52 protein-coding genes and 1 pseudogene (2 of these 53 running past the window's edge) are annotated in these 57,671 nt (G+C 70.4%); 24 read left to right on the top strand and 29 right to left on the bottom strand.

What is annotated here, in order from left to right; all coding sequences use genetic code 11:
- Positions 1–1,226, top strand: partial view of a class I adenylate-forming enzyme family protein gene (locus C8E96_RS24865; RefSeq protein WP_091368828.1) — the 3' portion only. Its footprint begins 235 nt before the window's first position; 1,226 of the gene's 1,461 nt are visible here — the last part of the coding sequence; its start codon lies beyond the left edge, outside the window; it ends in the stop codon at positions 1,224–1,226.
- A gap of 23 nt (positions 1,227–1,249) precedes the next feature.
- Here the strand turns inward: C8E96_RS24865 and C8E96_RS24870 are convergent, their stop codons facing one another.
- Genes C8E96_RS24870 through C8E96_RS24885 form a run of 4 tightly spaced genes read right to left on the bottom strand, consistent with a single transcriptional unit; the run spans position 1,250 to position 5,972 of the window.
- A complete protein-coding gene (locus C8E96_RS24870) occupies positions 1,250–2,488 on the bottom strand; it encodes an MFS transporter (RefSeq protein ID WP_166658109.1) in 1,239 nt (412 codons plus the stop codon).
- Positions 2,481–3,806: a condensation domain-containing protein gene (locus tag C8E96_RS24875; protein ID WP_091368835.1), complete on the bottom strand. Its 1,326-nt coding sequence runs from the start codon at positions 3,804–3,806 to the stop codon at positions 2,481–2,483. Before C8E96_RS24875 ends, C8E96_RS24870 begins: the two co-directional genes overlap by 8 nt.
- 43 nt (positions 3,807–3,849) lie before the next feature.
- Entirely contained in the window at positions 3,850–4,083 is a 234-nt protein-coding gene (locus tag C8E96_RS24880) for an acyl carrier protein (protein WP_091368840.1), read from the bottom strand.
- On the bottom strand, positions 4,080–5,972 hold the full coding sequence (locus C8E96_RS24885; RefSeq protein WP_091368843.1) for an amino acid adenylation domain-containing protein: 1,893 nt from the start codon (positions 5,970–5,972) through the stop codon (positions 4,080–4,082). Before C8E96_RS24885 ends, C8E96_RS24880 begins: the two co-directional genes overlap by 4 nt.
- A gap of 65 nt (positions 5,973–6,037) precedes the next feature.
- On the opposite strand from C8E96_RS24885, the gene C8E96_RS24890 reads away from it, so the two are divergent.
- On the top strand, positions 6,038–6,769 hold the full coding sequence (locus tag C8E96_RS24890) for an HAD family hydrolase (protein ID WP_166658110.1): 732 nt from the start codon (positions 6,038–6,040) through the stop codon (positions 6,767–6,769).
- An 8-nt stretch (positions 6,770–6,777) separates the two neighbouring features.
- Here C8E96_RS24890 and C8E96_RS24895 read toward each other — a convergent pair whose 3' ends face one another.
- The 3 genes from C8E96_RS24895 to C8E96_RS24905 are packed head-to-tail and all read right to left on the bottom strand — an operon-like array spanning position 6,778 to position 11,286.
- On the bottom strand, positions 6,778–8,208 hold the full coding sequence (locus C8E96_RS24895; RefSeq protein ID WP_166658111.1) for an SDR family NAD(P)-dependent oxidoreductase: 1,431 nt from the start codon (positions 8,206–8,208) through the stop codon (positions 6,778–6,780).
- Positions 8,201–10,321: an HAD-IIIC family phosphatase gene (locus C8E96_RS24900; protein WP_091368853.1), complete on the bottom strand. Its 2,121-nt coding sequence runs from the start codon at positions 10,319–10,321 to the stop codon at positions 8,201–8,203. The genes C8E96_RS24895 and C8E96_RS24900 overlap by 8 nt, the downstream gene beginning before the upstream one ends.
- Positions 10,321–11,286 carry a carboxylate-amine ligase gene (locus tag C8E96_RS24905; protein ID WP_166658112.1) on the bottom strand — a complete coding sequence of 322 codons (966 nt, stop codon included), beginning with the start codon at positions 11,284–11,286 and terminating at the stop codon, positions 10,321–10,323. The genes C8E96_RS24900 and C8E96_RS24905 overlap by 1 nt, the downstream gene beginning before the upstream one ends.
- A 576-nt stretch (positions 11,287–11,862) precedes the next feature.
- Between C8E96_RS24905 and C8E96_RS24910 the strand changes: the two genes are divergently transcribed.
- Positions 11,863–12,390, top strand: coding sequence for a hypothetical protein (locus C8E96_RS24910; RefSeq protein ID WP_091368861.1), 528 nt, complete (start codon positions 11,863–11,865; stop codon positions 12,388–12,390).
- Here the strand turns inward: C8E96_RS24910 and C8E96_RS24915 are convergent.
- Complete coding sequence (locus C8E96_RS24915) at positions 12,384–13,883, bottom strand: NAD(P)-binding domain-containing protein (protein ID WP_228772086.1); 1,500 nt, start codon at positions 13,881–13,883, stop codon at positions 12,384–12,386. The genes C8E96_RS24910 and C8E96_RS24915 overlap by 7 nt on opposite strands.
- A gap of 128 nt (positions 13,884–14,011) precedes the next feature.
- Complete coding sequence (locus C8E96_RS24920) at positions 14,012–15,289, bottom strand: metallopeptidase domain-containing protein (protein ID WP_133794758.1); 1,278 nt, start codon at positions 15,287–15,289, stop codon at positions 14,012–14,014.
- A gap of 328 nt (positions 15,290–15,617) precedes the next feature.
- On the opposite strand from C8E96_RS24920, the gene C8E96_RS24930 reads away from it, so the two are divergent.
- Both C8E96_RS24930 and C8E96_RS24935 read left to right on the top strand, forming a co-directional pair.
- On the top strand, positions 15,618–15,941 hold the full coding sequence (locus tag C8E96_RS24930) for a YciI family protein (protein WP_091368866.1): 324 nt from the start codon (positions 15,618–15,620) through the stop codon (positions 15,939–15,941).
- Positions 15,938–17,164 carry an RNA polymerase sigma factor gene (locus C8E96_RS24935; protein ID WP_091368869.1) on the top strand — a complete coding sequence of 409 codons (1,227 nt, stop codon included), beginning with the start codon at positions 15,938–15,940 and terminating at the stop codon, positions 17,162–17,164. Before C8E96_RS24930 ends, C8E96_RS24935 begins: the two co-directional genes overlap by 4 nt.
- A 6-nt stretch (positions 17,165–17,170) precedes the next feature.
- Here C8E96_RS24935 and C8E96_RS24940 read toward each other — a convergent pair whose 3' ends face one another.
- The 4 genes from C8E96_RS24940 to C8E96_RS24955 all read right to left on the bottom strand — a co-directional run bounded on the left by C8E96_RS24940 (position 17,171) and on the right by C8E96_RS24955 (position 20,538).
- On the bottom strand, positions 17,171–18,136 hold the full coding sequence (locus C8E96_RS24940) for an aldo/keto reductase (protein ID WP_091368872.1): 966 nt from the start codon (positions 18,134–18,136) through the stop codon (positions 17,171–17,173).
- Positions 18,133–18,969: an amidohydrolase family protein gene (locus tag C8E96_RS24945; protein ID WP_091368876.1), complete on the bottom strand. Its 837-nt coding sequence runs from the start codon at positions 18,967–18,969 to the stop codon at positions 18,133–18,135. Before C8E96_RS24945 ends, C8E96_RS24940 begins: the two co-directional genes overlap by 4 nt.
- 83 nt (positions 18,970–19,052) lie before the next feature.
- On the bottom strand, positions 19,053–19,751 hold the full coding sequence (locus C8E96_RS24950) for a GntR family transcriptional regulator (protein WP_091368880.1): 699 nt from the start codon (positions 19,749–19,751) through the stop codon (positions 19,053–19,055).
- 88 nt (positions 19,752–19,839) lie between these two features.
- Entirely contained in the window at positions 19,840–20,538 is a 699-nt protein-coding gene (locus C8E96_RS24955) for a copper homeostasis protein CutC (RefSeq protein WP_228769598.1), read from the bottom strand.
- Positions 20,539–20,679: 141 nt separating this feature from the next.
- Between C8E96_RS24955 and C8E96_RS24960 the strand changes: the two genes are divergently transcribed.
- From C8E96_RS24960 to rox, 3 genes are all read left to right on the top strand, one after another.
- Positions 20,680–22,647: a family 20 glycosylhydrolase gene (locus C8E96_RS24960; protein WP_143025291.1), complete on the top strand. Its 1,968-nt coding sequence runs from the start codon at positions 20,680–20,682 to the stop codon at positions 22,645–22,647.
- 226 nt (positions 22,648–22,873) lie between these two features.
- Entirely contained in the window at positions 22,874–25,615 is a 2,742-nt protein-coding gene (locus C8E96_RS24965; RefSeq protein ID WP_091574777.1) for an alpha-L-fucosidase, read from the top strand.
- Positions 25,616–25,830: 215 nt separating this feature from the next.
- Positions 25,831–27,276: a rifampin monooxygenase gene (rox, locus tag C8E96_RS24970; protein ID WP_091368891.1), complete on the top strand. Its 1,446-nt coding sequence runs from the start codon at positions 25,831–25,833 to the stop codon at positions 27,274–27,276.
- Positions 27,277–27,700: 424 nt separating this feature from the next.
- Here the strand turns inward: rox and C8E96_RS24975 are convergent, their stop codons facing one another.
- Positions 27,701–28,714, bottom strand: a complete 1,014-nt coding sequence (locus tag C8E96_RS24975) for a coiled-coil domain-containing protein (RefSeq protein WP_091368894.1) — start codon at positions 28,712–28,714, stop codon at positions 27,701–27,703.
- A gap of 301 nt (positions 28,715–29,015) precedes the next feature.
- Between C8E96_RS24975 and C8E96_RS24980 the strand changes: the two genes are divergently transcribed.
- Positions 29,016–29,624 (top strand): dihydrofolate reductase family protein, encoded by a 609-nt coding sequence (locus C8E96_RS24980; protein ID WP_091368896.1) that lies wholly within the window; start codon positions 29,016–29,018, stop codon positions 29,622–29,624.
- Positions 29,625–29,709: 85 nt separating this feature from the next.
- On the opposite strand, the pseudogene C8E96_RS24985 reads toward C8E96_RS24980, so the two are convergent.
- Positions 29,710–30,188 (bottom strand): annotated as a pseudogene (locus C8E96_RS24985) (YdcF family protein).
- Between the two features lie 175 nt (positions 30,189–30,363).
- Here C8E96_RS24985 and C8E96_RS24990 point away from each other — a divergent pair.
- Positions 30,364–32,214 (top strand): sialidase family protein, encoded by a 1,851-nt coding sequence (locus C8E96_RS24990; protein ID WP_091574774.1) that lies wholly within the window; start codon positions 30,364–30,366, stop codon positions 32,212–32,214.
- A gap of 37 nt (positions 32,215–32,251) precedes the next feature.
- On the opposite strand, the gene C8E96_RS24995 is transcribed toward C8E96_RS24990, so the two are convergent.
- Positions 32,252–32,542, bottom strand: coding sequence for a zinc ribbon domain-containing protein YjdM (locus C8E96_RS24995; RefSeq protein ID WP_133794762.1), 291 nt, complete (start codon positions 32,540–32,542; stop codon positions 32,252–32,254).
- A gap of 80 nt (positions 32,543–32,622) precedes the next feature.
- Here C8E96_RS24995 and C8E96_RS25000 point away from each other — a divergent pair, with 80 nt between their 5' ends.
- A complete protein-coding gene (locus C8E96_RS25000; protein WP_091368901.1) occupies positions 32,623–33,795 on the top strand; it encodes a tyrosine-type recombinase/integrase in 1,173 nt (390 codons plus the stop codon).
- On the opposite strand, the gene C8E96_RS25005 is transcribed toward C8E96_RS25000, so the two are convergent.
- Complete coding sequence (locus tag C8E96_RS25005; RefSeq protein ID WP_091368904.1) at positions 33,779–34,381, bottom strand: LysE/ArgO family amino acid transporter; 603 nt, start codon at positions 34,379–34,381, stop codon at positions 33,779–33,781. The two genes, C8E96_RS25000 and C8E96_RS25005, sit on opposite strands and share 17 nt — an antisense overlap.
- Positions 34,382–34,450: 69 nt before the next feature.
- Between C8E96_RS25005 and C8E96_RS25010 the strand changes: the two genes are divergently transcribed.
- Positions 34,451–35,353, top strand: a complete 903-nt coding sequence (locus C8E96_RS25010; protein WP_091368906.1) for a LysR family transcriptional regulator ArgP — start codon at positions 34,451–34,453, stop codon at positions 35,351–35,353.
- 1 nt (position 35,354) lies between these two features.
- Here C8E96_RS25010 and C8E96_RS25015 read toward each other — a convergent pair whose 3' ends face one another.
- From C8E96_RS25015 to C8E96_RS25040, 6 genes are all read right to left on the bottom strand, one after another.
- Positions 35,355–36,503 (bottom strand): MFS transporter, encoded by a 1,149-nt coding sequence (locus C8E96_RS25015; RefSeq protein ID WP_228769599.1) that lies wholly within the window; start codon positions 36,501–36,503, stop codon positions 35,355–35,357.
- A 42-nt stretch (positions 36,504–36,545) separates the two neighbouring features.
- Positions 36,546–37,502 (bottom strand): RluA family pseudouridine synthase, encoded by a 957-nt coding sequence (locus C8E96_RS25020; protein WP_091368909.1) that lies wholly within the window; start codon positions 37,500–37,502, stop codon positions 36,546–36,548.
- Between the two features lie 15 nt (positions 37,503–37,517).
- Positions 37,518–37,952 (bottom strand): GNAT family N-acetyltransferase, encoded by a 435-nt coding sequence (locus C8E96_RS25025; RefSeq protein ID WP_091368912.1) that lies wholly within the window; start codon positions 37,950–37,952, stop codon positions 37,518–37,520.
- Between the two features lie 92 nt (positions 37,953–38,044).
- A complete protein-coding gene (locus C8E96_RS25030) occupies positions 38,045–39,952 on the bottom strand; it encodes a M64 family metallopeptidase (protein ID WP_091368916.1) in 1,908 nt (635 codons plus the stop codon).
- Positions 39,949–40,383, bottom strand: coding sequence for a hypothetical protein (locus tag C8E96_RS25035; RefSeq protein WP_091368919.1), 435 nt, complete (start codon positions 40,381–40,383; stop codon positions 39,949–39,951). The genes C8E96_RS25030 and C8E96_RS25035 overlap by 4 nt, the downstream gene beginning before the upstream one ends.
- Positions 40,384–40,490: 107 nt before the next feature.
- A complete protein-coding gene (locus tag C8E96_RS25040; RefSeq protein WP_091368922.1) occupies positions 40,491–41,468 on the bottom strand; it encodes a tyrosine-type recombinase/integrase in 978 nt (325 codons plus the stop codon).
- A 113-nt stretch (positions 41,469–41,581) separates the two neighbouring features.
- On the opposite strand from C8E96_RS25040, the gene C8E96_RS25045 reads away from it, so the two are divergent.
- Positions 41,582–42,025 carry a GNAT family N-acetyltransferase gene (locus C8E96_RS25045; protein WP_228769660.1) on the top strand — a complete coding sequence of 148 codons (444 nt, stop codon included), beginning with the start codon at positions 41,582–41,584 and terminating at the stop codon, positions 42,023–42,025.
- 362 nt (positions 42,026–42,387) lie between these two features.
- Here C8E96_RS25045 and C8E96_RS25050 read toward each other — a convergent pair whose 3' ends face one another.
- Complete coding sequence (locus C8E96_RS25050; RefSeq protein ID WP_091368928.1) at positions 42,388–42,801, bottom strand: STAS domain-containing protein; 414 nt, start codon at positions 42,799–42,801, stop codon at positions 42,388–42,390.
- Between the two features lie 315 nt (positions 42,802–43,116).
- Here C8E96_RS25050 and add point away from each other — a divergent pair, with 315 nt between their 5' ends.
- Both add and C8E96_RS25060 read left to right on the top strand, forming a co-directional pair.
- Positions 43,117–44,097: an adenosine deaminase gene (add, locus tag C8E96_RS25055; RefSeq protein WP_091368932.1), complete on the top strand. Its 981-nt coding sequence runs from the start codon at positions 43,117–43,119 to the stop codon at positions 44,095–44,097.
- Between the two features lie 84 nt (positions 44,098–44,181).
- Entirely contained in the window at positions 44,182–44,439 is a 258-nt protein-coding gene (locus C8E96_RS25060; RefSeq protein WP_091368937.1) for a hypothetical protein, read from the top strand.
- Here the strand turns inward: C8E96_RS25060 and C8E96_RS25065 are convergent, their stop codons facing one another.
- Positions 44,440–45,657: an MFS transporter gene (locus C8E96_RS25065; RefSeq protein ID WP_091368940.1), complete on the bottom strand. Its 1,218-nt coding sequence runs from the start codon at positions 45,655–45,657 to the stop codon at positions 44,440–44,442.
- Positions 45,658–45,736: 79 nt separating this feature from the next.
- Here C8E96_RS25065 and pdxR point away from each other — a divergent pair, with 79 nt between their 5' ends.
- The 7 genes from pdxR (at position 45,737) to C8E96_RS25105 (ending at position 52,616) form a co-directional block, all read left to right on the top strand.
- On the top strand, positions 45,737–47,149 hold the full coding sequence (pdxR, locus tag C8E96_RS25070) for a MocR-like pyridoxine biosynthesis transcription factor PdxR (protein WP_091370106.1): 1,413 nt from the start codon (positions 45,737–45,739) through the stop codon (positions 47,147–47,149).
- 16 nt (positions 47,150–47,165) lie between these two features.
- Entirely contained in the window at positions 47,166–48,128 is a 963-nt protein-coding gene (locus C8E96_RS25080) for a helix-turn-helix transcriptional regulator (protein ID WP_166658113.1), read from the top strand.
- 63 nt (positions 48,129–48,191) lie between these two features.
- The gene (locus C8E96_RS25085) at positions 48,192–49,106 is read left to right on the top strand and encodes a sucrase ferredoxin (protein ID WP_091368946.1); all 915 of its coding nucleotides are present in this window, start codon (positions 48,192–48,194) and stop codon (positions 49,104–49,106) included.
- A gap of 86 nt (positions 49,107–49,192) precedes the next feature.
- Positions 49,193–49,384, top strand: coding sequence for a hypothetical protein (locus C8E96_RS25090; protein WP_091368950.1), 192 nt, complete (start codon positions 49,193–49,195; stop codon positions 49,382–49,384).
- Positions 49,385–49,413: 29 nt separating this feature from the next.
- Positions 49,414–50,511 (top strand): winged helix DNA-binding domain-containing protein, encoded by a 1,098-nt coding sequence (locus C8E96_RS25095; protein WP_228769600.1) that lies wholly within the window; start codon positions 49,414–49,416, stop codon positions 50,509–50,511.
- Between the two features lie 30 nt (positions 50,512–50,541).
- Entirely contained in the window at positions 50,542–51,228 is a 687-nt protein-coding gene (locus C8E96_RS25100) for a methyltransferase (protein ID WP_228769601.1), read from the top strand.
- A 56-nt stretch (positions 51,229–51,284) separates the two neighbouring features.
- Positions 51,285–52,616, top strand: coding sequence for an MFS transporter (locus C8E96_RS25105; RefSeq protein ID WP_091368954.1), 1,332 nt, complete (start codon positions 51,285–51,287; stop codon positions 52,614–52,616).
- Between the two features lie 77 nt (positions 52,617–52,693).
- Here the strand turns inward: C8E96_RS25105 and C8E96_RS25110 are convergent, their stop codons facing one another.
- The 3 genes from C8E96_RS25110 to C8E96_RS25120 all read right to left on the bottom strand — a co-directional run bounded on the left by C8E96_RS25110 (position 52,694) and on the right by C8E96_RS25120 (position 55,319).
- On the bottom strand, positions 52,694–53,968 hold the full coding sequence (locus C8E96_RS25110) for an SPFH domain-containing protein (RefSeq protein WP_091368958.1): 1,275 nt from the start codon (positions 53,966–53,968) through the stop codon (positions 52,694–52,696).
- A gap of 36 nt (positions 53,969–54,004) precedes the next feature.
- Positions 54,005–54,436, bottom strand: a complete 432-nt coding sequence (locus C8E96_RS25115) for an NfeD family protein (protein WP_091370113.1) — start codon at positions 54,434–54,436, stop codon at positions 54,005–54,007.
- Between the two features lie 64 nt (positions 54,437–54,500).
- Complete coding sequence (locus C8E96_RS25120; protein ID WP_091368962.1) at positions 54,501–55,319, bottom strand: DUF3097 domain-containing protein; 819 nt, start codon at positions 55,317–55,319, stop codon at positions 54,501–54,503.
- A 129-nt stretch (positions 55,320–55,448) separates the two neighbouring features.
- On the opposite strand from C8E96_RS25120, the gene C8E96_RS25125 reads away from it, so the two are divergent.
- Together C8E96_RS25125 and C8E96_RS25130 are read left to right on the top strand one after the other, a co-directional pair.
- On the top strand, positions 55,449–55,967 hold the full coding sequence (locus tag C8E96_RS25125; protein WP_228769602.1) for an RNA polymerase sigma factor: 519 nt from the start codon (positions 55,449–55,451) through the stop codon (positions 55,965–55,967).
- A gap of 1 nt (position 55,968) precedes the next feature.
- Positions 55,969–56,868, top strand: a complete 900-nt coding sequence (locus C8E96_RS25130; protein WP_091368966.1) for a VOC family protein — start codon at positions 55,969–55,971, stop codon at positions 56,866–56,868.
- 141 nt (positions 56,869–57,009) lie between these two features.
- On the opposite strand, the gene C8E96_RS25135 is transcribed toward C8E96_RS25130, so the two are convergent.
- Positions 57,010–57,671 carry the 3' portion of an SCO1664 family protein gene (locus C8E96_RS25135; protein WP_091368971.1) on the bottom strand. Its footprint extends 133 nt past the window's final position, so only the last 662 of its 795 coding nucleotides appear in the window; its start codon lies beyond the right edge, outside the window — the gene reads right to left on this strand; the stop codon is at positions 57,010–57,012.

The raw sequence follows: 57,671 nt of genomic DNA on the forward strand, positions 1-57,671 counted from the left end.
CCCCGGTCAATCCGAGCCTGACCGAAGTGGAGGTCGCGCGGCAGTCGGCCGACTCCGGCGCCCGACTGCTCGTCGTCGAGGACGAGTCGCCCGCGCCAAGCGGCGTGCCGACCCTCGGGGTGGGCGACCTGCACGACCCGGTGACCGGGCCGGATCCCGTTCCCCACGTCGACTCCTCGGCGCTGGCCCTGCTCATCTACACCTCCGGGACGACCGGGGTGCCGAAGGGGGTCATGCTCGACCACGCCAATCTCGACGCCATGACGGCGATGGGCCGACTCGCGCTGGAGGTCGGTCCCGCCGACCGGGGCCTGCTGATCCTGCCGTTGTTCCATGTCAACGGAATCGTCGTCAGTGTCCTCACGCCACTGCTCGCGGGCGCGAGTGTGTTCATCGCCGACCGGTTCCGCCCCAACACCTTCTTCGAACTCGTCGAAAGCGAGCGCCCGACGTTCTTCAGCGCGGTGCCGACCATCTACAGCATGCTCGCGGCGCTCCCGGAGGACGTGCGACCCGACACCTCGTCGGTCCGCTTCGCCGTCTGCGGCGCCGCGCCCGCCGTAGCCCACCTGCTGGCCCGCTTCGAGGACCGGTACGGCTTTCCGATCGTCGAGGGGTACGGGCTCTCGGAGGCCACCTGCGGGTCGACCGTCAACCCGGTATCCGGTCTCCGCAAAGCAGGCACGGTGGGGCTCCCGTTCCCCGGACAGGACCTCCGCATCATCGACGGAGCCGGGAACGAGCTGCCGCCAGGTGTCGATGGGCAGGTCGTGGTCCGCGGTCCCAATGTCATGCGCGGTTACCTGGGTCGCCCGGACGAAACCGCCGCTGTGATCATCGACGGCTGGCTGCACACCGGCGACGTCGGGCATCTCGACGCCGACGGCTATCTGACCTTGGTCGGACGGTCCAAGGAGCTGATCATCCGTGGTGGCGAGAACATCTACCCCAAGGAGATCGAGGACGTGCTGGCCTCGGACCCCGCGGTGCTCGAGGCCGCGGTCATCGGCATGCCCGATGACACCTGGGGCGAAGTCGTCGTCGCGTTCGTGCAGGCCCGACCAGGCGCGACGATCGAGCTCGACGGACTCAAGGCACGCTGCGCCACGAGCCTGAGCGGGTACAAGCGGCCCAAGTCGATCCACATCCTCGAGGCACTGCCGAAGAACGCCGTCGGCAAGCTCGACAAGAAGTCACTGCGCAACGCCCAGACCGTCGTCACGTAAGTGGAATCGGAGGTGGCCCTGGTTCATCGTGCGGCGAGGGCCTCCACGGCAGGCTCGGCGCGCCCAGCCTTCCCGACGAGACCTCTCGCGGTGGCGAGCCACGCGATGCCCTGCAGCACACCGGCGACGGCGAACAGGGCCGCGGGCGCGAGCGCTGCCGCCATCCAGCCGCCGAGCAGGGCCGCGGGGAGGATCGCGGCGAAGGAGATCGCCCGGTTGACCGCGACCACGCGGCCCATGAAGGCGGCGTCGACGACCTTCTGCCGGTAGGTGAACCAGCCGACGACGATCAGCGACGTCGCCGCACCGGCCACCGCCCAGGCCGGGGCGAGCACCAGGACGTTGGTGGACACCGCGGGCAGCGCCAGCGCGACCGCCAGCGCACCCATGCCCGCCGACAGCAGCGCGCCCTCGCTGAAGCGGCCCAGCAGCCGCGGCACGAAGGCGGCGCCCACGACGGCGCCCGCGCCCTGCGCGGCGACGGTGATGCCGAGCACGAAGGTGCTCTGGTTGGTGGCCTCGGTGACGACGTAGACGAGGTTCGCCTCCACGCAGTGCACCGCGAAGTTGGTGACGGTCAGCAGGATGGTGCCGGACCGCAGCACCGGGTCGGCGAACAGCAGCCGGAACCCGGTCAGCAGGTCCGGGCCCATGCCGCGCAGCGCCTTCGCCAGCGGAGCGTGTGCGCGCACCACCGCGCCTGCCTTGCTGGTCAGCAGGACAAGAACAGCCGACAGGATGAACGACACGGCGTTGACGGCGCTGGCCACCGCGGGACCGAGGAACGCGACCACACCGACACCGGCGATCGGGCCGAGCATGTTCAGCAGACTCTCCGAACCCTGCACCCACGCGTTCATCACCGGCCTGCGCGGCGGCGCGACCCGGTCGACCAGGAAGCCCTGGAACGCGGGGAAGTACAGCGGCCGCATGCAGGCCAGCAGGAACGCCGAGACGTACACCGCGGCCAGCGGTGGCTGCTCGAGCAGGCACAGTAGCGCGATGCCGCCGATGACGACCGAGGAGGCCAGGTCGCAGCCGATCATCAGCCGCCTGCGGTCGGCCCGGTCGGCGACGACGCCGCTGAACAGGCCGACCAACACGTACGGCACGAACTCCAAGGCGTAGGTGAACGCGGCCAGCAGCGCCGAGCCGGTCAGCTGCAGCACGAGCAGCGGCAGCGCGAAGCGGAACACCCAGTCCCCGGTGGTGGAGACGATGAACGCCGCCCGCAGCAGGTATTCGTCGCGGCGCTCAGACACGGTCGCGGTCCCGTTCGATGGGCAGTAGCGGGTCGGCGGCAGCGGCGGCGAGCAAAGCGGAGACAGCGTCGAGCAGCCCGGTGACGAACTCGGCCGAGAGCCGGTCGGCCTGGTAGTACGCCGAGAGGCGCAGTTCGTCGTCCCCGGCCTCGCCGACGACCATGAGTTCGCTGCGCGGCCGGAAGCCCTCGTCGGACAGCGGGAACGTCGCCGTCGTCGCCGGGGCGAGGTCGAGCCCGCCGCCGTGCACCTGGGCGTAGAGCATGTTGAGCACCACCCCGATCGGGGCGTCGGGGTCGGCGTACTCGTCGGGGTTGAACGTCTTCACCAGTTCGGCGAAGGGCACCGCGCCGTTGTCCTGCGCGTCGAGGCTGCCCGCGCGGACCCGGCGCAGTGCGTCGCGGAAGGTCTCCGCCCCGGCCAGGTCGGTGCGCACCACCAGCAGTTCGGCCAGCGGAGCCACCAGGTTCTCCCGGTCGACTGTCTCGCGGTTGTAGACGTTGACCGCCACGGACTGCTGGTCGGCCGCCGTGCGTTCGCGCAGTGCGAGCTGCAGCGCGCACAGCACCAGCATGAACAGGGTGACCCGCTCGCGGGCGGCGAAGCGACGGACGTCGGCGACGAGGTCGGCGGGCAGGGTGCGGGTGGCGTAGCCGCCTTCCGCGGGCAGTCCGGCGGGCAGCTTGGGCACGTCGAGCCGGGGGATGGCCCCGGTCTCGGCGAGCTGTTCGCGCCAGAACGCCATCATGCGCTGCCCGTCGGGACCGGCGAGCAGGTCGGCCTGGGCGCGCACGTAGTCCTCGTAGGTGTAGCCCAACTCGGGAACGTCCGGAACCTCTCCGGCTCCGATCGCGCGGTAGATGGCGGAAAGCTCGTCCATCAGGACACCGCGGGCCCAGGCGTCGACGACGAGGTGGTCGAAGACCAGCACCACGAAGTTGTCGTCGTCGGCGACGCGCACCACGCTGACCCGCAGCCGCTCCGGCTGGTCGGCGGGCAGCGGCCGGTCGGCCTCGGCGCGCACGGTCTCGATGGCAGCGGCCTCGTCGCCCGCGTCGAACAGGACACTGTGGACGGTCCGGTGCGGGTACACGGTCTGGCCGTAGGCGCCGTCGGGGAAGCTGGCCCGCAGCGCCGCGTGCCGGGCGGTGAGGACCGCGAGGGCCTGGTCCAGCACGGCGAGGTCCAGCGGGCCGGTGACCCGGTACGCCTGGGCGATGGTGCGAACCGACGGCACGCCCATGGCGCGGCAGCGCTGGTCCATCAGCAGCCTGCCTTCCTGATAGCTCAGGGTGGGAAGGGCCAGTGGGGTGGACACGTCGGGCTCCTAGGTTGATGCGGGAGTGCGGGTGGTGATCGGGTCAGCCGGCCACGGCGAGGCGCTGCTCGACGAGGTCGGCGAACTCGGCGAACTCGGCGTAGTCGAGGACTTCGCGCATGGACACGCGGACGCCCAGGGCGCCCTCCAGTCGGGCGACCATCTGCGTCGCGAGCAGCGAGTGCCCGCCCAGCAGGAAGAAGTCGGACTCCTCGTCGACCGGGGTGGCCAGCACGTCGCTCCAGATCTGGGCGACCGTCTCGCGGGTGGTGCTCATGAGGTCTCGCTTTCCCCGGCGCGAAGCCGGACTCGGTCGACCTTGCCGTTGGCGGTCAACGGAAGGCTCTCGGTGAGGACATAGCGGGCGGGCACCAGGTAGGCGGGCAGCGCGGTGCGCAGCCCGTTGCGGACCTCACGGGCCAGCCGCGGCCCGTCGCCCACCAGATAGGCGACAAGTCGCTTGCCGCCCAGGGGGTCGGTCTCCGCCATGACGCAGGTGCCGCGGACCCCGGGCTGGGCCAGGATCGCCTGCTCGACCTCGCCGAGTTCGATCCGGTGGCCGTTGATCTTGACCTGGCCGTCCTCGCGGCCGAGGAACTCCAGCACGCCGTCGTCGGTGAAGCGCGCCAGGTCGCCGGTGCGGTAGCAGCGCACACCGCGCAGCAACCCGGTGTCCGGGGTGGGGAACTTCTCCTCGGTCTGCTCGGGTTTGCCGAGGTAGCCCAGCGCGAGACCGTCACCGGCGGCCCACAGCTCACCCGCGACGCCCGGGGGCACGGGCTGTCCGCCGCGGTCGACCAGGTACACGCTGGTGTTCGCGATCGGCGTGCCGATGGGGACCGTGGCCGTGCCGGGCGGCAGCGGCGCGCTCAGCGGGTGGCAGCAGGTGAACGTCGTGTTCTCGGTCGGGCCGTAGCCGTTGACCACGGTCAGGTCGGGGTGGCGGGACAGCAGGGCGCTGACGGCGTGCGGCGAGACCACGTCGCCGCCGGTGAACAGGGCGCGCACGCCCTTGAAGCAGTCCGGTTCGTGTTCGGCGAGCTGGTGGAACAGGCCCGCGGTCAGCCACAGCACGGTGATCCTGCCCGCGGTGATCACCTCGGCCAGTTCGCGCAGAGTCGGTGGGCCCGGCGGCGCGATCTCCAGGCGGGCGCCGTTGGCCAGTGCCCCCCAGACCTCCAGCAGCGAGGCGTCGAACGTCGCGGGGGCCAGGTGCAGCACGACGTCGTCCGGCCCGATACCGATGCGCGGGTCGTGGACGAGCCTGCTGATGCCGCGGTGGGTGAGCAGCACGCCCTTGGGGGCGCCGGTCGTTCCCGAGGTGTACATCAGGGCCGCGACGTCGGGCGTCGCCTGCTGCCGATCGCGGGCGGTGACCGAGTCGCAGTCCTCGGACGCCACGGCCGTGCCGACCGGCACCAGACCGGCCAGTTCGCGAGAGGTCAGGGTGAGGACGACACCCGGCTCTTCGAGCATCAGCCGCAGGCGGGGCGCCGGGTAGGCCGGGTCCAGCGGAACCGCTGTCGCGCCCGCCATCGCCACCGCCACGGTCGCCAGTACCGAGTCGGGACCGCGGTCGAACAGGATTCCCACCGGGTCTCCGGGACGGACACCGCGGTCGATCAACTCGCCTGCCATCGACGTCGCCCGGTGCAGCGCGTCGCGGAAGGTCATCGTGGTGTCCCCTGTGGACAGAGCCACCGCGTCGGGCTGCCGGTGCGCCCAGTCGGCGAACTTCTCGTGCGCCGGTCCGTCCAGGGTGATCTGTTCCCCCGCAGACCACGCCACCAGCCGAGACCAATCGTCGTCACCGATGGCGTCGATGACGCCCAGCGGCCGGTACGGCTCGGCGAGGGCTCGGGCGGCGAACGCCGAGGCCTGGCCGACCACAGCATGAGCCACGTCCGCGGGCACGTCCCGCAGGACCGCGTCCGCGCCACCGTCCGGCAGCAGACGGACCGTCACGGCGGGTTCGGGTGCGGCGACCGCGGCGATGCCAGTGGCCAGCGACGGGTCATCGGTCCGGGTGAAGCGGGCTGTCAGTGCGGCGCAGGCGCGCGCCAGCAGCAACTCCGGGGCGAGGTCCACATCGGACGCCACCCGCACCGCCGTGGCGACAACGCCCGCGTCCAGCGGCACGGTGAGAGAACTCACGCTGTCCGGCATCCGACCATCCCTCCCTTATGCTTGCGGGCCGTCACCAGGCCCCGACGAGAGACCGCGCCGAACCCATGAGCACCTTGATCGTCTTCGACATCGACGGAACGCTGCTGCGCAGTGTGGCCCCGCACCAGGAGGCCTTCATCGGCGCGCTGCGGGACAGCGGTCTCGACGACATCGACTCGGCCTGGGGCGGCTACGCGCACCACACCGACTCGTGGATCTTCCGCGAGGTGTTCCGCCGCAACACCGGCGCGCTGCCGACCGAGGCGCAGACCCAGTTCTTCAGCGACCGCCTGCACGAGCGGTTCGTGGCCGGTACCGAGCGCGACGGCGTGGCGCAGATCCCCGGCGCGGCCGCGTTCCTGCGCAAGCTCGCCGAGTCCCCGGAGTACACCGTCGCCTTCGCCACGGGCGGCATGCGCGAGGTCACGGCCGTCAAGCTCGCGCCGCTCGACGCGGTGGGGCCGGTGGCCACGGCCAGCGAGCACACGTTCCGTGAGCACGTCGTGCGCGAGGCGATCCACCAGGCGGGCGGCCCCTTCGACCGGGTCGTCGCCGTGGGCGACGGGCCGTGGGACGTGCGGGCCGCGGTCGCCACCGGCAGCCAGTTCATCGGCATCGGCGAGACGGTCGCGCCGTTCGGCGACTGGTTCCCGACGACGCACCTGTTCACCTCGTTCGACGACGTCGATCCCGCCGCCGACTTCACCCTGACCCCGCCCCCCGGCCAGGTCACCGCGGATCCCGACACCGACGACATCTTCGCCGCCCGCCCCCTCGCGTGCCGCTGCTGGGCCTGAGCACGCGCTCATCGCGGCACCAGCTCTTCGACAATCGCGCACAGCCGGTCGAACCGGCCCGCCGAGGCCAGTTCCGCCGCGGGCAGCCGGATTCCGAACTCCGCTTCCACGGCGAGCACGATCTGGATCTGGCGCAGCGAGTCCCACCCCGCGGTGAGCCCGACGCCGCCGCCGCGGACGTCCGCGTCGGACGGCAGGCCGAGCACGCCGCGCACCACGGCGGCGAGCCTGCCCCCGCGATCCGAACCGGCGGGCACCTGGGTCTCGGTGGACACAGTGGACGTGGCGGCCGCGGCGGGAACCGGTCCCGGCATCGCCGCCCCGTCGAGCGCGAAGCGGGTGGCTCCCTCCGGGGTCAGCCAGACCCGCCCGGCGGGCGCGTCGAGGTCGGCCAGCTCCGCGACGACGGCGTCGGCGACTTCCTCCGGCATCAACCCGAGCAGACCGCGCGGCCGCACCTCGGCGGAGTACCGGCCCGAGACGAACCCTGGTTCGATCACGACGGCCCGCACTCCGCAGCCGCCGTAGTGCCGATCAAGGCCACTGAGGACGGTGGCCGCGGCGGCCTTGGCCGCGACGTAGTCCGACCAGCCACGAGGGTGGTAGCGGCTGGCCTCTGAGCCGATGAGCACCACACCGCCGCGCTGCCTGAGCAGCATCCCGTCCAGTGCCGCGTCGGCGAGGTCGCGCAGCGCGGCGTACCCGACCTCCAGGTGGTCGCCGTGGCCCGCGGCCAACGGCGGCGCGGCGGCGTGCACGAGAGCGGTGGGGGACAGGGCGGCCACGCGCTTGGCCGCGTCGACCCGATCGGCGGCGACGCCGAGATCGGCGGTGATCAGCTCGACCCGCGCGCCGAGGTCACGGCACCGGGCGGCGAGGTCGTCGCCGGCGGACGCGCGGCACACCAGTGCCAGATCCCAGCCCGCGCCTGCCAGCGCACGGGCCACAGCCGAGCCGATGTCTCCCGCCGCGCCGGTGACGACAGCGACCTGGCGAGCGGACGCGGGCAGCAGCGTGCCGCCGGTGGTGTCGTCGGGACGCGGCCGCGGCACCGTGAGCGTGGTCGTGACCTCGCCATCGAGCACGGCGTCACGGTCCTGGTAAGCCAGCACCCGGCAGGTCAGGGTGCCGGTCGCCGCGCCGACCGAGCGCACGCGCAGCGAGTACACGACCTCCCGGTCGAAGGCGACGGCCCGCACCGGGCGGAACGCGGTGTCCAGGATGACCGCGCCCGGGCCGGGGATGACCATCCCGATCAGCGCCGAGACCGGGCCGAGAACCATCGCCAGGGGGACGATCGGCGCCCCGAACTCAGTCTCCGCCGCGTGCGCCGGATCGTGGTGGATCGGGTTGTGGTCGCCGGTCACCGCCGCGAACGCGGCGAACTCGTCGCCGGTGAAGGTGTGGCGGCTGCACGCCACGTCGCCGACGTCATACATGCTGGGTCTCTCTCCGCTTGGTGTGGTCCACGATCGGCAGCCAGGCAGGGCCGCGGGCGGCGCCGTCCACGGGACGCTCCCACTCGCCGTCGCCGGGGCCCGGGGTGAAGCCCGCGTCGGCGAACACCGTGCGGCAGGGGCCATTGCGTTCGGTCGGCACCACGAGCCCGCGCACCCGGGTCTTCCCGTCGGCGGCCAGCCTGCCGGTCAGCCAGCCGAGCAGTCCGGCCTCCACGCCGCGGCCGAGCACCCGGCAGGACAGCAGGTAACTGTCCACTGTGGTCACCGGGCCGTCGTGCCGCAGGATCACCAGGCCGACGTCCTCGCGCGGGCTGAACCGGTCGCCGACAGCCACCACGAGCACGTCGGAGTCGGGCGCGTCGGCAAGGTGGCGCAGTTCGGCGCGGGTGTGCCTGCGGGTGGTCGTGTTGAACTGGTTGGTCTTGGCGCACAACTGCTCCGCGCGCGCCATGGTGCCCTCGGTGAGCGGGCTGACGTGGACCTCGGTGCCAAGTGAGGCGTAGAAGTCCTCGGGTCGGTCGAAGCCGCGCCTGCGCTTCTCGACCTGCTCGCGTGCCCGGTACTGCGCGGTGCGCCGCCGGTCCGCGTCGGTGACCGCGAACACGGTGGTGAACGGGCTGTCGAGCACGAGGTCGGCGTACCCGGTCGGGTCGGCGGGGAGTTCGGGCACGATCACGTCGGGCAGGAACTCGCGCACGGCGGCCCGCTCCACCGGGTTGTCGTCGAGGAAGAGGATGTTGGCCAGGCCGATGTTCAGCCGAGCCGCCAGGTCCGCGATCGCCTCGGTCTTGGGCCGCCAGCCGATCTCCATGGCCACGAAGTCGTCCTCGCCCAGCACCATGCCCGAGTGCTCGCGGATCGCCCGCAGCGCGAGGTCCTCGTCGTTCTTGCTGCACACGGCGAGCGCGACACCCGCGTCGCTGAGCGACTTGAGCACCCGCTGCAACCGCTGGTGGGCGTTGCCCGGATGGTCGGTGCCGACCTGGATGCCCTCGATGCCGTCCTCGCCGACGACGCCGTGCCACAGCGTGTTGTCGAGGTCGGTGACGATGACCCTGGCCGTGCGGCCCAGGACCGACAGCGCGAGTCCCCAGTACCGGCGGGCGAGCGTCGCGCTCAGCGAGCGACTGTGCGGCACCCTGGCGACCTGCCAGAGCCGCTGATCCACCAGCGAGTCGCCGCCGTGGCGGGCGACGGCGTCGGCCAAGTCCACCGTGTGCACGGTTTCCAGGCCCGCCAGGGCCGCGGCGAGCAGGCGGTTGGCCTCGGCGATCAGCGGCCCCACCGGTCGCCGGGCTGCTTGGAGCTGGGCGAACGTGGTGACGAAGACCGGCCGGTCGGTGGTCTCGGCGTAGGCCGCGACGAGGTCGGCGTAGTGGTTGACCGCGTCCGCCAGGCGTTCGGCGGGCAGGTCCGGGTCGAGGTCGTCGACGGCGAGGACGTCCTCGATCCGGTCGACGAAGAAGCTCACCTGGGCACCGAAGGTGCGCAGCGGTGAGGCCGGGTCGTGGATGTCGCGTCCGAGAGCGCCGAACTCCGGCGCGTGGACAGCCAGCGGCTCGCCGGCCAGGACGCGCTCACCCTCGGCTGCCAGTTCGGCGGTGAGGACGTCCAGGGTGCGGGAGCCGAGCACGGCCAGCCGGACCGGCTCGCGGGCGAGCAGTCGGGCGCGGCGTTCGATCAGCCGCGGCTGCCGCACCAGAATCCACGGGTCGTCGGTCATCAGCTCGCCGCACACCGCCGCCAGGTCCGCGGTGGACACCGATTCGACCCGGGTGCCGAGCAGGTCCGCCCCCGCGATCGATCCGTTGACCCGCAGCCGGTCAAACAGCGGCGCGAAGTCCAATGTGGACTTCAGGTCGACGTCACGGACAACCATGCGCAAGTCCAGAGGGTGACGGCCCGCGCCGAAGTCAACGTGCCCGCTGACGGTCATCGGATGCCGGTAGGGGACGTCGAACAGCTCTTCGTAGCGGTGCACCTGCGTGCACGAGTCCCAACTCGCGCCGAGCACGACGATCCGGGCCCGCTCCCGCTCGAAGACCTCGAACACCGTGTCCGCGCCGAAAGCCGTGTCCGACCGGCAGGCCATCAGCTCGCCGGCCAGCGGCCCGGCGACGGGAGTTGGTCGAGCAGGGTGTCGATCTGGTCGATGGCGGGGGACAGGGTGCCGTCGGCCAGGTTGACCGCGGCACCGCGGAAGCCGTCGCGGGCTGCGCGCCAGTACGCGGCGCGCAGCAGCGCGGGTGGCACCTGCGGGCCGGGGTCACCTTGTTCGACAGCGGCCAGCGCCCGCCCGACCAAAGCCCGCACCAGGACCGCCAACAGTGCGGTCTCAGTCGCGGTCAACGGGACATCGGCGACCCGGATCTCCAGCGTCGGCAGGTGGTGCGAGGGCCGGACATCCCAGAAGATCGTGCCCTGGTCGACGAGTGCGCCGGTGCCCAGCAAGGCCTCGACGGTTTGGTCATAGTGCCGCGCGGAGGTGAAGTACGGCGGCGGTCCGGCCACCGGCCAGCGCTGCAGACTGATGGTGCGCCAACTGGCGTAGCCGGTGTCACGGCCGCACCAGTAAGGGGAGTTCGCGGTGAGCGCGATCAGCGTCGGCAGATACGGCCGCAGGTGATTGCTCACCAGCACGGCGCGATCCCGGTCGGGCACCTCCACGTGCACGTGCGCCGAGCAGATCGTGATCTCGTCGTGCAGCGCGCGGTAGGCCTCGTCGCCATGGCGGTGCCGGTCGTCGTCGACGACCGCCGCGGGCACGACGCGGCCGAGAACAGGAGCGGCGGCGGCGACCACGCCCACACCGATCTCCGCGGCGGCGGAGGCCAGCACCGCACGGCCCTCGACGAGCTGGGCATGCAGGTCGGCCGCGGTCACACACGGGGTTGTGCGCGCCTCGGCCTGCATGTCGGTGAACTCGGCGCCGACCCGATCGCCGAGTGTTTCCCTGGCCCGCTTGATGATCCCTGGCGCGGCGGGCGTGACAACCCGGGAGACGGGATCGACAGTGAGGAACTCCTCTTCCACCCCGAACCGGAGTCCACCGGTCACGATCGCGGTGTCCAGAGTCGCTGCGGCATCGCCACATCCTGCCGGTTCGCTCGGGACAAACGAGGTCGCCCCACTGGGGTTCACCTGATCGGGTGGCTGCTTTGGCGGCCGTGGCCAGGATTGGCAAGCCTTGGGTGGTCCTGAACTTCGGTGACCTTCGTATCGAGGCACAAATGGCATTGGCGCAGGCGGGATTCTCCGCCGACACGCTCGATCGTCTCCCGCGGTTCCCTCCCGGCACGTCGTTCGGGGCCGACATCGACGCGGCGAACCGGGTGTTGCTGTCCGACGCCGCCGAGGAGGTGAAGCGCGCGGCGTTCCTGGACTGGGCGACCCGCCACCAGCCCTGCGTCTTCGGTCGGGTCGCGACCAAGTCCGGTGCGGCCGCGAAAGGCCTGGGCATGACGCTGTGCTGGATCGACGAGTCCACTATGGACGCGGGTCCCGACGCCGTGGCAGCGCGGATCGCGGCCGCCCGGCGGGACTGGAAGGACCAAGCCGCGAAGGGGGAGAGCAGCGCCTTCCTCATCATGTTCAACAGCGCGCGGCTCGCCCACGCGCGGCCGCGCCGAACTGGTGCGGGTCGCCGCCGACCTCGCCTCGCTCTACCTCGTGGAGTGGACGCCGGTCCGACCCGACGTCATCTACACCGAGGCGATCCCGCTGCGTGGATCCGACGGGATCGCGCGGCTGTTCAAGGGAAGCGTGCAGCTCTTCCACACCGGTGCGCACCTGCGCCGCCACCACGACCGCCGGATGCCCGGCGGGTTGCTGATCTCGGTCAACGGCCCCGGCCATTACGCCAACGCCCTGGTCGTGCGCGGGCTGTACGAAACCCTGACGGACGCCTCGACGTTCGTCCGCCGGATGGCCGCGCGGTCGATCGGCGCGGGTGGCCTGGGCAGCGACGACGCCCTGAGCACGACCTGGCACCGAGATACCTGTCCCGCTGACCGCGACACGGCCCGCTGGTTCTCGGCCGCCTACCACCTGGACGTGTTCGTCCACGGCTGGTTCCACGGAGCCGCCATAGCTGATCACGCGATGCACGACAACCCATGGCCCCCGGTGATTCCCGTCGACGCAGCGGACTTCAACTACTGACGGCCGCGGAAGAACGCCTGCAGGGGCTCGACATGACGATCGGGGCGGCGCCATTCGGCCAGCAAATCCTCCAACAGGTGCTGTTCCGCGACGAGCCTGCCGAATCGGTAGCACCGCACAACCGGATGGATGAACGCGCTCTCCGCGGCGCGTTCGGGTGCGGGATGCCGCTCGATGGCGAACACGTCAGGGTGATCCGCGCGACCCCAGCGCAGGGACACCGTGTACAGCGTCTCCTGATCGCCGAAACGGGTGATCGCGTAGTCCTCGGGAAGGTCCTCGTACCGGCGGAACTTCCTCCCGGACACGACCAAGGCGTCGCAGAGATATTCGAACTGGGTCCACAGCGCCGAACTCCAGTTGACCCGGTCCAACACCGCGTCGGTGAGCGACTCGGCGTCCAGCTTCACTTCCTCGTGGGGTAACGGGATGTCCAGGTAGCGCTCGGTCAGGATGCGGGACAGCGTGCGCAGGTTGTAGCGGAACCCGTCGATGAACGCCGAGGACGCGCGCTGGAAGTCGCGGGCCTGCGCGAGCGTGCCCGCGAAGTAGAGGCCGTCGATGTCCGTCGATCGCCAATCCTCGCGCAACGCCGGGATGCGGCCGTTGGGCGCCATGCTCGGGCGGCAGGAGTCGTCGAAGATGTCGGTGTCCATGCGGAATCCGGTGCAGCGCACGACCATGTCGTAGTCCAGCACCTCCTGCTCGCCTTGGGCGTGGGTGTAGGTGATCCACACCCGGAAGGCTCCGTCGACGGCCTCGATCCGATCGATCGTGCAGTCCAGCACCGAGTGCAGGGTCTTGAACTGGTAGTTGTCCAACAGGGCGCCGTACTGGCCGCGCACATGCCCGGGATGCTTGGTGTTCCACGACAGCCGCAGCGGATTCGGGCTGGCCAGGTGCACCATCTCCGCCTGGTCGAGCATCATCCGGTGCGCCATCTCGAACGCGGAGTTTCCCTTGCCGATGATCAGCACGCGCTTCCCGCGATAGGCGGCGCCGTCGGCGGGTGCGTCCTCGTAGCCGACGGCGTGACCGATGCCGGGAATGTCGGGCACGTTCGGCTTGCCCCAGCCGGTGGCCATGACAAGGCATTCGGCGGAGACGCACCCGTCGTCGGTCTCGACCACGAACCCAGCCCCGTCCCGCCGCACCTTCCGCACGGTCGTCGCGAACCGCACCTGTGGCACCTGCCGTGTCTGGAAATCGGCCAGGTAGCGCACCATGTCGTCGGCGTGCGGGTAGTAATCGTCGCTGTACTCAGGAAACAGCGGCCCGGCGGGATCGCTGAGCAGTGAGTTCCAGTCCCAGCGCAGCTTGCGCTCAGGGTCATCGCTGCGCACGTGCGCCTTGTTGAGGGAGATCAGCCGACGCTGCCGGGGAAACCGCTCGAAGAACGCCCCAGGCGCATCTGCACGGTCGACCACCAGATAGTCGGCACCGGCGCGCTGCAACCAGTGCCCCAACTGCAGACCGCCGGGCCCCGCTCCCACGATGACAAACTGGTGGCGCTCCACCACAACCCCCTTCACCGCGGGCACTGTCACGCCCACACTGGCCCCGAAGGGTATTGCGTGCGTCGATCTTTCTGGACGGCGATGACACCGACGCCCAGGCTCGACTAGACGCGGCTCCTGCGCACGAGCAGCGTGCCGAGCAGCAGGGCGACGAACGCGCCCGCGATGACCAGGTATGCGGGGGACTGGCTGTCCTCCTCCGGCGGTACCGCCGCGGCGAGCGCCGGGTCCATCACGATCATGTCGTCCTCGCTTACCGTCTCGCTTGGCGGCGCGCTGGTGGTCGAGCTGGTCGCCGACGTCGACGATGGACGGGCGCTGGTGGTGGTCTTGGCGGGCGCTGACGGCTTGGCGGGCGCGGCGACCGCGTCCGGGCCGATCCCGATCCTGACCTCGGCCGAGGTGGCGCCCGCGGCGACCACGGTGACCGAGATGTCGTTGGCGACAAGCGAACTTCCCACCGGGACGGAGTTGTCGGCCTCCGCGGTCGTCTGCGGGCTCCCGTCGATGATCCGGGCGGACCCGTACTTGCCCGCGGGCACCCGGTAGACGTTCACACCTTGGGTGATCCCGACGTCGACGCCCATGCCGGGCACGCGGTACTCGACCATGAGCCGGTCGCCACCTGGCAGCGGCAGGTCGACCGCCCGGGTGCCGCGCACGGATCCCGGCGCGTGCAGAGCGACGAGTTCGACGTTCGCGGTCGCCGCCGGGGTGACCACCTTGTCGGCGGCCAGCCACTTCACTTTGGTCAGTTCCGGTGCGCTGTAACCGGTTTTGGATCCGCCGCCGCCCATCGGCGTGCGCTTGCTGTGGCCGTCGCCCGTGCGGCAGCCCGTGACCACGCCCGGCGGGCAGATGTCGCGGCCCTGGTGGCTGAAGCCGAGGTTGTGGCCGAGTTCGTGCGCCAGGGTCGACGCGCCGATGTGCTCGACGGGGTACCAGGAGCGCTTGCCGGGCACCTCCGCGAGTCCGCCCCAGGCGCAATCCGCCTTGGCGCCGGGGAAGATCACCGCGAGGTCGTCGTAGGGGATGCCCTCGAGAGCGGCCTCGGCCTTGGCGGTCAGCGGTTTCATGTCGCACTTGGACGCGACGTCGACGGTGATCGGCCCGTGCACCTTGCCGCCCGCCAGGGTCATCGTGCGCTGACCGTGGCTCTGCGCGGCGTGGTACTTGGCGACCGAGTCCGGGTTCTCGATGAAGAGGTCGACCAGCTTCTCCTTGACCGCGGGCACGTCGTCGATCGTCTGGTCACTGAAGTTGACCAGGATGACGGCCATCTTTCTCGCCGCGGGCTGGGCTGCGACCGGGCCCGGCGCGCAGAGGAACGCGAACCCGAGGGCGCAGGCAACGGCAAGAGGCTTCAGGAGCGGCGAAGTCACGATCAGCGAGCATACATGCGCACTAACCAATGATTTCGATCATGTTCATTCAGTACGCACCATGTGCACGCACAGCGCGCTCCAAAATCCTTCGAAGAAAGTTTGGGAGAGCTGTCGGATCGGGGTGGTGGTGTTCGTAGGAGGGGTGAGGCCGCCGCAACGGGGCGGCGCCAAGGTGAAGGAACCGCGATCATGAAGCTGACGACCATCTGGTCAAGTCGCGGGTCAACGCCAAGGGCGTGACGATCCAGGTCACCCGCCCGGCCGGGCGCCCGCGGTATGCGGCGGCCTGAGTCCCTGACCACCGAAGCACAGGAGATGAGTTCAGATGCAGTACTTGGTATCCGTGATCGACGACAAGAGCAATCCGGGCAGCACGGACCGGCACCCCGCCATCAGCGCGTTCAACGAGCGGCTGATCGCCGAGGGCTACTGGGTCTTCGCCGGCGGACTCGCCGACACCGACGCGGCCACGGTCATCGACAACCGGGGCGACCAACCGGTGTTCAGCGACGGACCGTTCGTGGAGTCCAAGGAGTACCTCGCGGGCGTCTGGGTGTGGGAGGCCCCCGATCTGGACGTGGCGCTCAAGCTCGCCGCCGAGGCCTCCAAGGTCTGCGACCGGAAGATCGAGGTACGGCCGTTCCAGTGAGCGACGTGGAAGCAGCGATCACCCGAGCCCATCACGACGAGTGGGCGCGGGTGATCGCCGCCCTGACCAGGCGCTTCGGCGACCTCGACCTCGCCGAGGAGGCGGCGGCCGAGGCGTTCGCGACCGCCGTCGAACGATGGCCCGCCGACGGCGTGCCGCCCAACCCCGGCGCCTGGCTGACCACCACCGCCAACCGCAAGGCCATCGACCGGATCCGGCGCGAGAACAAGCGCGACGACAAGCACAAGGAGGCTCGGCTGGTGTACGACGACGACCCGCCCGAGCGTCCCGGCGCCATCGACGACGACCGGCTCCGGCTGATCTTCACCTGCTGTCACCCGGCGCTGGCGATGGACACCCGCGTGGCGCTGACGCTGCGCATGGTCGGCGGTCTGACCGTGCCCGAGATCGCCCGTGCCTTCCTGGTGGCCGAGAACACCATGGGGCAGCGGATCACCCGAGCGAAAGCCAAGATCAAGGCGGCTCGCATCCCCTATCGGCTGCCGTCCGCGGAGGATCTGCCCGCTCGTGTCTCCGGCGTCCTCGCCGTGCTGTTCCTCGTCTTCAACGAGGGCTACCTCGCGACCGGCCCCGACACCGGCCCCGTGCGACACGACCTGACCGCCGAGGCGATCCGGCTCACCCGCCTGATCCGCGCGCTCCTGCCGCGCGACGGGGAAGTGGCCGGGCTGCTGGCGCTGATGCTGCTCACCGAGTCCCGCCGCACTGCCCGGATCTCGGCGACCGGGGAACTGGTCGCGCTCGACGAGCAGGACCGCGGGGCCTGGGACGCGGACATGATCGCCGAGGGCCACCGGCTGGTGCGCGAGCGCCTCGCTGCGGGGGTGGCTCCGGGCCGCTACCAGATCCTCGCCGCGATCAACGCCGTGCACACCTCCGCCCGCGACGTCCGCGACACCGACTGGTCACAGGTCCTCGCCCTCTACGACCAGCTCGTCCGCCTCGACCCCTCGCCGATCATCGCCCTCAACCGGGCCATCGCCGTGGCCGAACTCGACGGGCCGGAGGTGGCACTGGCCATCGTCGACCGCCTCGCCGAGGCGTTGGCCGGCTATCACGCCTACCACGCCACCCGCGCCGACCTGCTGCGCAGGCTGGGCCAAAGCAGGCAGTCACGTGCGGCCTACGACAAGGCCATCGAGCTGGCGGGCAACACCGCCGAGACCGCCTACCTGACCCGCCGCCGCGACCAGTTGGGGTAGCGCGGATCAGCCGGCTCTTCCGGCCTCAATGGCGGCGAACAGTCCGGCGGGTGTCTCAGTCGTCACCCACTCGGCGCTCTGCCTTATCTGGTCGCTGTCGCGCGCACCGGCCACGACGCACGCGACCACCGGATGCTCAAGGGGGAACCGCATCGCCGCGTGCGGCAGAACCGTGCCATACGCGGTGCAGGTCGTGGCGGCCGCGCGGGCCGCGGCGAGGACCTTCGCGGGTGCCTGCTCGTAGTCGAAGCGCGCGTCGTCCGCGGGCCACGGCCGGGCCAGCAGCCCCGAGTTGAACGGCGCGGCCGCGGCCACCGAGACGCCCCGTTCGCCGCAGGCTGCCAGCAGGGGAGCCGCCGAGCGGTCGAGCAGGGTCCAGCGCCCGGCGACCATGACGACGTCGACATCGGTCTCGGTCACGAAGCGCAGCAAGGGATCCACGTAGTTCATCCCGGCGCCGATCGCGCCGATCACGCCCTGGTCCCGCAGGTCCACCAGAGCCGGGATCGCTTCGCCGATCGCGGTGTCCATGTGGTCGTCGGGGTCGTGGACGTAGACGATGTCGACGCGGTCGAGGCCGAGCCGGATCAGGCTGGCCTCCAGGCTGCGGCGCACGCCGTCGCCGGAGTAGTCCAGTTCCCGGGTCAGCGCGTCGTCCACGGCGAACGCGCCCGCGGCGAGGTCCGACCCGGTGGGCGAGGGGTTGGGCACGAGCAGCCTGCCGACCTTGGTGGACACGGTGAACCGGTCGCGCGGGCGATGGGCGAGCGCCTCCCCGAGGCGGCGCTCGGACAGGCCGAGCCCGTAGTGCGGCGCCGTGTCGAAGTAGCGCACACCGCCGTCCCACGCGGTGTCGATGGCGGCCAGAGCGGTCTCGTCGTCTACGGGGTGGAACAGGTTGCCGATCGGCGCGGCGCCGAAACCGAGTTCGGTGACCTCGACCTTGGTGCGGCCAAGCCGGTTCGCCTTCATGCGCCCAGCCCATACCAGCGCACGGCGGTTCCGCCGAAGACTTCGGCCCGCTCGTCCTCGCTGAGCTGGGCTGTCAGCTCCTCGGTGACGGTGAGCACCTCGTCGTAAGTGGCGGCCAGTAGGCACACGGGCCAGTCCGAGCCGAACATGACCCGGTCCGGCCCGAAGGACGACAGCGCGTGCTCGGCATAGGGCAGAAGGTCGTCCGTCGTCCAGTCGGGGCGCGCCTCGGTGACGAGCCCGGACAGCTTGACCGCGACGTTCGGCAGGGTGGCCAGTTCGCTGAGGTCACCGCGCCACGGCTCGGTCTCGCCGAGCGCGATCGGCGGCTTGCCCGCGTGGTCGAGCACGAAACTCAGCTCCGGCAGTGCGCGGGCGGTGTCGATGGCGGCGGGGAGTTGCGAGCTGGTCACCAGCAGGTCGAAAACCAGTCCGGCGGCCGCCACGGCGGCAAGTCCGCGACGAACCTCGGCGCGGCACAGCCACTTGTCGTCCGGTTCGCCTTGCACCTGGTGCCGGATGCCGACCAGCCACTTCCCGCCCGGTCCTGCCCGCAGTTCGTGGAGCCGGTCGGCGACGTCCGGGGCGGTGAGGTCCACCCAGCCCACGACCCCCGCGATCTCCGCGGTGTCCTCAGCGAGCTGAAGGAACTCGGGGGTCTCCTCGGCCACCGTGATCGTCTGCACCAGCACGGTCGCGTCGATCCGGTTGGCCCGCAGGCAGGGTGCGAGGTCCGCGAAGTCGAAGGACCGCCGCAGCCGGGGCAGCTCGCTGGTCCAGGGCTGGTCGCGGACAGCGAGATCCCAGACGTGGTGGTGGGCGTCGACGCGCATGTGAGTCCTTGTGGGGAGTCAGGATGGTGTGGAGTCGGGTCGATCGGGCCTGAACCGGATGACCGAGGCGGTGCGGCGGGCGGTCATGGGCGGTGTTCGCTCAACCGGGCGCGGGCCAGGTCGAGGTGGGTTGTCATGGCCGCGTGCGCGGCCTCCGGGTCGCGGGCGGTGATGGCCTCGGCGATGGCGCGGTGCTCGGCGAGGGTCGCGCGGCCCTGGTCGGTGGTGTAGCGGAGCCGGAAGAGGCGCAGGTGGCAGTGGGTGCGGGTGAAGGCGTGCACGACCTCGCCGTTGCCGGAGAGCTCGGCGATGAGCTGGTGGAAGCGTTCGTCCTGCGCGGCGAGTTCGCGATAGGCGGCGTAGTCGTCGCCCGCGGGGACCGCGGTGACCGAGTCCAGTTCCGTCCACAACACGGCCAGGCCCGCGTCGTCGATCCGCTGGGCGGCTCGCGCCGCCGACCACGGCTCGATCAGGCCGCGGAACTCGAACAGGTCCTCGAGCTGGTCGGCGGTCAGCAGGGGAGTGGTCGAGTAGCCGCGCAGCGGCTCCTTGCGCACCAGTGACTCCGACTCCAGCCGGACCAGCGCCTCCCGAACCGGAGTGGAGGAAACCCGCAGGTCACGGGCGAGCTGGTCGATGCTCAACCGGCCCTCGGGTGGGATGACGTCATCCATGATGAGCGCCTTGATGCTCTCGTAGACGTCCTCGGTGAGGCTCTGCCGAGGCGGCAGCGGCGAGATTCCGGAGCCCTTCCCGACTGCGGGCTCGCGCGCGGTGCTCATCGGACTCCTCCCGTGCCATGGCGATCGCGACAGATCAAGCTACCTCAGGAATCGCACATCGTGCACGATGCAGGAAGGTGCGCCGGGGTCACTGCTCCTCGAGGTGCGCGCGGAGCGCTCGGACCCGGTCTTCGCACACCGGGGAATCCCAGCCGGACCGCACCAGGCCACCGACATGGATCGCGTCGACCCCCATCGCCCGCAGCGCCGGGACATGCTCGGTCCGCAGGCCGCCGCCCGCCAGCAGCCTGACCCCCGTCGGCGGTCGCGCCGCCCGGTCGGCGAGCACGGGAAGGCCAGTGGGCACCCCCGCGGCCGATCCCGCCGTCAGGACGAAGTCGAGGCCGGGCAGGCCGTGCAGCGCCGACCACGCCGACTCCTGGTCGGCGGCGTGGTCGATGGCCCGGTGGAAGGTCCACCGCGCCCCGCCCAGCGCCTCGACGAGGGCCGTGGTGGCCTCGACGTCGATCCGGCCGTCGGCGGTGAGGAAACCGAGAACGAACTCGTCCGCGCCCGCCGCACGCAGGTCCTTCGCCGTTCGCGCAAGGCAGGCGACCCCTTCGCGATCGATGGTGAAGCCTTCGCGGTCGCGCAGCATCACGCGCAGCGGGAGGTCCACCGCCGACCGCATCCGCTCTACCAGGCGGGCCGCCGGGGTCAGTCCGTCGGCCGCCATGTCGCTGACCACCTCGACCCGGTCGGCGCCACCGCGTTCGGCCGCGCGGGCGTCGGCCACGGTCAGCGCGATGACCTCGAGCAGGCAGCCGGTCACGCGATCCTCCTTCACCGAAACAATGGTTTAGACCATAATGGATCAGACCATAGTGTGATTTCGGGCCAGATTCCTCCGTTCGACCGTTGATTGTGTGTGAAGTTGTCCATACGCTCGCCCAATCACACAACTTCATGCAGGGCTGATGGAGGAACCATGCGACTGGCACGTGGCCTGATGGCACTGGCGCTGATAGCCCCCGTCCTGGGCGGTGTGTCCGCCGTGCCTGCCGCGGCCGCCACGTCGATAGGGGACGTGGTGCCCGTGCCGGTGTCCGTCGCCCCGGCCCCGGGCGTGACCTACACGCTGCCCTCCACCGGCAGGATCCACGCCGACACGGGCGCCACCGCCGTGGCCGACCGGCTGGCCGGGCTGCTGCGTCCCTCGACCGGGTATGCCCTGCCGGTGCTGGCCGCGTCCGGCACGCCCACCGACGGCATCGCGCTGCTGCTCTCCGGCGCGGACCCGAGCGTCGGCCAGGAGGGCTACCAGCTCGACGTCACCGCCGCCGCGGTGACCATCCGGGCGAAGTCGGCGGCGGGGTTGTTCCACGGAGTCCAGACGCTGCGGCAGCTGCTGCCCGTCGCCGTGGAAAGCGCGACGCCGCAAGCGGGTCCGTGGGTCGTGCCGGGTGGCCGGATCATCGACTACCCCCGGTTCGCCTACCGCGGCGCCATGCTCGACGTGGCCCGCCACTTCCAGCCGGTGGCGACCGTCAAGCGGTACATCGACCAGCTCGCCCTCTACAAAATCAACTACCTGCACCTGCACCTGACCGACGACCAGGGCTGGCGGATCGTGGTCGACTCGTGGCCCCGGCTGGCCACCCACGGCGGCAGCACCCAGGTCGGTGGCGGCCCCGGGGGCTACTACACGAAGGCGCAGTACGCCGACATCGTCGCCTACGCCGCCGCGCGCCACATCGCGATCGTGCCCGAGATCGACATGCCCGGTCACACCAACGCCGCGCTGGCCTCCTACGCCGAGCTGAACTGCGACGGCGTCGCCCGGCAGCTCTACACGGGCACCGCGGTCGGCTTCAGCTCCCTGTGCGTGCCCAAGGAGATCACCTACACGTTCATCAACGACGTGATCCGCGAGCTGTCCGCGCTCTCGCCCGGCCCGTACGTCCACCTCGGCGGCGACGAGACGGCCGCGACCTCGCCCGCCGACTTCACCAAGTTCATCGAGCGCGTCCAGCCGATCGTCACCGGCAACGGCCGCGCGGTCATCGGCTGGCACGAGATCGGCTCCACCGCGCACTCCGCGGGCCGTGTCGTGCAGTACTGGGGCACCGCGACGAGCGACAGCCACGTGACCTCCGCGGTGTCGAAGGGCGCGAAAGTCCTGATGTCCCCGGCCAACAAGACCTACCTGGACATGAAGTACAACTCCTCGACCCCGATCGGCTTGTCCTGGGCGGGGTACATCGAGGTCCGAACCGCGTACGACTGGAACCCGGGCGCCCACCTCACCGGCGTGGGGGAGTCGTCGGTCCTCGGCGTCGAGGCGCCGCTGTGGTCGGAGACCGTGGTGACCCAGAACCACATCGACTACCTGACCTTCCCCCGGCTGCCCGCCATCGCGGAAGTGGGCTGGTCCCCGTGGTCCACGCACAACTGGGACGCGTTCCGCCTGCGTCTGGCCGCGCAGGGCCCACGCTGGTCGGCGATGGGCATCGACTACTACCCCTCGACGCAGATCCCGTGGCCGTCGACCGGGTCGGCGAAGAGCCTGGTCGGCCAAGCCTCCGGCCGGTGCCTGGACATCCCGGCGAGCAACATGGCCAACGGCACCCAGCCCGCGCTGTGGGACTGCCACGGCGGCGCGAACCAGAAATGGACCCACACCACCGCGAGCGAACTGCGGGCCACCGTCAACGGCGTCACCAAGTGCCTCGACGTGAACGGCGGATCGACGGCCGACGGAGCGGTGATCCTCCTCTGGGACTGCCACGGCGGCGGAAACCAGAAATGGACCTTCAACGCCGCGGGCCAGGTCGTCGGCCAGCAGTCGGGCAAGTGCCTGGAGCCCGCGGGCGGGGCGACGGCGAACGGGACCGCGATCAGACTGGCCACCTGCCGCACGACGAACAACGCCAGTCAGGTCTTCGCCCGAACCTAGGACACGGGTGGTGCTGATACCGGCGACGCGGTCCCACGTCGCCGGTATCAGCGCGCGTCCGTCCAGCGGACCGCACCGACCTACTGATCGGATGAATCGGCAAATCCCCTTGCCTGCCGACCGATGGCAGTCCAGAGTATTGCTGGCTACGTAAGGAGTTTCACGCCCCTCGCACCCTCGGGCAGTCCAGCACATCGGATGTATGGGCCGTCAGGAAGTAGGAGTCATGCGGTTTCGCTTACTGGCGGCCGGGGTCGCGATCAGCTCGGCTCTGGCCACCGTCGTGGCCGTGAGCCCCGCGGCGGCGGCGGGAAACCCGGTGGTCACGATCTCGCCCACCGACACCCAGGCGCAGCTCCTGGCCAAGGCCGCGTCGGTCACCCCGACCGACCGGCAACTCGCCTGGCAGCGCGAGGAGCTGACCGGGTTCGTCCACTTCGGACCCAACACTTACACCGGCCGCGACCTGGGGCTCGGCACCGAGGACCCGGACATCATCCAGCCTGCCGGCCTCGACACCGACCAGTGGGTCTCGACGTTCAAGGACGCCGGGTTCAAGAAGATCATCTTCACCGCGAAGCACCACGACGGGATGCTGATGTATCCGTCGGCGTACTCGACCTACGACATGGCGTCGAGCAGCTACCTCAACGGCACCGCCGACCTGGTGAAGTCGTTCACCGACTCCGCGCGCAAGTTCGGGGTGAAGGTGGGCATCTACCTCTCGCCGTCGGACCTGCACGAGTACCAGCCGGGCGGCACCTTCGGCAACGGCAGCGCCAAGGTCAACGCGACCATCCCGAGCATCGCGGGCACCGGCCCCAAGTTCGACGTCGTCGCCGACGACTACAACCGGCTCTACATGAACACCCTCTACGAGCTGTTGACCAAGTACGGCACCGTCGACGAGGTGTGGTTCGACGGCTACGACCCGACCGGCGGCCGCCAGCCGTACAACTTCACCGACTGGGTCAGGATCGTGCGCACCCTGCAGCCCACCGCGGTCACCTTCGGCGGTGACGTGCGCTGGGTCGGCAACGAGAGCGGCGTCGCGCGGACCAGTGAGTGGAGCGTCATCCCGAACAACAACACCGCGAACCCGGATGGGATGCGCAAGTCGACCTTCGGCGAGGTGGCCGACAACATCGCGGGCGACGACAAGCTGACCACGGCGTCGAGCTACCTGGCCTGGTTCCCCGGCGAGTGCGACGCCAAGCTGCAGCCGTCGTGGTTCTGGCACCCGAACCAGACCCCGAAGACGCTCAGCGCGCTGATGTCGATGTACTACGCCTCGGTCGGCCGCAACTGCCAGCTGCTGCTCAACGTCGGCCCGAACCAGCAGGGCAAGATCGGCGCCACCGAGGTCACCAGGATGGCCGAGTTCGGCGCGAAGATCCGCTCCACGTTCGCCACCAACCAGGCCGCCGGGGCGACGGCGGCCAACGACACGGGCACGTCCAACACCTCGGGCAACGTTCCCGCCAACGTCCTCGACGCGAACGACGGCACCGGCTGGCAGCCGAGCGCGAACACCGGCGGTCTCGTCGTCGATCTGCCGGCGCCCAAGGCGGTCAACACCGTGGTGCTGCAGGAGAACATCCAGGTCGGCCAGCGGGTCGCGGGCTTCGCCGTCGACACGTGGAACGGCACTTCGTGGCAGCAGGTGACCGCCGGGACGACCGTCGGCTACAAGCGCATCGTGCAGTTCCCCACGGTCTCCACCCAGAAGGTGCGGCTGCGGATCACCGCGTCCCGCGCGCTCGCCCCCAGCATCGCCACTCTGGCGCTCTACGACGATGGCTCGGCCACCAACCTCGCCCAGGGCAAGCCCTCGACCCAGTCGTCGACTTCGAACTCGGCGCCCGCGTCACGCGCGGTCGACGGCAACACCCACGGCGACTTCTTCGCGAATTCGGTGACCCACACCAATTCCGAAGCGTCCCCGTGGTGGCAGGTCGACCTCGGGGCGTCGGTCCCGGTCGGCAAGCTGGCGCTCTGGAACCGCACCGACTGCTGCGCGAACCGACTCACCGACTACTGGGTCTTCGTCTCCGACACCCCGTTCAACACCTCGCTCACCCCGGCGCAGCAGGCGGCCGCGCCGGGCGTCTGGTCGAGTCGCCAGACCGGGCAGGCGGGCACACCGACCCAGCTGACCGTGGGCAAGACCGGCCGGTACGTCATGGTCCGGTTGGCGGGAACCAACCCGCTGTCGTTGGCCGAAGTGCAGGTTTTCGCGCCCGCCAACGACTTCTCCCTCGCCGCGAGCCAGCCGATGACCTCGGTCCCGGCCGGGCAGGCCACCACGTCGACGGTCACGACGGCGGTGACCAAGGGCGCCACGGGACCGATCACGCTCAGCGCCGCCAACCTGCCCCCGGGCGCCACGGCGACGTTCAACCCGGTCACGGTCACCGCGGGCGGCACCTCGACCCTCACCATCCAGACCTCGGCGAGCACCCCGCCCGGGGACTCGATCGTGGACGTCATCGGCACCGCGGCGGAGGTCTCGCACAGCGCGCAGGTGACCGTCAGCGTCGTGGCCGCCTCGGCTGACCCGGTGGTCTCCGGTCAGCGCTACCAGGTCCGCAACGCGTTGTCCGGCAAGGCGGTCGACGTTCCGGGCAACGCGACCACCGCGGGAACCCAGCTGATCCAGTGGGCGCCGCACAGCGGCGACAACCAGCGGTGGACGTTCACCAAGCAGGCCGACGGCAGCTACGAGGTCCGCAGTGTCTCCAGTGGACTCTGCATGGACGCCACGACCAACTCCGGCGAACCGGTCGTGCAGTGGACCTGCCACGGCGGAAGCAACCAGCGCTGGTCACTCGTGGCCGCGACGGGTGGGCACCGCCTGGTGGCGAAGTCGAGCGGCAAGGTGCTCACAGTGGCCGGGACCGGCGACGGGCTCACCCAAGCCGCCGCCGTGGCGGGCAGTGCCCAGTCGTGGATCTTCGTCACCCCGTGACCTGCCGGTGCTGGGCTGCCCGGGGGTGAGGTCGGCCACCGACAACGCCGAGGAGAATGACGAAAGGCAAGGAGGACAACCCACTCCTTGCCACTTCCAACGTATAGCGCACAGGGGGTCTTGCCGCAAGACCCGGGTGGTGCCGCAGAATCTCCGTCCGAAGCCAGAACCTGCGCGAATGCGGGTTTCTGGCCGCGAAGTGAGACGGGGGATTGATGGCTGACGTGATCATCGCCGGTGGCGGGCCGACCGGTCTGATGCTGGCCTGCGAGTTGCGGCTGCACGGCGTGCACGCGCTCGTGCTGGAGAGGGAGACGGAGCCGACCAAGTACGTCCGCGCGCTCGGCCTGCACGCGCGCAGCGTCGAGGTGATGGACCAGCGTGGTCTGCTGGAGCGGTTCCTCGAGCTGGGCCAGCAGTACCCGGCGGGCGGTTTCTTCGCCGCCATCGCCAAGCCGTCGCCGGATCGGCTGGACACCGCGCATCCGTATGTCCTCGGCATCCCGCAGACCACCACCGACCGGCTGCTGACCGAGCACGCCATCGAGGTCGGCGTCGAGATCCGGCGCGGCTGCGAGCTGGTCGGGCTGACCCAGGACGACCACGGGGTGACCGCCGAACTGGCCGACGGCACCCGGCTGCGCTCGCGCTACCTCGTCGGCTGCGACGGCGGGCGCAGCACGGTGCGCAGGCTGCTCGGCGTCGGTTTCCCCGGCGAGCCCAGCCGGGTCGACACGCTGCTGGGCGAGCTGGAGCTGACCGCGCCGCCGGAGACGGTGGCCGCCGTGATGGCCGAAGTCCGCAAGACCCAGTTCCGGTTCGGCGCCGGGCCCCTCGCGGACGGCGTGTACCGCGTCGTCGTGCCCGCCGAGGGGGTCGCTGATGACCGTTCCGTGCCACCGACCCTGGAGGAGTTCAAGCAGCAGCTGCGGGCGTACGCGGGCACCGACTTCGGCGCCCACTCACCGCGCTGGCTCTCCCGCTTCGGCGACGCCACCCGGCTCGCCGAGCGCTACCGGACCGGCCGCGTCCTCCTCGCGGGCGACGCCGCGCACATCCACCCGCCCGTCGGCGGACAGGGACTCAACCTCGGCATCCAGGACGCGTTCAACCTCGGCTGGAAACTGGCCGCCGAGGTCAACGGCTGGGCACCGGACGGCCTGCTCGACAGCTACCACACCGAACGCCACCCGGTGGCAGCCGACGTCCTGGACAACACGCGCGCGCAGATGCAGCTGATGTCCCCGGAGCCAGGCCCCCAGGCGGTGCGCCGGTTGGTATCTGAACTGATGGAGTTCGACGAGGTGAACCGGTATTTGACCGAGAAGATCGCCGCTCTCGGGATCCGGTACGACTTCGGTGACGGCCATGACCTGCTTGGGAAGCGGATGCGGGACGTGGGGTTGAAGAAGGGGCGTCTGTACGAGTTGATGCATGGCGGTCGTGGGTTGCTGCTTGATCAGACGGGCGGGCTTTCGGTTGGTGGTTGGTTGGATCGGGTCGATCATGTTGTCGAGGTCAGTGAGGAGTTGGACGTGCCCGCGGTGTTGTTGCGGCCGGATGGGCATGTGGCTTGGGTTGGTTCAGACCAGGAGGAGCTGATCAGGCACCTGCGTAGGTGGTTCGGGGCTCCCGCTGACCTGGCCTCGGGCTCCCGCTGAGCTGGCGGGGATCTCCCTCCGGCTTGATTGTTTAACTCTCGATCGGCGGTATCAAGGGCGGCCGTGAACGGCCGTCGCTGCGCGATCAGCGGAGCTGCCCCTTGACACCGCCGATCGAGAGTTAAAAGCGGCCAGGACGAGGGAGCAGGGGGAACTGCAGGGATTAAGAGCATCGCTTGGGTGCTCTTGTCCGGGGTGGGTGCGCGGGACGGGTGGGGGTTGGCCACGTAGACCACTCCGGGTTCGCAGGCCGGATGGCGTTCTCGCGGAGGGCCGCCGCCCTGGTGGGGATAGGCGTGGTGCCATGGCCTTGCGCGGGGATTTGGCCACGCCAGTTTCGCCAGGTTTGCCCGCAGGATGATGTTCTCGCCGAGGACGCCACCTTGTTGGGCGTGGTGCCGAACTCGGTGGTGCGGCCGGCGATCTACGTGGGTGGTGTCGGCGACTGGTCCGAACCGCTCCTCGACGGCGACCCGATGCTGGGGTCCGCCGAGACCGTCTCCTTATCGGCCCGGTCTGTCACGTGGCTCGGTGTGTGGGGGCTGCGGTCTGAACCGGCTGTGTTCCCAGGGGGCTGGGCGGCGGCTTCTCGCAGTTCTGTCGCCGCGGTTTCGGCGAGGGTCGCGCGTTGGAGGGCGGCGCCCAGTTTTTGGTGCAGGTCGGCGACCGCGTCTTGGTGTTCGCGGGTGAGGGTCGACAACCGGGTCTCCGCCCGGGTGGCGTGCCGGTCCAGTTCTGTGCGGTGGCGCTCCTCCACTCGCGCGAGTTCGGCGCGGACTCCCGCGGTGTCGGCGCGTGCGGATTCGAGGGCGGCCTCGGCGCGGGCCAAAGCCTTGGTGGCCGCGGCCCGGTCGTCGACGAGCCGTTGCTCGAGGCCTGCCAGTTCCGCGCGGACCGACGCCAGTTCCTGACCGGCCGCCGCCGCTGCCTGTAGCGCGGTGTGCTCGCGCTGGGCTGCGTCTCGGGCACGGTGTTCGGCTTGTTCGGCCCGCTCATGTTCGGCGTCGCGGCGCGATTCGGCGCGGGCCTGTTTGAGTTCGGCGGCCCGCGCCTTGGCGGCTGCTTCATCGCGGGCGTGTTCAGCGGCTTGCCGGGCGGCTGCGTGTTCTTCGGCTGACGCCCGTGCCTCCGCGGCGGCCTGTTCTGACTCCGCGGCCTGGCGTTCGGCCCGGTCCCGCAGGCCCCGGTCCTCGGCCGCCGCCTTGTCCGAGGCTTCCACCGCGGCCAGCGCCGACTTCACCTCCGTGTCCAACCGCGCCACGACCTGCTCCAAAACGCCCTTGAGCGCGTCCGCGGGAGCAAGAACCCGCGAAACGTGCTCACGGACGTCCGTGGCGAACCCACCCAGTGCCAACGTCCCCGGATCCACCCCCAGCGCGGCTCGCAGCGAACTTTCCGCCGCCGCCAGCTGCTTGCAGGTCGCGTTTCCCGCCCACACCCGGTCCGGGCAGAACTCGTACGGTCGCCCGCCGCGCGGTCCCGGCGGGGGGAGCGGGTTACGGCACCGACTGAACCCACACAAAGCGTTTCCATCCAACCCTGGCTGCATGTTCCCAACCCTAGTTGATCAGATAGATAACCGCTAACCCAAGTTAAAGATAACTAACTACAACCTACCTTACCTACGAAACAGACCTTTCGTTGGTAACCCGTCCCCTGTCGGTGATCGGTGCCAAGATGCTGGAAAGTCGGCCTGAAATCGGCCGGAAACTGGGGTCGAAAACTAGGAGACCGTCACCGTGACGAAACTGCGTGTCCACTGCTTCTCGATCTCACTCGACGGTTACGCCGCCGGACCCGCCCAGAGCGCAGGCGATCCGCTGGGCGTGCGTGGCGCAGAACTGCACGAGTGGGTCTTCGCCGAGGGCCGCGACCCTGCCGTGGACTCGATGATGGACCGCGGCATCGACGGCATCGGCGCCACCATCATGGGGCGCAACATGTTCGGCCCGGTCCGCGGACCGTGGGAGGACGACACCTGGACCGGCTGGTGGGGGCCGAACCCGCCCTACCACCACCCGGTGTTCGTGCTCACCCACCACCCGCGCGCGCCGATCACCATGGAGGGCGGGACCACGTTCCACTTCGTCGACGACGGCATCGAGTCCGCGCTGGCCAAGGCGGTCGCCGCCGCGAACGGTCAGGACGTGCGGCTGGGCGGGGGAGCGTCGACGGTCCGGCAGTACCTGCGGGCGGGCCTGGTCGACGAGATGCACCTGGCGGTGGTGCCCGTGCTGCTCGGCGCGGGGGAGCGGCTCTTCGACGACGGGATCACCGACTTCGAGTGCGCCGAATCCATCACCGTCGACTCGATCGCCCACATGCGCCTGGTGAAGACGGGGTCCTGACCGGCCCGGAGGATGACGACGCCCCGATTGAGGGTTGTGCGTGCTGGACTTGTCGCGCTGTGGGTCGCGGTGAGCGGACCGGTAGCTAGATCAGGCGGCTGGTGAAGCCGGCGTCGACGAGCCGCTGGTAGGCGGCGTGCACCGGTTCGGGCACGTCCTGCTCGATGGCGAAGCCGAGGCGGGCGTACTGGGTGATGCGTTGGGTGTCGCCGACGAGCATGGTGATGACACGGTCGACGTCGCCGATCGTCGCGATGTACTCGTCGAGCGGAAGCGGCCGGGATGAGCAGATGACCTCGACTTCGGGCCAAACCTTGCGACAGGTCGCGTAGGCGCGTCGCTGTTGGTAGGGCCGGGAGATCAGCATGATCGAGGCCGGGTGGATGTCCGCGTCGGCGAACACCCCTGCTGGTAGAGCCGCGCGGTGTGGATTGCGACGCCGAGGTCGTGGGAGCCCAGGCCGATCCCGACGTCACAGCGGTGGGGCTGGTGGCCCATGTCGTGGTAGGCCCACAGGGTTTCGACGTCGGCACGCAGGTTCGCGGGCAGTTCGGTGGTCGCCATGACCCGGCAAGGTTACGGGCGCCGCGGGTCGGTGCCGTGCACGCCCATCCGGTGCGGCTGCGTGTCGGCTGACGGTCGCGCAGCAGGGTCGATCGGCTCTTGTCGCGATTTCGGCCGGGGACGAGAGTGGCCTGAAAGGACAGATCCTCGCAAAGGGAAACTCGAGGAGCCCGGTATGCGATCCTTTTCGGCAATCCTCGCCGCAGTCCTCATCCTCCCTGCCGGTCTGCTGACAGCGACCGTCGCAGCGGCCGTTCCCATCACGCCGGGCGGCTCGGCAGAGGTGACTGTCGGCAGCAACGACAACCTGTTCTCGCAGAACAAGCAGAACGAGCCGGGGGTCGCGGTGAACCCGGTCAACCCGCTGATCCTCGCGGCAGGCGCCAACGACAACATCGACATGGAAGCCTGCAACGCCGGTGACGACCGCACCTGCCCCTTCACCCCTGGTGTGGGCCTCTCGGGGGTCCAGTTCTCGACCAACGGCGGTCTCTCGTGGACGCAGCCGACCTACACCGGCTACTCAGCACGCGTGACGCCGAGCTGCCTCGGCCAGCCGGACGTCGCGGTCGGTCAGCCGCCCGCGGGTGACACCGGCTGCGTGCCCGACCCGGCGGGGCCGATCGGCACGTTGCCGAACTACACCGAGAACGGCATGGTCTCCAACGGCGACCCGGAACTCGTCTTCGGTCCGGCACCGGACGAGAGCGGCGACTTCTCCTGGGCGAACGGGCAGCGGCTGTACTACGCGAACATCGCCACCCCGTTCCCCGGCAATGCCGGGTTCAGGGGTGCGGGCGCGATCGCGGTGTCGCACACGCTCGACCTCACCGGTGCCATTGCCGGGGACAACGCCGCATGGTCCGACCCGGTGGTCGTCACCCGGCAGAACACGGCGCTGTTCAGCGACAAGGAACAACTGTGGGCCGACAACGCCGAGACCAGCCCACACTTCGGCAACGTCTACGTCTGCAACGTCGGCTTCCGCGGCAGCGCCGGGTCCGAGCCCGTGCTGTTCTCGCGGTCGACCGACGGCGGCGACACCTGGACCGTGCGGCAGCTGAGCGAGGCGACGAACAACAGTCAGACCGGCGGGCGGCAGGGCTGCGCGATCCGCACCGACAGCGCGGGCGTTGTCTACGTGATCTGGGAAGGGACGTCCATCCCGTCCGGGCAGGGCGTCTTCTTGCTGGCGCGGTCGTTCAACGGCGGCGCCACCTTCGAGCGGGCCCGGCCCATCGTCGCGGTCGAGGGCATCGGCCAGTTCGACCCGGCGCAGGGACGGTTCACCATCGACGGCATCGCCGGGGCGCGCACCAACACCTTCCCGAGCATCGACATCGCCAACGGCGCCCCGTCCGGAGCGGACGCGACTGATCAGATCCTGGTCACTTGGTCCGACGACCGGGCGGGCACGAACGCGGAGCGGGCGTACGTCATCTCCTCGACCACGGGCGGTGACACCTTCTCCGGCGTCATGGACGCCAACGACGGCGCCGACCGGGCCAACTTCCCGGCCATCGCCATCTCGCCGGACGGCACGGACGCCTGGCTGGTCTACAACGCCTGGCTGGACCCGTGGCGCACCGAGACCACGTCCCCGCGGCGGGTGCTCGGGGTCGTGCGCCACGCCCAGATCGCCGGCGGCGTCCTCGGCCCGTGGACGACGGTGCTTCGCGGCCCGGACGGCGACGGGCGTGCCTCCAGCGCCAACGGCCTGACCTCGGAGTTCCTCGGCGACTACAACTATGTGGTGGCCACCGATGACGCAGCCACGGCGGTGTGGAACGACATGCGCGACGGCATGGTCTGCCCGGCCATCAACGCCTACCGGCAGGCGTTCGTCGAGGACGTGCTGGCAGGCGATGCGGCGCCGATCGTGGCCGACCGGCCGCGGGACCGCGCGTCGGCGGGCGAGTTGCCCGCGGCCCACTCCACCGCGCTGCGACCCGGTCCCAACAACCAGTGCCCGTCCGGCTTCGGCGGTTCGAGCATCTACGGAGGTTCGTTCAGCGACGACGACTGACCGCCGCATGATCGGCCCGCGCGGCTGGTGAAGACGATCAGACCTTCTTGACCACGCTCGACTTGAGCTGCATCGGCCCGAAACCGTCGACCTTGCAGTCGATGTCGTGATCACCCACGCCGTCGACCAGTCGGATGTTGCGGACCTTCGTGCCGACCTTGATCGCCGTCGGGAACCCCTTGACCTTGAGGTCCTTCACTACGGTCACGGTGTCCCCGTCGGCGAGCGGGTTGCCGACCGCGTCCTTGATCAGCTTGGCCGCCTCGGGGACGGCGGGCGTCCACTCGTGCGCGCACTCCGGGCTTACTCGCTGCCACAGGCCGGGCACGGTGGCAAGGCGTCACTCATGGCTGAAGGCTAACCCGCCCGTATGCTGATCAACCGGAGACCACGAGCGGGGGAGCGGACGTGACCGACGCCCTCGTCGCCGCGAGCGACGACATCTGGCCCGGCGTCGACGACCCCGCCCGACTGCTCGCCCTGCTCAGCGACTGGCTGCTCGGCTACGCCAACCGCGCCACCCGCCACAAGTACGCCGAATCCCTGGGCCTGCCCGTCAGCGCTGGCGACCTCGACCCATGGCGCGAACGCCCCGAGCTCGCCCCCGTCGTGCACGCCTATGCCCACACCCTCGGCATCCCCACACAGCAGGCGGCGACCACAACGAACCGCCCACCCCCGGCCCGACGCGGCAGGCTGCGCCACCTGCACTGGCTGCGCTGGTGCGGCGCCCGCGGCCTCGACCCACTGGCCGCCAACACCACCCACGTCAAGGAATGGCTCGACGACCTCACCGTCGACGGCGCCGCCAAAGCCACCCGCGACCGCATGCTCGGCACCCTCAAAGCCTTCTACGGCCACCTCGCCGACGAAGGCGTCATCACCGCCAACCCCGCCGCCCTGTCCCGGCGCCGCCTCGCCGTGGCCACCGACCACGACACCACCCGCACGGTCACCCTCACCGCCGAGCAGGTCCGCGCCCTGCTCGCCGCCGCCGCGGCCCCACGCCCCGGCCGCGACCGGCTTGGCACCCTGCGCGCCACCGCCGTCATCGCCCTGTTCACCCTGGGGATCCGCGTCTCCGAGCTGTGCGACCTGACCCGCGCCGACCTGCACTCCACCCGCGGCCGCGCCGCCCTGCGCGTGCCCGGCAAGGGCGACAAGCCGCGCGTCGTCTACCTCTCCGGCCTCGCCCACGACGCCCTCAACGCATACCTGCACCACCGCGCCACCGACACCGCCCCCGCGATCCGCGGCCAGGTCAAAGCAGGCACCGAACCACTGATCAGCACCCGCGACGGCAAACCCATGGCCCGCACCGACGTGTGGGCGCTGCTGCGCCGCATCGCCGCCTCCGCCGGACCCGACCTCGCCGACGTCGCCACCCGCATCCACCCCCACGCCCTGCGGCACTTCTACGTCACCGCCGCCGTCGAGGCGGGCGCCGAACTGGTCACCGTGCAGGCCGACGTCGGCCACGCCAGCGTCGACACCACCAACCGCACCTACAACGCCGCCGCCCGCACCCCCGAACGCAGCGCCGTCGACCTCGTCGCCGACGCCATCACCGGAGCTGGCTGAGCAGCAACACCCCGAACGCGAGCATCGTCGCCGCCACCAGCCCGTCGAGCACCTTCCACGACGCCGGCTTGGCGAAGAACCCGGTGAGCAGCCGCGCGCCGAACCCGAGCGCGGAGAACCAGCACAGGCTCGCCAGGACCGCCCCGACCGCGAACCCCCACCGCAGCGACCCGTGCGCGGCTGCCAACGAGCCCAGCAGCAGCACGTCGACATAGACGTGCGGGTTGAGCCACGTCAGCGCCACGGCGGTGAGGACCGCGGGCCGTGCCGACCCGCCCGCGGCGACCAGCACGGACGGCCGCAGCGCGCGCCGGGCGGCCATCGCCGCATAGGTGAGCAGGAACGCGGCGCCGACCAGCGTCAACACCGTCGTCGCCGCGGGCCACGCGCCCGCAACGACCCCGACCCCGGCGACCCCCAACGTGATCAGGACCGCGTCGGACCCGGCGCAGATCGCGACGATCACCGGGACCGCGTGCCGCTGGATGCCCTGGCGCAGCACGAACGCGTTCTGCGCGCCGATGGCGACGATGAGCGAGAGTCCCGTGCCGAATCCAGCGGCCACGGCGAACAGAAACGGTCCCATACCTCCGAGGCTAGGAAGCGAGCTGTCAACAGTCCAGTTCAAGATTTTGACGTATCATTAGCGCTCGTGATGCCTGAACTGCCGCTCGACCTGGTCCGAACCCTGCTCGCCGTCGTCGACGAAGGCACCTTCGACGCCGCCGCGGCCGCCCTGCACGTCACCCCGTCCGCGGTCAGCCAACGGGTCAAGGCCCTCGAACAGCGCACCGGCCGGGTCCTGCTCATGCGCACCAAACCAGCCCGCGCCACCGAGTCCGGTGAAGCCGTCATCCGCTTCGCCCGGCAACTGCTCCAACTCGAACGCGACACCCTGACCGAACTCGGTCTGCCCACCGCGGGCGAAGCCGCCCGCCTGGCCATCGCCGTCAACGCCGATTCGCTCTCCACCTGGTTCATCCCCGCCATGACCCGCGTCCCCAACCTCCGCTTCGACCTGCACCGCGAAGACGAAGGCCACACCACCGCCCTCCTCCGCGAAGGCCTCGTCATGGCCGCGGTCACCTCCACCCCCGACCCCGTGCAGGGCTGCTCGGTCCGCGCGCTGGGCAACATGCGCTACCTGCCCTGCGCGAACCCGGCCTTCGCCGCCCAATGGCTCGACGGACCGCCCGCCCTGGTGGCCGACGCGCCCGTCCTCGTCTTCGACCGCCGCGACCAGCTCCAAGACCACTTCGTCGCCACCGTCGCCCCCGGCCGCGAAGCGAGCCAGCACCGGCACTACATCCCCTCCTCCGAAGGGTTCGTCGACGCCGTCGCCGCCGGACTCGGCTGGGGCATGGTCCCCGAAGTCCAAGCGCGTCCCCGCATCACCGCCGGAACGCTCGTCGACATCGGCGGGCCCATCGACGTCCCCCTCTACTGGCAGCAGTGGAAACTCGACTCCCCACCACTGGCCGCCGCCGCCCAAGCCATCGCCGCGGCCGCCGCCATCGCCCTCAAACCCCACACGCGACATCACGCCCGGATCAGCTGACCTACTGCGGCAGGCGCTCGACGACGGGCGCCTGCCGCAGCCACCGGGGGAGCAGCAACGCGACCAGGGCGACCAACGCCGCCACCCCGAACACCTCACCCACCGCCCACACCCCGTACACCGCCAACGCCGACACCTCGATCCCGATGCCGGCCACCGACGTCACCGTCGCCCGCGCCGGACCCTCGATGCTGTCCTGCAACCGCGCCTCGGCCACCACCAACACCAGCTGATACAGCCCATAGAACCCGGCCACCACCAGCAGACCGGCGGGGGAGCGCAGCACCCCGGACACCACCAACACCGCCACCGCGACACCCAGCAGCACCCCGAGCGTCCGGGTCCGCAACCGGCTCCCGAACCCACCCAGCGCGGCACCGGCCGCACCGGCCAACGGGATCGCGACCATCGCCAACGGCACCCACCCCGCGGGGACACCCCACGCCAGGGCCATCAGCGGGAAGTACTCCTCGAACGCGTCCAACCCGCCCAGCAACGCCACCACGATCACCGCGCGCCGCACCACCCGGTTGGCCGCAGCCTCCCGCAAACCCACCTTGAGCATCTCGACATAACCGAGCTCATCACCGTCAGCACCCCGCACGGCCTCCGGAAACCGCGACGCCACCCACGCCGCCGCCAGACACACCCCGACACTGACCCACGCCGCCAGCCGGTACCCGCCGAGCGCGAACAACCCCGACGCCAACGCCGCCGTCGGCAGCTCCGTGAGCAGATTGACCGCCGTCACCCGCCCGTTGACCAGCGCGAACGTCGATTCCTCACCTTGCGCGGCCAACCCGTCATAGAGCAACGCCTCGAACGCGCCCGACTCCAACGCCCCACCGAGACCCCACAGGACGAACCCGACCGCGAACCCGGCGAACCCCGGCAACGTGATCCACAGGACGTACCCCAGCGCCTGCAACAGACTCGCGCCCACCAGGGACGACCGCCGCGAGAACCGGTCGGCCACCGCACCCAGCGGCACCTCAGCCAGGATCGACACCGACGACCAGATCAGGAACAGCAGCGAGATCTCCGCCCCGGACAGACCGGTATCGGCGAAGAGAACGGCGTACAGCGGGTAGATCGGGACCAGGTAGGTCAGCGCCGCCCACCACAGCGACACCCGCACCAACCCGCGCACGGACTCCGGAGGTCTACGTCAACCAAATGGCATACGCCGAGATTAACCGACCCCAACCGCCGCGGCACCCGGATTAAGCCACTCACCAGGCGATTCCCACGCCGCCAGCCGCAACCGGCTCTCGAACCGCCGCGGGAGCCCCGACACCGGGTCGGTGAACTCGAGGACCTTCGCCAGCAGCTGCAGGGGAGCGGTGAAGTCGCCCAGCGGCTTCTCCGTCAGCACGGGGTAGAAGTCGTCACCCAGGATCGGCACACCCAACCCGGACATGTGCAACCGCAGCTGGTGCGTCCGCCCAGTCTCCGGCGCCAGCCGATAGCGCCCGACCCCGTCGCGCGCCTCGATCAGCTCGACCCGGGTGCGCGCGTTGACCTCACCGGGGACCTCCTGCGCGGTGATCACCCCGCGCTCTTTCATGATCCGGCTCTCCACCGTCACCGGCAGCTCAAGATCCGGGTCGTGCCGGGCGACCGCCTCGTACTCCTTGCGCACCAACCGGTCCCGAAACAACGTCTGATACGCGCCGCGCAGCTCCGGGCGGACCACGAACATCAACAACCCGGCCGTCACCCGGTCCAACCGGTGCGCCGGACTCAGCGTCGGGATTCCCAGCTCCTGGCGCAACCGCACGAGCGCCGTCTGCACGATGTGCTGGCCGCGGGGGATCGTCGCCAGGAAATGCGGCTTGTCCACGACCAGGATGTCGTCGTCCTGGTGGACGATGCCGATATCGAACGGCACGGGCACCTCCACCGGGAGATCCCGGTGGAACCACACGAACGACCCGGGTTCATAGGGAGCGTCGATGCCGACCGGCCCATCGAGCCCGACGATCCGCTCCTCCCGCAACATCATGTCGATGCGCCCCGGATCCACCCTCGGCAACCTCTCGACAAGGTGGTCCCGAATCGTCGCCCACGACCCCTCCTCCGGCAGCCGAAGGCGGGCAGCGTCGAGCCCATGGCGCTGGGGGAGAGGGGAGCGAAGTTTGCGTCTCATCGCTGGTCAGCCTACCTACAGGCCGATCTGGTACAGGATGAAGCCGCGGTTGACCGCCACCTGGTCATACAACCGGCGCGCCGTGGCGTTCGACTCCTGCGTCGACCAGTACACCCGCGCGCACCCCTGAGCACCAGCCCACTCGGTCACCTCGGCGATCAACGCCCGTGCCACACCCAGACCGCGAGCCACCGGATCGGTGAACAGGTCCTGCAGGTAACACACGTCGGCCGAGGTCGTGCTCGCGTGGACGAGGAAATGCGCGATCCCCACCAGTTTCCCGTCGACCTTCGCGCCGAGCGCGTGCATCCGGGTGTCCTCCTGGAACGCCGACCACGCCCGCGTCATCGCCTCGGTGGGCAGCGTGCGCCCGTAGAAGGTGTTGTAGCCGGCGAATAGGACCTCCCACGCCTCGCGGTCCGCTGGGTCGAGCTTGCCGACGCTGATCATCGATCACCTTCCGAGAGGGTTCGCGCCCGACCCTACCCACGGGCGGAGGGCCGGGTTGCCAAGCTCAGCGACCCGGCCCTCCGTCGTGCGCATCAGGTGATACTCAGCCGGAACCACCGCGACCAGCCGGTCCGGATGTCCCACCAAGCGCTGTACATCAGCCCGTCCGAGCCCACCGCGAACACGTCGATGTGGTTGCTGAACCGCTCGATCGCCGCCACATGCCCACCGGACTGCCCGATTCCGCCCGAGATGTTGAACCAGTTCGCCCAGCCCGAAGCCGCGTCCCACCACGTGCTGTAGATCCGGTTATCCGTCCCGACGGTGAACAGATCCAAATGGTTCGCGCCCCGAGGAATCGCCGTCACCGACGACCCCGGCGACGCCAACCCACCAGACACGTGGAACCAGTTCGACCACCCCGAAGCCGCATCCCACCACGCCGACATGATCCGACCGTCCGACGCGGTCGTGAACAAGTCCAGATGGTTCGGGTTACGCGCCACCACGTTCACCGTCGAGTTCGGACGCGCGGTCAACGTGCCCAGGCGGAACCACGACGCCCACCCCGAAGCCGCGTCCCACCACGTGCTGTAGATCCGGTTGTCCGTGCCCACCGTGAACAGATCCAGGTGGTTCGGGTTCCGGGCGATCGCCGTCACCGTCGCCCCGTTGGCCGCGACCCCACCGGAGACGTGGAACCAGTTCGACCACCCCGACGACACGTCCCACCACGCCGACATCGTCCGGCCGTCAGCAGCCGTGGTGAACAAGTCCAGGTGATCCCGGTTGCGGGCCACGACGTTGACCGTCGACCCGGCCCGCGCCGTCAGCGAGCCGATACGGAACCAGCCCGACCAGCCCGTGGTCACGTCCCACCACGCACTCCACACCCGGTTGTCCGTGCCGACCGTGAACAAGTCCAGGTGATTCGGATACCGCGCGATCGACGTCACCGGCGACCCAGACCCGCCCGGCGACGCGATGCCACCGGACACGTGGAACCACCCCGCCCACCCGGACGACTGGTCCCACCAGTTGCTCATCGTGCGCCCGTTGCTCGCCACCGCGAACACATCGAGGTGACTCGGGTACCGCGCCAGGACACTGATCGGCGTCGGCCCCCGCGACTGCAGCGTGCTCAGCGGCTCCAGCCGGTTCCAGATCACCTGGCGGCACACCCGGCAGAACGGCGCGCCCAGCTCCCGCATCTTGCAGTTGTGCTCCGGCCGGAACGCGCCGCAGTGGTAGTAGTGCGCGCCCTCGAACGCGCCGACCGTGCCCGCCGGAACGGTGCTGGCCCGGTTGTCCACCTTGGTGCAATCCGGGTTGCTCATCGTCGGGATCGCGGTGCTCGACGCGACCGCCCACCGCCACTTCAACGTGGCCCGGTTGCTGTTGACCGTCACGTTCGGCTCCGACGGCTCACCCGCCGGGTGGTGGTCGTGCCCGGTCTCGTTGCCGCCCGCGTAGTACGCGTACTCATCGGCCAGGCCGAACGCGGTGTGCCCGGCCTCGTGGATCGCGATCTGCGTGGCCCCGTTCGCCAGGGAGTACGTCCCGACCGACCCGCCCGCACCGCCGTAGACCGTCGAGTTCACCACGACCAGGACCAGGCTGTGCTCCGGCACCTGCGCCGTGGCCACCTGCAACGCCGTGGACTGGTTGCACAGCAGCAGCCTGCGAATCCCGTTGCCACCGAACGTCGCGTCGAAGTACGTCCGAGCCGTCGCGCCCGTGCCGCCTGCCGCGACCGGGTCGTCCGCACCGGAATCCGTGGAAGCCACGTTCACCCGGAACACGTTGATCGCCGGGCTCAGCTCGTCGAACGGCGGCGTCGCCTTCAGCGCGTTGACGAAGTCCTGCGCCGCGGTGTTGAACGCGGCCTGCTGCCCGGCGGTGAACCCCTCAGCGAGCAGCACGATGTTGAACGCCCGATTGCGCGGCGCGGAGCCCGCGATCTGCGTTGTGCCCTGGACGGCGCCGTCCGACGTGGTCATCGCGCACCCCCCGTGAGCGGGAACGTGCCCAGCTCCACGACGTCACCGGCACCGGCCTCGGCCTCGGCGACGTCACCGGTCGGCGGGATCCGCACCACGGTCACGTGGTCGGCCCGCTCGGTCGTCGGCACGACCACGGTGAACGCGCCCTGACCCCGCGGCACGTCGGTGCGCGTGATCGGCTCGTTCGGGTCCTCGGGGAACACCTCGACACTGGTGTCCATCCCGGACCGAATCGGGACGCGGCTGAGCATCTCCTCATTCGCGTCCCGCACCTCGACGTGGTTGCCCACCACGTCCTCACGCGGCAGGTCGAAGCCGCTGACGGCGACGTCCACCGGCTGCTGCAGCAGCAGCCGCACCTCGTCACCCTCGTACTCGAACAGCAGTCGGACCGCCGTCGGCTCACCCGACGGGCTCGGGTCGGTCATCGCATTGCCTCCATCCCAGCCTGGCGCGTCACACGCCCTGACATGCGGAAAGAGGCCCGCGAAGCAGCGGGGGATACCGAAAGGGGTCTTACTGGGGTCTTACGGCCCTAGAGGGCACCGTCCGGATCGGACAGATCCGCCAACACCCGGTAGGTCCGATTGCTCGCCGCGGCGGCCCGGCGATGGGTGCCGGTCGCCTCGATGTAGTTCTGGCTCGTGTTCAGACTCGCGTGGCCCAGCAGCGTCATGATCTCCACCGCGTTCGCCCCGTCCTCGGCCAACCGGGTCGCGAACGTGTGCCGCAGCGCGTGCAGATTCGCCCCCGCGGGAACCCGGTCGTGCATCCCGGCCCACCGGAAACACGACTTCACCAGGTAATCCAGCGCGCCCCGGCCGATCGCGGCGCCGTCAGAACCCAGCAACAGGGGCGACTCGGCGGTGAACCGGGCCGAGAACCGCTCGTCACAGGACGCCACATAGGACTCGATCACCCGCTCCAGCGGCACCTCGATCGGAATCGACCGCTCCCGGTTCCCCTTGCCGTGCACGAACAGTCGGCGCTCGCCGGGACGGCCCACCATGGCCGACCTGGTCAACGCCCGCATCTCCGAGGCCCGGAGCCCGGCCACCAGGCCCAGCGCCAACACCAGAAGATCGCGCTCCGGCCACTCCACTCGCGACCGCCGCGCCCCCGACGCGATCGCCGAGAGCAGCTGCTCCGGTGTGGACTCGCCCCGCAGCGGCTTGGGGGACAGGGGAGCGGCCCGCGGCCGCCCGATCGCCCCCATCGGATTGCCCGGGCACAACCCGTCGGCCACACAGAACTGGAAGAACTGGTTCCACGTCGACCAGGCACGCGCCACCGAACTCTTGGCATGGGTGTCGGCGAAGCTTCCGAACGCCGCCCGCAGCGGCTGCGCCGACACCGCGACCAGATCGATGTCCTCGACCTCGACCTCCAGCACAGCCGCCACCTGGGCGGACACGCCCGCGAAGTCCCGCCGGTAGGCCGCCGTCGTGTGCGGCGAGTCCTTACGCGTCCGCCTCGCGACGAAGAACGCCTCTTGGGCGTCGATCAACTTCACTCTTAGTACATACAAGGTGACACCGACAAAAACCCAATCCGCCGCGACCGCGACCCGGAAGTGGAAGGCTGGCACCGACCAGCAGTTGCCCAAAAGGAGTGCTTGTGACCGACGTGAACATCCGCCGCGCGACCATCGACGACGTCCCGGCCATCGTGGCCCTGCTCATGGACGACGCGATCGGTGCGACCCGGGAGTCCGCGGATGACCTGACCCCGTACAAGGACGCCTTCGCGGTCATCGACGCCGATCACCATGAGTTCCTGGCCGTAGCGGACCGTGACGGCGAGATCGTCGGCACGTTCCAGCTGTCCCTGCTGCCGGGCCTGTCCCGGATGGGCGCGTTCCGGGCGCAGGTGGAAGCCGTGCGGGTGGCCGCCTCGGCACGGGGACTCGGCCTGGGGGAGACGATGATGCGCTGGGCCATCGAGGAGGCCCGCAAGCGCGGCTGTGTGATGGTGCAGCTCACCTCGGACAAGAAGCGCCAGGACGCCCACCGGTTCTACGAGCGCCTCGGCTTCACCGCGACGCACGAGGGCTTCAAGCTCGCACTCTGAGCCGGATCAAGAAGTTGATCTTTCATGCATAATAGGCATTATGCATGAAACATGCGTTCGAGAGGGCACGGGCTGACTTCGGGGCATGGGTTGCCCTGGACGCCTTTACGGACTCGCTCCACGGACGTTTCAGACGCGGCGCGCACCCGCTCGGTTTGAACTCGGCCGAGGAGTCGCCAGCTCCAAAATCGCGCCGAGGAGCCTTCTGGGACGCTTTCTGGAGGTCTCGGCGTACCACCCTGGAAACGTCACAGTGACGTTTCCGCCCTGGGTCGGCGGGCCTGGAACTCGATATATCGTAAGTTCGATAATCGACATTATGTAAAGTAAAGCGGTGGAGCGCTCAGGCGAGACTCCCCGACTCAGGCGATGAGCCAGCTCGACGTTCCGTACGGAAGGGGCTCTCGCACCTGCGGCGTCACGGCCGTGATGGTGACGTCCTCGTCAAGGTGGGTCATGTGCAGACAGGCCAGCACCGGTCCGCACGCGAGCACCCGCAACGAACGGCCATGTCTGGCACACGCCCGGTGCGCCCGGACCAACGTCGCGGTGCTCGCCCAACTCAGGAACGTGACCGACGTGAGGTCGATGACGACTCGCTTGGTGTCGGAGTCGTCGGTGCAGGCAGCCATGATCTGGTCGTACCAGGGTCCTTCAGTGGCCAGGTCGATGCGGCCGGAGGCGGCGATGGACACGGTGCGGCCCGTGCGCTCGACGGTGATCTTGACGGCCCGCCGGGCCTGCTCGGCCGGTGTCCGTGCGAACTTCAACGCCACTGCGGTGTCCCCTGTCGTCCGGCGGAGTGTGCCCTACTCCCCCTTGATCAGTGTGGGCCCGGAAAGGTTGCCAACGATTTCCTATTTGTTTCAACCTGCCAAGTCCAGGGCGGACGTAGTCACGATTGAAGGGACCCGGTCCGCAGCGGGCAGTCGACACCCCGCGCATACGGTCGGGACCAGCGAGTCTCCTGACCTGCACTTTTGCCCGGTTCCCTCAACCTCTACTTCAGGCTTGCACCACCTAACCTTCTAGTTGAGGTCGAGGGAGGAATTCTGGTGCGGCGGGCCCGTCGAGGCTCCTACGGTTGCCACATGCGGTCACTGGTCGAGCTCCCCAAGGTCCACCTCCAAGTCCACCTCGAGAGCACCATCCGCTCCGCGACGCTGGTGGAGATCGGCGCGGGTCACGGGATCGAGGTGCCGCCGGAGGTGTCGGACGGCCCGTTCTCGTTCGACGGGTTCCGGGCGTTCGCCGATCAGAACTCGCGGGTGCGGGAGTGCCTGCGCGCGCCGGAGGACTTCCGTCGGATCGCGGTGGAGTTCTGCGAGGACGAGGCCGCCCAGGGCGCGCGGTACGCGGAGGCGATGTTCACCGCGGCGTCGCACGGTGAGCGGCTGGGCGATCTGGAGACGCCGTTGGCGGCGGTGTTGGACGGGCTGGCCGAGGGGCGGCGGCGGTTCGGTGTCGAGGTCGGGTTGATCCTGGACCACTCGCGGCGGCGGTCGGTGGAGCGGGCGTGGCGGTCGGTGGAGTTGGCGTCGCGGTTTCCGGGTGTGGTGGGGGTCGGGTTGGCCGGTGATGAGGCTTATCCGGCGGCGCCGTTCGCGGAGGTCTTCGCCCGGGCCAGGGAGTTGGGGCTGCGGGTGGTGCACCACGCGGGCGAGTGCGGCGGTCCGGACAGCGTGCGGGAGGCCGTTCGCGTGGGGTCGGCGGAGCGGATCGGTCATGGGATCTCGGTGTTGGCCGACCGGGAGGTGCTGGCCGAGGTGCGGGATCTGGGGATCGCTCTCGAGGTGTGTCCGTCGTCCAACGTGGCGTTGGGGTTGGTGGGGTCGCTGCCGGAGCACCCGCTCCCCCGGCTTGTCGCCGCTGGGCTGGCGGTCACGCTGAACACCGACATCCCGAATGTCACCGGGACGACGCTGACGACGGAGTTCGAGCTGGCCCGGTCGGTGTTCGGCTTCGACGACGAGGTGCTGGCCGGGTTCGCCCTGGCGTCGGTCGAGGCGTCGTTCGCCCCTGCCGGGGTGAAGCGTGAGCTGGCGGCTGGGGTGGCTCGCTGGCTCGGGTGAACGGGTGCGTGTCGGTCCCGGTTTTGTCGGTGCCCGGTGCTACGAATGTGATGGGAGACATAAGGATTCGCCGGGAGGTGTGCGATGACCGAGGACGAGCGGCGGGCGTTGGACCATGCCGCGGAGGGATCGGTGTTGTTCCACAGTGGACTATGGGGTGCGCCGATGGGTTTCCTGTGGGCGGGTGCCGACGGCGCCCCCGCGGGGCAGGTGCCGCAGTGGGAGTCCGACGCGCTGACGTTGTTGGAGCGGCGTGGTCTGGTGGCGATCCGGCCGGGGGTGGGCACGCGCGACGCCCGGGTCGAGGCGACGCGGGCGGGCGCGCGGTTGTTGATGTCCTGATCAGGCGGGGACCGGGAGTGCTCGGGTGCGTTCGGCCCAGCGGACGGCGGGTCCCATGGCGATGCCCGCGGCGAGGAACAGTGCTCCGAGGGTGAGCCAGCCTGCGGTGCCCCAGGTGAGGATCATCGTGGTGAGCAGCAGCGGGCCGAGCATGCGGGCGATGGCGAATCCGGAGCCGAAGAACCCCTGGTACTGGCCGTGTTTGTCGGCGGGGGCGAGGTCGAAGCTGACGGCGTAGGTGCCGGCGCTGTGCAGCATCTCCCCCAGCACCTGCAGTGTGGCCGCGCCGAGCAGGACGGTGGCCGCGACCCAGGGTGAGGCGCCCGCGGCGGTGAGCGCGAAGGCGGTGCAGGCGGCGAGCAGGATGGCGCCGCCGTGGCGGATGGAGCGGGTCGCGGTGCGCAGGTCGGTGACGCGGCGGGCGAGGCGCACCTGGAACAGCACGACGGCCATGGTGTTGAGGACGAGCAGGGTGGAGACCATGGCGGTGGGCGCGCTGGTGCGCTGCACGATCCACAGCGGGATCGCGAGGTTGATCAGCGGGATGTGCAGTTGCAGGACCATGTTGAGCAGGGCGACGACGGCGTAGGGGCGGTCGCGGAGCACGGCGAGCCGTGGCTCCCCCGCGGTGGCGGTGGCCCCGGGGACGGCGGGTGCGGCGCGCAGGATGAGTGCGCAGCCGAGGAAGCCGATGGCGTCGATGGCGAAGACCGCGAGGTAGGCGGGCGCGGTGTCGAGTTGCAGGGCGAGTCCGCCGAGTGCGGCGCCGACGGCGAGCCCGGCGTTGAGGGTGGACTGCAGGTGGGCGCGGACTTCCGTGCGTCGGGTGGGGTCGATGGTGCCTGCGAGGAGGGCTTGGCGGGCGGCGGTGAGGCCGCATTGGCAGACCGCGTAGACGATGGCGGCGGCGATGAACAGCGGGTAGATCCGCACGACGAGGAACGCGCTGATCGCGATGGCGGTGGCGACGGCGAGTGCGGTGGCGACGCGGCGGGGTCCGTGTCGGTCGGCGAGTTGGCCGAGCCAGATGCCCGCGAGCATGCCGACGCCCCAGCCGAGGGTGAGGCCGAGTCCGATCTGGGCGGCGGAGAGTCCGACGACGCGGGTGAAGAACAGGGCTGAGGTGACGTAGAAGGCGCCGTCGCCGACGGAGTTGGTGAACTGGGCGAGCGCCAGGGTCCTCGCGGGTCCCGCCGGGGGGATGATCCTGCTGGTCATGGGGTTAATCTAGGGTTTGGATTGGCCAGGGATAAGCTCCAATTCGAGCCGTTCTGACTGGGCCAATGTGGAGGTGTCGGTGGACATCCATGTGACCTTGTCGGGTCGGGGTGACTTGGCGGCGCAGATCTACCGGCAGCTGCTCGACGCGGTGCTGGATGGGCGGTTGCGGCCCGGTGAGCGGCTGCCGCCGAGCCGTGAGTTGGCGGTGCGCCTGTCCGTCTCCCGCAACACGGTCGGGGTTGCCTATGACCGGCTGACGGCCGAGGGGTTCCTGGTGGGCCGGGTCGGTGCCGGCACTTTCGTGTGCGATCGTCCGGCGACGCGGTCGCGGTCGGCGCGGGCGTCGGCGGAGGTGCTCCCCCGTGCCCGGTGGCGGTCGGTGCCCGCGGAGTCGCCGTCGTGGGAGCCGCGGTTCGACTTCCGGGTGGGGGTGCCGGATGTGGATCTGTTCCCGTGGGCGACGTGGCGCAGGCTGGTGTCGGCGAGTCTGCGGCGGTCGGCGGTGCGTTCGGCGGATTACGCCGACCCGGCCGGTGAGCGGGTGCTGCGGGAGGCGGTGGCCCGGCATGTCGGGTTGGCACGGTCGGTGCACGCGGGTCCGGACGATGTGGTGATCACGCAGGGGGCGCAGCAGGCGTTGGACCTGATCGCGCGGGTGCTGATCGATCCGGGTGAGGTGGTGGCCGTGGAGGAGCCTGGGTATCTGCCTGCCCGGCGGTTGTTCGCCGCGCACGGCGCGCGCGTGGTCGGGGTGCCGGTCGATGATCAGGGCTTGGTCGTGGCGGAGCTGCCGTCGTCGGCGCGGGTGGTCTACACGACTCCGTCGCACCAGTTCCCGCTCGGCATTCCCATGTCGGTGGCGCGGCGCGCGGAGCTGTTGGCGTGGGCGGGGCGTCGGGGCGCGGTGGTGGTGGAGGACGACTACGACAGTGAGTTCCGGTTCTCCGACCGTCCGCTGGAGCCGCTGCAGAGTCTCGACGGGCAGGGGCGGGTGGTTTATGTGGGGACGTTCTCCAAGACGTTGCTGCCCGCGCTGCGGTTGGGGTTCCTCGTCGCTCCCCCGGCGGTGCGCCGGGCGGTGCGGGCGGCTCGGCAGCTGTGTGACTGGCATGGGGAGGTGACCGGGCAGCTGGCGTTGGCGAAGTTCATCGAGGAGGGCCTGCTCGCCCGGCATGTGCGGCGGGCGGGTCGGGAGTATGGGCGTAGGCACGCGCGGATCGTGGCGGTGTTGGAGCGGGATTTCGCCGGGGTGGCGAGGGTGGTGCCGTCGGCGGCGGGGCTGCATGTGTTCGCGGAGACCCCCAAGCCGTTGGATGCGCGGGTGGCGGCGGCGCGCGGGGTCGGTGTGAACACTCTGGAGGGTTTGTGTGAGCACACCGGTGGGCGGTCGGGGTTCGCGTTGGGCTTCGGAACGATCGGCTACGAGCAGATCGAGGAGGGCTTGGCCCGGTTGCGGGAGTGTCTGGCGGACACTGGTTGTCCGCAATAGCTGAGAGACTGGTCCCGTGTTGGAAACCTCGGCCCGCCTGTTGCGGCTGCTGTCACTGCTCCAGACCCGGCGGGACTGGTCGGGTGCGGACCTGGCCGACCGGCTCGGGGTCACCGACCGGACCGTGCGCCGCGACGTGGACAAACTCCGCTCTCTGGGCTACCCGGTGCACGCGGTCACGGGCACCGCGGGTGGCTATCGGCTCGGCGCTGGGGCGGACCTGCCGCCGTTGCTGCTCGACGATGAGGAGGCGGTGGCGGTGGCCATGTGCCTGCGGACGGCGTCCGGGGGCACGATCGCGGGCATCGAGGAGACGTCGGTGCGGGCGCTGGCGAAGCTCGAGCAGGTGCTGCCGTCGCGGCTGCGCAACCGGGTGCACTCGCTGCAGTCGATCACCGTGCCGATTCACCGCGGCGGCCCGACGGTGGACCCGGGCACGCTGACCGCGATCGCCAACGCGTGTCGCGACAACGAGCGCCTGCGCTTTGACTATCGCAACCACGACGGTGAGGAGACGCTGCGCAGTGTGGAGCCGCACCGGCTCGTGCACACCGGGCGGCGTTGGTACCTGGTCGCGTTCGACGTCGACCGCGACGACTGGCGGACTTTCCGGGTGGACCGGCTCACCCCGCGCATCCCCACCGGCCCGAAGTTCGTCCCGCGCGACCCGCCGGACAAGGACCTGGTCGCGTACACCAGCTACGGCCTGTCCAACGCGGCGTACCAGTACCAGGCGGTGATCACGCTGCACCTGTCCGCGGAGGCCGCCGCGGAGCACGTCTCACCATCGGCCGGGATGCTCGAACCGATCGACGACAATACCTGCACGCTGCGCGTGGGAGCGAATCACCTCGACGGGATCGCGGTGTGGATCTCGATGATCGGCTGCGAGTTCGAGGTGCACGAGCCCCCGGAGTTGATCGCCCGCCTGCGCGGTCTGGCGGACCGGATCGGCCGGGCCGCCGACACCTCGACCTGACATTTACCTAAAGGTTGCCTAACCTCACACGATCAGCGGTACCTGCGTGAGAGCCTTGGGCCGATGGCGACGACTCCCCCGGCGCTGCCCGACACCGCCTGCTCGGTGCTGTCCCGCACGCTGCACGAACCTCTCGCGGGCACGACCGCGACCGCGGCGACCTGGCTGTGTCTGGAACAGCCCGGCCCGTGGGGCCGCGACGCCCTGCGGGAAAGCCACCTCGACCCGGCGGTCGGCGCCGAACTCGCCGATCGCGCCAAAGGCACCGGTGTCCGGGTCGTCCTCATCCGGCGTCCTGGCAGACACCCCGACCGGCACACCCCGAGGCCCGCGCGCGTCTATCTCGCGCATACCGCGCCGGGGCGCACCCAGCTGCGGTCGGGAACGGTCGTCGAGGCGAAACACCTGCTCGACCACGACTTCCCCGCGTGGGGCGCGGGCGAGCTCGATGACTTCGGCGACGTGCACACCGGTCCCCTGCTGCTGGTGTGCACCAACGGGCGGCGCGATGTGTGCTGCGCGCTGGTGGGCCGCCCGATCGCGGAGGATCTCGCCGCCGATCATGGGGACGCGGTGTGGGAGTCGACCCATCTCGGTGGGCACCGGTTCGCGCCGACCGCGCTGCTGTTGCCCACCGGGTACGCCTACGGCGCGCTCGACGCGGGATTCGCCCGCGGGCTGTTGGCCGGTGTCGACGTCGCCACCGAGCGCTGCCGTGGCCGGTCCACCTGGGGTGCGCCGGGCCAGGTCGCCGAACTCGCCGTGCGTGACCACCTGGGCATTCGCGGCGCCGACGACCTTCTTGTGGGCGCCCCCGAGCGCGGCGCGGACGGCGATTGGGTGGTCCCGGTGGCCCACCGTGACGGCCGGGTGTGGCGGGTGGTGGTCAGCGAACGCGTGGATCCGGTCGACCGGCCCGCGAGCTGCGGCGCTACACCGGGACCGGCCGTCACTCACATGGCCCATACGGTCATGTGATAGGCGGTTGGTATAGGCCAAGCGGTGTCCCTACCGGGCATGATTGCGAAGAGGTTTCGTAGACATGGCAGGGAAAGGGACGGCACGTGACGCAGCAATGGACCGGGTTCGAGGTCCGTCGGGGCCGCGTTCAGCACGTCGGCTTGGTCCGCATCCTCCGTCGCGCCGCTATCGACCGCCGCGAGTATGACGAGCAGTCCGACCGGTTCGACCCGGCCGACTTCGTCCGCTGGAGCCGCGGCCTGCCCCGGCCCCGCCGCTCCCTGCAAGCCAGGTAACTGTCGGTCCCCTGCGCCATCATGGGTCGGTGGACGTCGACCGCACCCGAGTTCTGGCCTACCGCATAGCCGCGCACGGCCTGCACCGAGACACCGAGCGCGGCGCTGACCTGCGGGTTCTCGACCTCGGAATCCAGGATGCCGGTGCGTCCTCCCCGCGCGTCGCCATGGCCGCCCGGCTGCCTGGCGGCGCCGATCTCGACGACCCGGCGCTGGGCACGGTGTGGACCTTTCGCGGCGCGCCGCACGTGGTCCGCCGCGCTGAGGTGGCGGGCATGGCCGCCCGGTTGTGGCCGCGAAGCGACGCCGACGCCATCGCCCGGCTCAGCGGCGCGGGGGTGGTGTTCAAGAAGGCGGGCATCCCGGGGCTGACCGCGTTCACCGCCGGGGCGGAAGCGATGCGCGCGGTCGTCGACCGGGAGAAGACCCGCGGCGAGGTCAGCACCGAGGTCACCGCCCGGCTGCCCGCCGAGTACTCCTACGACTGCCGCACCTGCCAGGCCACCCACGTCTACGGCAGCCTGTTCCAGCTTGTCGGGCTGGCCGCCGGGGTCGAAGTCCACGGCCAGTCCCGCCCCACGACGCTCAGCCCGCTGCCCGGGCGGCACCGGGTGCCGAAGAAGACCGCGGGCGCCGGGCCGCTGATCACCGCCTACCTGCAGCTGCACGGACCGGCGGGCAAGGCCGAGGCGGCCGCGTTCCTGGAGACCATCAGGGCCGAGGCCGCCGCGATGTGGCCCGACGGGCTGAGCGAGGTCACCGTCGACGGGCGCACCGCCTACCTCCCCGAGGACGCGCTCGCCGCGCTGCGCGACGCGCCGGATCCGCGGCTGGTGCGGCTGCTGCCCCCGTTCGATCCGCTGCTGCAGGCCCGTGACCGCGACCTGCTCGTGCCCGACGCCGGGCGCCGCAAGGAACTGTGGCGGCCCATCGGCAACCCCGGCGCCGTGCTGGCCGACGGGGAGATCGTGGGTGCGTGGCGGACCAAGGCGACGGCCCGCAAGATCACCATCACGGTGACCCCGTTCCAGCGGCTGATCAAAACGGTCACCGCCGCGATCGAGGCCGAGGCCGAGCACGTCGCGCGCGCCCGAGGGGTCGCCGACGCTGTCGTCGGTTTCGCCTAAACCGGTGGCGGGGACGGTTAGGTTCGAAGGATGGAGCACCAGCCGACCATGGGTCTTGACGATGTCGCCCGGATCGAACGCTGGCACGAGTCGGCGTACCGCTCCGCGCGGGTCGACACCGACCAGACTTTCGACTACCTGGGCCGAACGTTCGTCGTCCCGCCGCACGTGCACCCGATCACCCCGGTGTCGCACCTGCTGGGGCAGGCGGTCCTCGATGAGGTCACCGACACCGACCGGGTGCTCGACCTGGGCACCGGCTGCGGCGTGAACGCCGTGCTCGCCGCGTCCCGCTCCGCCGACGTCACCGCCGTGGACACCAACCCGCACGCGCTCGCTGCCGCCAAGGCAAACGCCGAGCGCAACGGTGTCGCCGACCGTGTCCACGTGCGCCACAGCGACGTGTTCAGCGACGTCTCCGGCGTGTTCGACCTGATCGTGTTCGACCCGCCGTTCCGCTGGTTCACCCCACGCGACCACCTCGAGAACGCCAGCACCGACCCCGGCTACCGGGCGCTCAACACCTTCTTCGCCACCGTCGGCGACCACCTCACCGAGGACGGGCGCATGCTGATCTTCTTCGGCACCTCCGGCGACCTCGGCCACCTGCGCGCCCAAGCCGACGCCGCCGGATTCACGACGAAGACCATCGCCACCGACGGAATCGACAAGGACGGCTGGCACGTCGACTACTTCACCTTCCGAATGACCCGATAGTTGTCGGTGTGACCCGACACAATCGGGGAACACCCCACCACCCGACGGAGACACCGATGCCCGACCAGGGCGACGCGCCCACCACCGACACCGAGCAACCCGAGCTCGCGGCCCCCGCGGCCCCCAAGCAGCTGCCGCGGGTGCTGCGCCCGTTCCGCACCGCGGCCTACCGGCGGCTCGCGCTGGCCCTGGTGCTGAGCACCTTCGCCAGCGGCGTGTGGATCGTGGGCCTGGTGTGGGAGGTCATCCGCATCGGCGGCGGACCGGCGCAGCTGTCAGTCGTCTCCACCGCCTCAGCCATCGGCGTCCTGCTGCCCGCACTGCTCGCCGGTGTCGTGGCCGACCGGGTCCCGCAGAAGACGATCCTGCTGTGCGTGGCCGGGGTCGAACTCAGCGGCATGGCCGTGGTCGCGTTGCTGTCGCTGACCGGCGCCACCCAGATCTGGCACCTCGCGGTGATCTCGTTCATCACCGGCATGGGCATGGCGTTCTACTACCCGGCGTACTCGGCATGGCTGCCCGCCCTCGTGCCCGAGTCGGACCTGATGGCCGTCAACGGGTTCGAGGGCATGGTCCGCCCCACGATCGGCCAGGCCGCGGGCCCCGCCGTCGCCGGAATGGCCGTCGGCGCCTTCTCCCCCGGCATCGCCGTCGCCATCGCGGCCGCCAGCGCCGCCATCGGGTTCGTCGCGTTGACCGCCGTCCCGAAAACCGTCGTCCGCCGCGAGATCGACCCGGACGCCGCCCCCGTGCACCCGGTCAGAACCGCCCTGACCGACATGCGTGAGGGCTTCGTCTACATGGTCCGCACGCCATGGCTGCTCGCGACGCTGCTGTTCGCCAGCGTCATGGTGTTCGTGATCATGGGCCCGCTCGACGTGCTCGTCCCGTTCCTGATCAAGGACCGCCTCGGCGGCGGCCCGGACGACCACGCCTGGGTCCTGGCCGCCTTCGGGATCGGCGGGGCGGTCGGCTCCCTGACGATGGCGTCGCTGCCCATGCCCCGGCGGTACCTCACCACCATGAACCTGACCTGGGGTGTCGGCTGCCTGCCGATGGCGGTGATGGGCATGGCGTCGCAGGTGTGGGTGGTCGTCGCGGCCGCCTTCGTCCTCGGCGCGATGTTCTCGGCGCCGATGGTCATCTGGGGAACCCTCCTGCAGCGGCGAGTGCCCCCGGCGCTGCTTGGGCGGGTGGCGTCGCTGGACTTCTTCGTGTCGATCTCGCTGATGCCGGTGTCGATGGCCGTGGCGGGGCCGGTGTCGGAGGCAATCGGGCTGGTGAACACGTTCCTGATCGCCGGTCTCGTGCCCGCGGTGGTGGCGGCGGTGGCGATCGTGTGGGCGAAGCTGCCCCAGGACGAACTCGCTCATCCTCTTCGGGACTGATCCCGGAGAGGAACCCTTACCCGAAACGCACTCCGGCCCCCACTCCACAAGGAAGCGGGGGCCGGAATCAAACCGCGTTACTGACCAGGCTGCGGCGGCGGCCGCATCGTCTGGGTGCGCTCACTGTCCGGGTCCGCGATCGGGAACTGCATCCCCGGCATCGGCGACTGCGGCACCGACGGACCAATACCCGCAGGCTGCTCATACGTCTGCCTCGGCGCGGGCTCCATCGGTGGCACCGGCGACCCAGCGGACACGTCGGCGTCGACCACGGCTTCGGCCTGGCGGACCGCCTCAGCGATCCGGGCGTCGGTTGTGGTGTCGAACCAGTCGGCGATCGCCGCGTCGTCTTCCTCCGCGCGGGCGGCTTCCGGGTCCGGGGCGGGCGGCTCGTAGCGGAAAACGCCGTCCTCGCCGGGGGCGCCGAGCATGCGGGCGAAACCCTCGAGGGACTTGTTGAAGTCGCTGGGGATCAGCCACACCTTGTTCGCGTCGCCCTGGGCCATCAGCGGCAGGGTCTGCAGGTACTGGTAGGCCAGCACCTCGGGGGTGGGGCGGCTCGCCTTGATCGCGGCGAACACCTTCTCGATCGCCTTCGCCTGGCCCTGCGCCTGCAGGTACCGGGCCGCGCGCTCACCCTGGGCGGCCAGGATGCGGGACTGGCGGTCGGCCTCGGCGGCCATGATCGTCGCCTGCTTGGCGCCCTCCGCGTAGAGGATCTGGCTCTGGCGCTGACCCTGGGCGGTCATGATCGCCGCTTCCCGCTGGCCCTCGGCGTTGAGGATTATGGCGCGCTTCTCACGGTCGGCGCGCATCTGCTTCTCCATCGAGTCCTGGATGGAGGGCGGCGGGTCGATCGCCTTGAGCTCGACGCGGGCCACACGGATGCCCCAGCGGCCGGTCTCCTCGTCGAGGACCCCACGCAGCTGCCCGTTGATCTGGTCACGGGAAGTCAGCGTCTGCTCCAGGCTCATGCCACCGACGACGTTGCGCAGCGTCGTCGTGGTGAGCTGCTCCACGGCGATGATGTAGTTGGAGATCTCGTACACCGCGGCGCGCGAGTCGGTGACCTGGAAGTACACGACCGTGTCGATCGAGACGGTCAGGTTGTCCTGGGTGATCACCGGCTGCGGCGGGAACGACACGACCTGCTCGCGCAGGTCGATGCGGGCCCGGACCCGGTCCAGGAACGGAACCAGGAAGTTCAGGCCCGGCTCGGCGACGGTGCGGAAACGCCCCAGCCGCTCGATGACCGCCGACTGCGCCTGCGGGATGACCAGGATGGACTTGACCACGACCGTGAGCACGAAGAGCACCACGAACACGGCGACGATGATGGTGGTGGGATCCACCAGTACCTCCAATTTTCGGCGCGACGATGCGCGCGATTACAGACGCTCGGCCCAGACCACCGCGGTCGCACCGGAGATCTCCACGACCGTCACGGCCGTGCCCGGTTCCAACACCTGCGACTCGTCGAACGCGCGCGCCGACCACTCCTGGCCCTTGAGCTTGATGCGTCCGCCCGTGCTGTCCACTGTGGACACCACGGTGGCGGTGCCGCCGATGTGCGCGGCCACGTTGTCCGGGATGTGCGCGCCGTGCATCCGGGCCTTGAGCCAGGGCCGGGCCACGGTGATCAACCCGAGCGCCGTGACCGCGAAGACGGCGGCGGTGACGAAGGTGTTGCCGAAGAGAACCTCGGCCCCCGCGCCCGCCAGTGCCGCCGACCCGATCATGAGCAGGAAGAAGTCACCCGACAGGATCTCGGCCGCGATCAGGACGATTCCAGCGATGAGCCAAATCAGCGCCATAGACACATCGTGACAGATATCCGCGACCCGCATCGGCTGATCGGACCAACTCCAACCGTGTCGTGACCAGTCAGTTCTCCCCTGGGTCGGTCACGAAGTCGATCAGCCGTTCCACCGCTCCCACCAGCGGCGGCTCCAGGTCGCGGAACCCGGTGACCGCGGCCCGCACGCGGCGCCACCCGTCGGCCGGTTCGCCCCAGCCGAGGGCGTCGCACACGCCGACCTTCCACTCGATCCCGCGCGGCACCGTGGGCCACGCCGCGATGCCGACGACCGACGGTTTCACCGCCGCCCACACGTCCACATAGGGGTGACCAGTCACGAGCACGTTGTCGTCGCGCAGCCCGCCGACGATCCGCGACTCCTTGCTGCCCGACACCAGGTGGTCCACCAGCACACCCAGGCGCCTGCCCGGGCCGGTGCCGAATTCCGCGACCCGGTCGGCGAGCTGGTCGATGCCGTCGAGGGGTTCGACCACCACGCCCTCGACGCGCAGGTCGTGCCCCCACACGAGTTCCACCAGTTCGGCGTCGTGGATGCCCTCCACCCAGATCCGGCTCTCCCGCGCGGTCCGCGCACGGTGGCCCTGCACCTTCACCGACCCGGACGCCGACACCTTCGGCGCGCTCGGCGCCGCCGCGGCCGGTGGGCGGATCAGGGTGACGGGCGCGCCGTCGAGGAGGAAGCCGGCCGGGGTCAGCGGGAAGAGCCTGCGCCCGCCGCGGCGGTCTTCGAGCACGACGTTGCCGTATTCGAAGCCGACGACCGCGCCGCAGAACCCGCTGGCCGGGTCCTCCACCACCAGACCGGGTTCGGCGAGCACCTCGGGGATCTGCTTGCGGGCCCGCCCACCGGAGAGGATGTCGCGGCCATAGTCATGTGAGCGCACGCCAACAACCTAGCGACGCCACCCTCGGCCCAGCCCCAGCCACGCCGACCACCGCTCCACCCGCGACTCGCGGAAGAAATTCGGGGCGCGGCCCGTCGGAGTTGGGGGCTCCCGAGCGACGATGGGGATGTGAGCACGCAACCGGGCGTGCGGCCCGACCCGGCGTTGGGCCTCCTGGCCCGCTACGACGAGGTCCTGCCGCAGGTCTACGGCTACCTGCTGGCGCGGTGCCGGGTCGCCGCGCTGGCCGAGGACCTGACGGCGGAGACATTCCTCGCCGCCGTCGCCGCCCTGCGCAAACCCGGCGCGCCCGTGTTGACCGTGGGGTGGCTCATCGGGGTGGCCCGGCACAAGCTCGCCGACCACTGGCGGCGCGAGGAACGCGAACGGCGCGGGCTGGTCGCGCTCGACGGCGAGGCCGAGCACGTCGAGGACCCGTGGGAGGTCCACCTGGACGTGATGGCCGCCCACGACGTCCTCGCCGAACTCGGCCCGCACCACCGGGCCGCGCTCACCCTGCGGTACCTCGACGGGCTGCCGGTCCCCGAGGTCGCCGACTGCCTCGGCCGCACCGTGCACGCCACCGAGGCGTTGCTCGTGCGCGCGCGGGGCGCGTTCCGCAAGACCTACCAGGGAAAGGAGGGCTGACATGACCGATCCGATGGACGCCCTCCGCGCACCGGTCCAGCCGGTGGACCCTGACCCGATCTTCGCCGACGACCTGCGTGAGCGCCTGCGCCGCGCGGTCCTCGGCCCGACAGGAGCGAGTGAGATGACCGCACAGAAGACCGTGGTTCCGGAGAGCGAACTGGGCTGGGGGCCGACGCTGAGCCCGTACATCGCGGTGAGCGACGCCCGCGCCGCGATCGACTGGTACCTCGAGGTGTTCGACGCCCACCAGCGCGGCGAGGTGTACGAGATGGAGGACGGCGCCATCGGACACGCCGAAATCGGCATCGGCGACGCGGTGCTGATGCTCGCCGAGGGCGGTGTCGGGGATGTACCGGTGACCGCGCCTGACTCCCCGCGCACGTTCAGCACGACCCTGCACGTGCAGGTCCCCGATGTGGACGCCACGGTCGCGCTCGCCGAACAGCGGGGGGCGGCGATCGAGCGGCGGCCGGAAGACCAGCCGTACGGGCGGGTCGCGGCGTTCGTCGACCCGTTCGGACACCGGTGGCTGCTCAACACGCCACCGCCGACCGCCACGCGGCACCGGGTGGGCGAGATCGCGTACACGACGATGGTGGTCGCCGACGATGAGAAGGCGAAGGCGTTCTACGGGGCGGTGCTCGGCTGGGAGTTCGAGTCCGGGTCGCTACCGCACGCCTGGGGCGTGCCCGGGATGGCCGACTTCGGCATCTGGGGCGACCGGTCGCAGCGACCCGAGGTGCAGCTCTGCTACCGGGTCAACGACCTGGACGCGGCGCTGGAACGGGTCCGGGCCAACAACGGCACGGCGGAGGAGATCCAGCGCAAGCCGTATGGGCTGATGGTGGAGTGCACCGACGACCAGGGGGCACGCTTCCAGCTGTGGGCAGCGCCTTAGGTCTCGCCGTCGACCTTGCAGACCGGCAACGGCGCCAAGGTCATCATCGAGACCACGTCGGCGGCCACTCCTGGCACCTACCCGATCGCCACCAACGCTGACGGCGAAGACCGCGACGGCCACTCGCCCACTGTGGATTGCCTAGAAGGCGGGCCACGGGATGGGGCGGAGTTCCGGGTCTGGCGTCGGGTAGATCGGGGCGGCGAGCAGGCGGGCCACCCGGGAACGCAACGCCTTGATCTCGCGCTTCGCCAGGTGTGGCGACAACGCCTCCGGAAGATCCGCGTCCAGGGCGGCGCGCAGGGTGGCCAAGGTGTCGAGGGTGTCCTCTGGCAGTGGTTCGCTTGCCCAGCCCCACAACACCGTGCGCAGCTTGTTCTCGCTGTGCAGGCTGATGCCGTGGTCCACGCCGTAGACGCCGCCGTCGGTGCCGTGCAGGACGTGGCCGCCCTTGCGGTCGGCGTTGTTGATCACAACGTCGAGGGCGGCGAGGCGGGCGACGTCGGGGTGGTCGGAGTGCACCAGGACCGCGGGTTCACCGCGGCGGTCGTGGGCGCGCAGGATGGGCCGCCACCCGGTGGGCACCTCATCGGGTGCGAGCACGTCGACGAGGTCGTCGCCGTCCTTGGTGTCGACCCACAGCTGCACCATGCCGGGGCCGACCGGCCCGTCGCGCAGGACCGTCGGGGGGATCAGCGGCAACCCCGCCGCCTGTGCCACCAGGTACGACGCGACCTCACGGCCGGCGAGGGTGCCGTCAGGGAAGTCCCACAGGGGGCGCTCGCCTGCGACCGGCTTGTACA

Origin of the sequence: Actinokineospora alba (genome assembly GCF_004362515.1) — a bacterium.
Taxonomy (GTDB): Bacteria; Actinomycetota; Actinomycetes; order Mycobacteriales; family Pseudonocardiaceae; genus Actinokineospora; species Actinokineospora alba.

What these genes read in the sequence shown, in the direction of transcription:
- C8E96_RS24960 (WP_143025291.1), top strand. Translation starts at nt 20,680, where the DNA reads ATGCGACTGGCACGTGGCCTGATGGCACTGGCGCTGATAGCCCCCGTC.
- C8E96_RS24950 (WP_091368880.1), bottom strand. Translation starts at nt 19,751, where the DNA reads ATGAGCACCGCGCGCGAGCCCGCAGTCGGGAAGGGCTCCGGAATCTCG.
- C8E96_RS24930 (WP_091368866.1), top strand. Translation starts at nt 15,618, where the DNA reads ATGCAGTACTTGGTATCCGTGATCGACGACAAGAGCAATCCGGGCAGC.
- C8E96_RS24880 (WP_091368840.1), bottom strand. Translation starts at nt 4,083, where the DNA reads ATGAGCACCACCCGCGAGACGGTCGCCCAGATCTGGAGCGACGTGCTG.
- C8E96_RS25035 (WP_091368919.1), bottom strand. Translation starts at nt 40,383, where the DNA reads ATGACCGACCCGAGCCCGTCGGGTGAGCCGACGGCGGTCCGACTGCTG.
- C8E96_RS25025 (WP_091368912.1), bottom strand. Translation starts at nt 37,952, where the DNA reads ATGATCAGCGTCGGCAAGCTCGACCCAGCGGACCGCGAGGCGTGGGAG.
- C8E96_RS25130 (WP_091368966.1), top strand. Translation starts at nt 55,969, where the DNA reads ATGACCGATCCGATGGACGCCCTCCGCGCACCGGTCCAGCCGGTGGAC.
- C8E96_RS25005 (WP_091368904.1), bottom strand. Translation starts at nt 34,381, where the DNA reads ATGGGACCGTTTCTGTTCGCCGTGGCCGCTGGATTCGGCACGGGACTC.
- C8E96_RS25085 (WP_091368946.1), top strand. Translation starts at nt 48,192, where the DNA reads ATGGCGACGACTCCCCCGGCGCTGCCCGACACCGCCTGCTCGGTGCTG.
- C8E96_RS24900 (WP_091368853.1), bottom strand. Translation starts at nt 10,321, where the DNA reads ATGGCCTGCCGGTCGGACACGGCTTTCGGCGCGGACACGGTGTTCGAG.
- C8E96_RS25060 (WP_091368937.1), top strand. Translation starts at nt 44,182, where the DNA reads ATGACCGAGGACGAGCGGCGGGCGTTGGACCATGCCGCGGAGGGATCG.
- C8E96_RS24895 (WP_166658111.1), bottom strand. Translation starts at nt 8,208, where the DNA reads ATGTATGACGTCGGCGACGTGGCGTGCAGCCGCCACACCTTCACCGGC.
- C8E96_RS24940 (WP_091368872.1), bottom strand. Translation starts at nt 18,136, where the DNA reads ATGAAGGCGAACCGGCTTGGCCGCACCAAGGTCGAGGTCACCGAACTC.
- C8E96_RS25010 (WP_091368906.1), top strand. Translation starts at nt 34,451, where the DNA reads ATGCCTGAACTGCCGCTCGACCTGGTCCGAACCCTGCTCGCCGTCGTC.
- C8E96_RS25020 (WP_091368909.1), bottom strand. Translation starts at nt 37,502, where the DNA reads ATGAGACGCAAACTTCGCTCCCCTCTCCCCCAGCGCCATGGGCTCGAC.
- C8E96_RS25100 (WP_228769601.1), top strand. Translation starts at nt 50,542, where the DNA reads ATGGAGCACCAGCCGACCATGGGTCTTGACGATGTCGCCCGGATCGAA.
- C8E96_RS24885 (WP_091368843.1), bottom strand. Translation starts at nt 5,972, where the DNA reads ATGCCGGACAGCGTGAGTTCTCTCACCGTGCCGCTGGACGCGGGCGTT.
- add (WP_091368932.1), top strand. Translation starts at nt 43,117, where the DNA reads ATGCGGTCACTGGTCGAGCTCCCCAAGGTCCACCTCCAAGTCCACCTC.
- rox (WP_091368891.1), top strand. Translation starts at nt 25,831, where the DNA reads ATGGCTGACGTGATCATCGCCGGTGGCGGGCCGACCGGTCTGATGCTG.
- C8E96_RS24945 (WP_091368876.1), bottom strand. Translation starts at nt 18,969, where the DNA reads ATGCGCGTCGACGCCCACCACCACGTCTGGGATCTCGCTGTCCGCGAC.
- C8E96_RS25105 (WP_091368954.1), top strand. Translation starts at nt 51,285, where the DNA reads ATGCCCGACCAGGGCGACGCGCCCACCACCGACACCGAGCAACCCGAG.
- C8E96_RS25065 (WP_091368940.1), bottom strand. Translation starts at nt 45,657, where the DNA reads ATGACCAGCAGGATCATCCCCCCGGCGGGACCCGCGAGGACCCTGGCG.
- C8E96_RS24990 (WP_091574774.1), top strand. Translation starts at nt 30,364, where the DNA reads ATGCGATCCTTTTCGGCAATCCTCGCCGCAGTCCTCATCCTCCCTGCC.
- C8E96_RS24965 (WP_091574777.1), top strand. Translation starts at nt 22,874, where the DNA reads ATGCGGTTTCGCTTACTGGCGGCCGGGGTCGCGATCAGCTCGGCTCTG.
- C8E96_RS25030 (WP_091368916.1), bottom strand. Translation starts at nt 39,952, where the DNA reads ATGACCACGTCGGACGGCGCCGTCCAGGGCACAACGCAGATCGCGGGC.
- C8E96_RS24890 (WP_166658110.1), top strand. Translation starts at nt 6,038, where the DNA reads ATGAGCACCTTGATCGTCTTCGACATCGACGGAACGCTGCTGCGCAGT.